We start from the raw sequence: 57,671 nt of genomic DNA, 5'->3' as shown, positions 1-57,671 counted from the left end.
ATCTCCCTCAAAGCTGGAAGGTCGGAGGCGATCACTGGACGCTCCATTGCCATCGCTTCCACGGGTTTTAGAGGTGTCACGGCACGGGTAACGAGAAGATCGTTTCGAGGTACCACGAAGATATCAAGCGCTTGGTGATACCTGACTGCTTCCTCGCGTGGAACACGACCGACGAAAATTTCGTTCGGATTCAGGCCAATGTCAGCTGCAGTGCGGCGAAGTCTGAGCCCAGCTTCGCCATCACCAACGATCATTAGTCGGATATCATTTCTCCGACGCAAAAGAAGCTCGTACGCTCGAAGGAGAGTCTCGATGCCTTCATACTCCACAAGCGAGCTAACGGTTCCGACATATACCGATCCACTGTCCAGGCCCAGTTCTTCGCGTACCTGTTCTGGCGACTTGGGCTGGAATAGGAAATCCTCTCCAACTGCATTCGGAGACATTGAAATGGACTCTGGGCTCACTTCACGTGCTACCAGTAAGTTCTTCATATACTGACCGATTGTTATCACAGCGTCAGCTGAACGTGCTATTTCAATTTCTTCACGTTTGAACGATAGGTATCTTTCACTACGGATCGCTTCAGGTCCGCGTTTTGAAGCCCAAGTGTCTGAGAGTTGACCGCGCACTTCATAGATCCACGGAATTCCAGCGGCACGCGCAACAGCATTTGCCACCATTCCGTTAATGAAATGGGTGGTTGTATGAATAACGGAGGGCCGTATTCTCTGGACGAGCTCAAGTAGATCTTCAGCCTCTTGCTGATGGTGATCACGCAAGTTGGTACGAGAACCGTCGAGATACATTCGGTGGTATTTGATCCCATCAACTACATCCACTCCATGTGTATGAGAAATCCCGATGCTTTGCGGGTAGCCCAACCGCGTTACCGCGTGGACTTCTATCCCAGCTTTAGCCTGTTCCAAGAGGAGCGAGTGAGATCGTTGGGTATATCCCGACGATGTATGCGGGAGTGAATTCGTCAACAAATGGAGTACAACATTCGGAATGGGCCGATAGTCCACGATTGGCTCTACTGAAGGACGCCAGCCACCAAAGACCTCGCGTTCAGCTTCATACACGGCTCGCAATTTTTGAACACGATGATTGTCGCCTGTTAGCTCATGAATTGCTCTGGAAAGCTCGCCGTTGTGCCACATAAGTTTGGCTCGCGTCAGCCGGGCACCAGGATCTGAACTCTCGATAGAGGCGGCAAACTGTTCTGCCAAGTTCACATGACCTGCCGTGATTGCAATATCCGCGAGAACCTTCGCGCCACGGGAAGTTACGCGACTTTCCAACGCAGCCCGCAAACGAGATTCCAAGTTTTCATTATCTTCCGCCAACAAAGCAGTCAGTGCAGAAAGGCTCCAAAGATTTGTTTTACCGTAGAAGCGATTCAGAAATTCTACGACGGCGGCGGAACGTTCCGTTCCTCTGCGTCGATGGAGATTAACTATCAAACTAACGGGTTCAGCCCGCCAAGAATCCATGAGGGGGCGCCTCAGTGAGAAAAAGCTCGGGTAAGAGCGCGCGCCAACCCACGCCGATAAATACGATGAATTTCTTTTAATTTTCAGCACCCGCAATGCGCTCTCTTGAAATCAACATTGCAAATGTCACGGAAGCTGGATGCCAAGGTGATTACCAGCCAAGATGTCGGCATCAAGGCTTGCTCCTCCGGAAAACTTTCGAGTAATACAAGATTCCCAATAGAACCACTATTACAACTACTCCAGCATTCACGAAAAACTGATAGGTGCCGCTCAAATCGTCTTCATTTGAAGTGCTGTCCATTGCACCAATATCCGATGAACTTGCGCTTGGGCCCACGGTCGCAGCCGAAGTAGACGATTTCTTACTTGAGGTGCTCCGGGCCGAAGAGCTAACGGATTCGGAAGCTTCAGTGCTCACCGAGGCTTCCGTGGAAGGTAGTTCAGTCGCACTGCTCGATGCGTCAAGAGATTCCGAAGCTTCCGCGGACGGTGGAACAAAAGCTTTTACCAGACGAGCATCGAAGTCGTAGTAGAAGTCACTTTCAGCAAGCGATCCTTGAGCCACTAACCGACCGTCAGAGGGACGGATCAGCAATCCAGTTCGTGGGTGAATAGCCCAACCGCTCGTCGGGTCAAGCTGAAACCCTGTCGCCGGATCCAGCTCAACGGTGTTCTGTTGCGGGACGCTGACTTGCTGCGTTGCGCGAGGGACCGTGACGGCTGAAGTCGGGACCGTATACGTCGGTCTCTGAGTCCGAGTTGCTTCTACTGTCGGTGCCGCTGGAGTGGGCGATGGCGTCTCCGAAACTACGGGAGACTCGGTTGGAGTAGGGTCCGAAGGACTTTCCGTGGGGGTAGCTTCGGGCGTGGGAGTCGTTACAGTCGAAAAAACGGACGCGGGTACGCCAACTGGCTCGGAGAACGCCACCGAAGGCGAAATGGCACCAGCTAGGAAAACGAAGCCGAGAGCAAAGCCCGCTCCCTTGATCGCTTTGCGGCGCATAGCCATAGCTCTCCCCTACCCAAGTGATTGAGACGACATCATGAAAAGGTCAGGCATCCTAAGACGCCCGACCCATCATATCCCCATCAACTTAACCACTACAGCGGGACAATTAGAACTTTGCCGGTAACGTCTTTGGCTTATATGACGGCCGCGTAGTTTCAAAAGCGGTAATCTCATCAGCCTTTGTGAGCGTCAGGTCAATGTCGTCAAGACCTTCCAGCAAACGCCAACGCGTGTAATCATCAATATCGAATGGCGCGGATACTGAACCGCACGTGACCGTCTTCGAAACCAGGTCCACCGTCACCGTGGTGCCGGGGTTGTTTTCGATTTCCTTCCAGATGATTTCAATATCATCCTGGGCCACCTCGGCAGCGAGGAGGCCCTGCTTGCCGGAGTTGCCACGGAAGATGTCAGCGAAACGCGCCGAAAGCACTACCTTGAAACCGTAATCCTTGAGCGCCCACACGGCGTGCTCGCGGGAGGAACCCGTTCCGAAGTCCGGGCCGGCCACCAGAACGGTTCCGGCGGAGTAGGGCTCCTGGTTCAGGATGAAGTTAGGGTCGTTGCGCCAGCCGGCGAAGAGCGCGTCCTCGAAGCCCGTACGCGTGATGCGCTTGAGATAAACGGCTGGGATGATCTGATCCGTGTCAACGTTGCTGGCTCGCAGTGGAACACCAACACCGGTATGGGTTGTGAATTTTTCCATGATGAATCCTCAGTTGTGAAAACTACTAGTCAGAACGTTTAGGCCAGGTCGCTTGGCGCGGAGAGCGTGCCACGAATGGCGGTCGCGGCAGCAACAACAGGCGAGACCAGGTGGGTGCGTCCGCCCTTACCTTGACGGCCTTCGAAGTTTCGGTTGGACGTAGAAGCGCAACGTTCCCCCGGTGCCAACTGGTCTGGGTTCATGCCCAAGCACATCGAGCAGCCCGCGAAACGCCATTCGGCGCCGAAGTTCTTGAAGATCTTGTCCAGACCGGCAGCTTCGGCTTCCAAGCGCACGCGCGCAGATCCGGGAACCACAATCATGCGGACGTTCGGATCCTTGGTCTTTCCCTTGATAACGTCGGCGGCAGCACGCAGGTCCTCCATGCGGGAGTTCGTGCAAGAGCCCAAGAACACCGTGTCCACACGAATATCCTTCATCGGCGTTCCAGCTTCAAGGCCCATGTACTCCAGGGCCTTCTCGGCAGCCTTCTTCGCGTTCTCGTCACCGAAGTCTTCGGGCGATGGAACGCTGTCGGAAAGGGATACACCCTGTCCTGGGTTGGTGCCCCACGTGACGAATGGTTCGAGGGTGTCGGCGTCAATGATGACCTCGGCGTCAAAGGTTGCGCCTTCGTCGGTGCGCAGATCGCGCCACGCTGCAACGGCGGCATCCCAGTCTTCGCCCTCGGGAGCGTGAGCGCGTCCCTTCAAGTATTCGAAGGTGGTCTCATCTGGACCGATCATGCCTGCTCGGGCGCCAGCCTCGATGGACATGTTGCAGATGGTCATGCGAGCGTCCATGGACAGCTTCTCGATGGCCGTGCCACGGTATTCCAGAACGTAGCCCTGTCCGCCGCCGGTTCCGATCTTCGCGATAACTGCCAGGATGATGTCCTTCGAGGACACGCCCGGACGCAGGGTTCCGTTGACGGTGATGGCCATGGTCTTGAAGGGCTTCAGGCTCAGAGTCTGAGTCGCCATGACGTGCTCAACTTCGGACGTACCAATGCCGAAGGCCAGCGCGCCGAAAGCGCCGTGAGTGGAGGTGTGCGAGTCGCCGCAAACCACGGTCATGCCTGGCTGAGTGAGGCCCAGCTGTGGCCCTACGACGTGAACAATGCCTTGTTCCTTGTCGCCGAGCGAGTGCAAGCGAACACCGAATTCCTGGCAGTTAGTGCGCAGCGTCTCGATTTGCTTGCGGCTAATTGGATCGGCAATGGGCTTGTCGATGTCCAAAGTAGGAGTGTTGTGATCTTCGGTCGCGATGGTCAGGTCCGGCCGACGCAGCTTGCGACCCGCCAGGCGCAAACCTTCGAATGCCTGCGGAGAGGTGACTTCGTGAAGCAAGTGAAGGTCGATGTAGATCAGGTCGGGCTGACGAGCGTCGCCTGCGCCTTCTCCTTGCGAGACAACGTGTTGCTGCCAGACTTTCTCAGCCATGGTTCGCGGCTGTTGAATGCCAGTCATGATTCCTCCCGGTAAAAAATTGCTTGCATTAACTGTCTCGCAACGGCGCCTCGCATTCCAGTATTCGGACTTGCATCTCATATTTTGAGAAGGAACAATGGCTGTATGACTTCTTCAGATGAGACGACGACGCAGCTCGGTTCGGGCGGGCACATTCCGAACACTTTGTCTCACGTGAGCGGCGTCGGTGTAGTAGATAAGTCCGTCGCGATTCTGAACGCCCTTGAGGCCGGACCGGCCTCGCTGGCCGAGCTTGTCACGGGCACCGGAATCGCCCGACCCACGGCACACCGCATTGCTCAAGCCTTGGTCCATCACCGATTGGCAGCCAAGGACTTGCAGGGCAGGTTCATGCTGGGCCCCCGATTAGTTGAGCTCTCGGCCGCGACCGGCGAAGATCGCCTCACTACCGCGGCGGGTCCAATTTTGATCGGTTTGCGGGATGCCACCGGAGAGTCGTCCCAAGTCTTCCGCCGGCAGGGTGATTTCCGCGTCTGCGTGGCAAGCGCCGAGCGCCCTGTGGGGCTTCGAGACACCATCCCTGTGGGCACCAAGCTTTCCATGAAGGCGGGTTCGGCAGCTCAAGTGCTGTTGGCGTGGGAGGATCACGGGCGTTTGCTCGACGGACTGGCCAACGCGCGCTTTACGCCAACGATCCTCTCAGCTGTCCGCCGTCGCGGTTGGGCTCAAAGCTTGGGTGAACGAGAGCCCGGTGTGTCCTCCGTTTCGGCTCCCGTCCGCGGTCCTTCGGGTCGCGTGGTCGCCGCAGTTTCCATCTCTGGTCCCATTGAGCGTTTAACGCGGCAGCCGGGTCGGTTGTACTCCGAAGTGGTTGTTCAGGCCGCAAATGCGCTCAGCGATGCGCTCAAAGAGCGCTGACCTCAACTAGAGAAGTAATCAAACCCCAGAGAAGTGATCAAACCCCAGCGCTGACGGCTCCTGGTTATCCACGAGCACCTGGGGTTGGCCGGCGCGCACTTCGCCGATGGCGTGCCATCCGCTGGGAACATCTTCGAGGCTCGCGTAGGTCGCAAGAAGGGCGTGCCCTTCTCCCCCGGTGAGCGTCCAGTTCAGTGGATTGGTTTCAAGGCGTTCACCCGCGTCGCGCAACATGTCCAGGTCGAAGGTCAAAGCAGACGAATCGATCGCCATTACTACACCGCTCGCGCGAGCGATTCGCCCAGCATCGCGCAATAGGCCATCGGAAATGTCCATCATCGACGACGCCCGGCGCGCAACCGCTACCGGGCCTTCACGTAATGGCGGTTCCGGACGCAACTGCAGGTCCACGCAGCGCTGCTCGTCGGAACTCCACGGACGTTCGGAAACGCCGCTCGCTGCAGGCTGATCGAGCAACGCCAGCCCAGCACCAGCCGCACCGAGGTGACCGCACACGGCGATGACATGGTGTGGTCGGGCGCCGGATCGCACTCGTGGTTCAGCGCCGGACAGGTGCCCGGTGACTGCTGCGGTGATGGAGATTTCTCCGGATCGTCCCACGTCTCCCCCGGCGATGGAACAGCGACCGGCACCGAGTTGTTCGAGCGCCGCCGAGAATCCCAGCGCCACGCCTTCAACCCATTCCAGCGGAGTGTCTCGCGGCAGGCTCAAGCTGATGACGGCCGCGGTGGCAATAGCTCCCATGGCGTTGATGTCGGAGAGATTCTGCGCGGCCGACTTCCAACCCACGTCATACCCCGACGTCCGCACACCGGAGGGCCACTCCACACGAAAATCCTGATCCTCCACCAGAGTGTCCACGGAGATCACAAAGCGACCGTCTGGCGCGGCAATCATCGCCGCATCATCCCCCGGACCCAAGAGAGCTGGAGCGGAACGGTACCGCGAAAGCAAGCGGCCAATGAGCCGCTCCTCACCGGAGGAATCTAGCGGGAAGCGAGCAGCGTCGTCGTACTCAGAGGGAACTGAAGAATCTGAAGAAGCTGCCGTCACCTAGCGACGCCGCCCTTGCTGACCTCGGGCGCGCGAGACGGCGTTGATGAAGCGGTTGTAGCGATCAATTTCCGCGCTGACAGGGGCGGTGACGTGCTCGTGAGCGACTTTTCGCACGGCCTCGTTCAAGCGCTTCCGAGCAGTTCGCGCACGCGATTTCGCCCCAAAGCGAGCGAAGACGGAGCCCGCAATCCCCAGCACAATTCCCAACAGCACACCAAAGGCCACCAACAGGGTTGGAACTGGCCACCCTTCAACGGTGGGTGTTTCGGGAGGCTGAATCTGGAAATACTGCAGGCCAAAGAGCACGCCGAGCCAGCCCAGTCCCACCACGGCGGCAACGAGTGCGAGCCACTGAATAACAGAGAAAATTGGCCACCACCACGAACCCTTGTTCGCGGCCAGATCCGTGTTAGCGAGGGCTTGGTCCAGACGATCCGGCAAGATCTCGGCGGAACTTCGCGCAGCCTTGCGAATCGAGGAACGCCACGCATCGGGGGCGCCGGTGCTCGCGCGATCGGCGAATTCGCGGACGGCACCATCGGCTTCAGCACGCTGCGCGGCGCCCGGCTTAGGGAGCGAGGTACGGTTCACGGCCGGGTTGACGTCCTTGGACTTCAAGTTCAAGCGACGCAGCGGATCAGGTCGCAAGCGCGAGATCCAGCGCGTCACGGGCCAGCCGGTCTTCGCGCCGGCGTCGAGAGCGTAAGAACGCTGCACGGCACGCACCACCACATCCACGCCGGAGGCGTGCGCAAGCTGCCGTGCCAAACGTTGCTCGTCCACGCTTTCAATTTGCGCGAGCGGCTCCCAAGTGGCGCCTTGAGCAAGCGCCTCGGAGGTACGTTCCACGTCTGCCATCAGACGGGTGGAAAGTGCAGCCCGTTCATCGGCGACGCGTCGAATCGAGGCGCGCAACTTATCCACGCCTTGTCCGGTGCGCGCGCTCACGGCGTGCAAATCAACCTTGGTGAGGCCGTCCTGCGCCATGATGCCGCGCAAGGAATCGAGCACTTGCGGCACCTCGCGCTCGTTGAGGCGATCGATCTGGTTAAGCACCACCATGGTCACGGCGCCGTGCGCGCTGAACTTGCGCATGAAATCGTGATGCACCGTGGCGTCGGCGTACTTCTGCGGATCCAGCACCCACACAATGACGTCCACCATGCCCGCCAGGCGCTCCACGATCTCGCGGTGCTTGAGCTCGGTCGAATCAAAATCCGGAAGATCCAGCAGGATCAGTCCCCCGGGCACCTTCGGGTCCTTGCGGAACCAGTTGCGGACGCTTCCCTTTTCAGAGGACGACGACGCAGCCCCGGCTTGGGTGCCCGACTGCGCGTTCTGCGGGGTCGAGTTTTGTGGGGTTGCGTTATCGAGGACGTGCCGTTCGGCGACGTCGAGCCAGTCCAAGAGCGGCCCGGCGCCTTCGGATCCCCAGATGCCGGCGAGCGGCTGGCTGGTGGTGGGTCGAGTCGCAGCCGATCGTGCAATGTTCTCGCCCGTAACAGCGTTGAAGAGCGTGGACTTTCCGGAACCGGTGGCGCCGAAGAATCCCACGACCGTGTGTTCAGCGCTCAGGGAGCGGCGTGCCGCGGCGCGTTCCAGCACCAAGAGGGCTGCATCGAGAGTGACTTGTTCAACGCGACCCTCGCCGAGGGTGCGTGCTTCGTCGAGAGCTTCGAGGCGGAGAGTGAGCGGGGATTGATCCGTGGTCTCTTCTTTATGCTTGACCATGATCCTCCTTCGCGGCGTGCGCTAGGGCTGCCAGTTCTTGTCCAGATGCAATGAGTCGGTTGACTTCGTCCTGCGTGCGAACGCCGTCGAGTCGATCGATGAAACGATTCGATTCTTCGTCGAGCAAGCGCTGAACGCGTTCACCGAGTTGTTCGCGAGCGATTTTGGCGAGGCGGCGCACCGCGTCTTCGCCGAAGATCGCTTCAAGGAGCTTCTGGCCCACAATCGCGGAACCGCCCGCAATACCCACTTCGATGCCCGTGAGGCCCGCCGTAGAGGCGAAGACCACGATCATGAGGGCTACAGCCACACCGTTGACGCCGAACGAGGCCAAGCGCGCGGTCATGCGCTTTCCTTCGCCCTCGGTACGAATCAGTTCCAGCAGGTCGCCCTGCCAATTGCGGACTTCCTCGGCGACCTTGTCTTGGAAACCTGGTGAGACCCGTGCGAGGTCCTCGGTGCCGATCAGGGAGCGGCCGGCCGGTTCAGACTTCCACCGCTGTTCGGATACTTCGGCCGCACGGGCTGCCGCGCTCACGATGACCGCGTGGAGTCCCGTTTCGATCGCGTCTTCCACCGTCTGCACCGGGGCGGGCTTTCCCGTGAAGAAGGATCCGATCCTGTCCCGGAGCCTGCCGATGGTGCTCTCGAGGGAGCGGAAGAATTCTCCCGTTCCCACGAAGTCTTGCCAGCGGGCCAACACTTCGCCGCGCAAAAGGGTGCCGTCCTTGGTGGAGGAATCGATCTCCACTGCAGCATCGCGATACGCGTCGTGAACATCTTCAGCCAAGCGATCAGCCGCATTGACCTGATCCATTTCGGCATCGCCAATGACGGTCATACGCTCAGCCAACTGACGCACCGCTCCATTGAGGGTTTTGCGGGCGAGGCCTGCACGACCGGTGGAATCCTCGGCGATGTCCCCGAGCCATTTCTGGATGGGTGCCACGGACTCAGCCGGGAGCATCCCTTGATCGTTCAGGCGCGCTTCTTCCACCACAAAGAGCGGTGAGTCTGAGAGACCTTCGGCGCTGAGCATCGAGCGCAAGTGTGCGCCAATTTCCTCGGCGGCCTCTGGTGGCACGCGGTCCAAAACAACGCCAACGGTGATGTCACGCTTGGCGGCGTCCACGAGTAGACGCCACGGGATGGCGTCCGCGTAACGGTTCGCAGTGGTGACGAACAGCCACAAATCTGCTGCTGCCAAGAGCTGACCGGCGAGTGCGCGGTTATCGTCTGAAACAGAATCGATGTCCGGGGCATCCAGCAGTGCGACACCTTGCGGGACGCGTTCTTCGGCAAGAAGCACCACTGAACCGATTGCTTGCGGATCAGGAGTGTCCCCAGCTTCGGACGCGATCACGCGCTCGTTCGGCTCCGCACGACGCCCCTTGATGCGGTTCAGTCCTGGGAGCACTCGCTGCGTGGAAAACCACTGTTCTTCGCTGGGGTGGTGCAAGAGAATCGGTTGACGCGTGGTGGGACGAATTGCCCCGGCACGCGTCACCGGGTGTCCAATCAGCGCGTTCACGAGCGTGGACTTGCCGGCACCGGTGGATCCACCCACCACCACCAGCAAGGGTGCGTCGAGGGATCTATACCGCGGGAGAACATAGTCCTCCACTTGGTTGATGGTCGCTTCACGCTCACGCCTGGCTTGAGCAGCACTGCCGAGTTCGAGTGGAAAAGAGGCAGCTTCCAGCTCAGTCCGCGCTGTCTCCAGCGTGGTGACAGCATGCATCGTCGAGAGCGCTTGGTTTTCGGGCTCGTTCGAGGAATTCAAAGTAGTCACTCGCCTATCTTGCCCTAGATGAGTGAAGCTATCCGTTCAAATAGCTTTTCAGAGCGTCGCGTTGGTCCCGTGGCGTAAAGCCTGTGGACTTAATTTTGGACAGATCAAACGTGCTATTCAGTGGACGCGGGGCCGCTTCTTTGCCTGCGAAGTATTCCTCGGTGGTGACATCAGAAACCGCGTCCCCGGAAACGCCCACTGATTCGAACGCCTCTCGCGCCACGTCAGCCCAGGACCATGGCTCGCCATCGTTGGAGACGTTGTAGATACCATACGGAGCGTTGGTGGACACCAAGTGAAGGATGGCGGCTGCCAGATCCTCAGCAAAGGTCAATCGTCCCACCTGATCAGAAACCACGGCAGGAGCAATCCCGCGACCAGCGAGCGACTTCATGGTCTCAACAAAGTTCTTGCCGTCGCCGATCACCCAGCTCGTGCGCACAATGTAGTGCTTCTCCAGCATCGACACCGCAAGCTCACCAGCGGCCTTGCTCTGCCCGTAGACGCCCAAAGGAGCGTAGTGTCCGTTTTCTGCCTGCTCGCCGGAAGCTGCGCCGTCGTACACGTAGTCCGTGGAAACGTGCACCAGGGGAACCGCGGCACCTGCGCACGCCTTCGCCAAGCGGGCCACGGCCTCAGCGTTGCCGGACCACGCGGCCACACGGCCCTCAGCGGTCTCCGCCGCATCCACTGCCGTGTACGCAGCAGCGTTGATGACGGCCGCGTACTCGCTCAGGTTCCACGACTCGAGCGAGTTTGGCTGGCTCAGGTCACGCTGTTCAATATCGAGCTCCGCGCGCGTGGTGAACACGGCCTGCTCTTCGGTGAGCGCGGTCCGCAGCGCCCTACCCAACTGCCCGTTTCCGCCAACGACCAGGTACTTGCGGACCGCGTTAGCCATCGGAGTGACGTCGGCAAGTCGAGGGTGGGCCTCATCCTTGGCGGACAATTCAGCATCGGCAAGCGGGATGGGCCACTGAATGGCGGCGGTCTCATCAGCCAGATTCAAGAAGGTGTATTCGGCTTGCTTGTCTGCGGACCAGTGATTGTTGACCAGATACACGTACGCCGTGTTGTCCTCAAGGGTCTGGTAGGAATTTCCCACGCCGCGTGGCACAAAAATAGCGCTTGCTGCATCCAGCTCGGCGGTGAAGGTTTGGCCGAAGCTTTCGCCTTCGCGCAAGTCCACCCACGCGCCGAAAATCTTGCCGGTCGCCACGGAGATGTATTTATCCCACGGCTCAGCATGAATGCCGCGCGTAGTACCGGTTTTATCGTTGAAAGAAATGTTGTTCTGGACCGGCCCGAAATCGGGAAGCCCCAACGCAATCATCTTTTCGCGTTGCCAGTTCTCCTTGAACCACCCACGGTTATCCCCATGGACGGGAAGACTCAGCAAGAACATGCCCGGAATGTTCGGGACAGGGGTAACGGTCAGCTGTTGAGAAAACTCCACAAGAATCCCTTTTCCTTAGTGACCGCGAGCTGCGTAGAACGCTTCCGTAGCGTCCTTCTGAGGGCGCCACCAGGCTTCGTTGTCCTGGTACCACTGAATGGTGCGGGCGATGCCTTCGGAGAAGTCGGTGAAGCGCGGCTCCCAGCCCAACTCGGTGCGCAAGCGCGTGGAGTCGATCGCGTAGCGCATGTCATGGCCGGCACGGTCTGCCACGTGCTCGAAGTCTTGAGAGTCCTTGCCCATCACGGTCAGGATGGTTTCCACCACGTCGCGGTTGTTCTTCTCGCCGTCGGCACCAATGAGGTACGTTTCGCCGATCTCGCCGCGCTCCAAGATGGTGAGCACTGCGGACGAGTGATCGTCAGCGTGGATCCAGTCGCGCACGTTCTCGCCCTTGCCGTAGAGCTTGGGGCGGCGGCCATCGATGATCTCGGTGATCTGACGGGGAATGAACTTCTCAACGTGCTGGTACGGGCCGTAGTTGTTGCTGCAGTTGCTCAGCGTGGCTTGCAGACCGAAGGAACGAACCCACGCACGCACCAAGAGGTCGGACGCCGCTTTGGTGGACGAATACGGGCTAGAAGGGTTGTACGGGGTGGATTCGCTGAAGCGATCCGGATCATCCAGCTCAAGGTCGCCGTAGACCTCGTCCGTGGAGATGTGGTGGAAGCGCTTGCCAAGCTTGCGGGCAGCCTCGATGAGCGTATAGGTGCCAATGACGTTGGTGTCCAAGAACGGACGAGGATCATTCAGCGAATTATCGTTGTGGCTTTCGGCCGCGTAGTGAACCACGGCGTCCGCTTGTTCCATGAGCTGGTTGACAAGGGTTGCATCGCAAATATCGCCCTGAACGAAAGTGAGGCGTTGCGGGTCAAGGCCGGCAAGGGATTCACGGTGGCCCGCGTAAGTGAGTTTGTCTAGGACAGTGACGTGATGGTCAGTGTTGTCAATGACGAATCGGACAAAATTTGAACCAATGAATCCGGCACCGCCGGTAACAAGAAGAGAACTCACACTCTTAGATTACAAGAGCGGAATGAAGAAAAAGATTTGTGACCCCAGCGGGATTCGAACCCGCGTTACCGCCGTGAGAGGGCGGCGTACTAGGCCGCTATACGATGGGGCCAGTACTCACATGACAGAGCTACGCCCTGCACATATGACCGTGACCCCAGCGGGATTCGAACCCGCGTTACCGCCGTGAGAGGGCGACGTACTAGGCCGCTATACGATGGGGCCGTCACGATATATGTGAAGAAAATAATCAAAACTGAAACAGAATTAATTGCTTTCCCTTTATCGTTGAAATTCCGAAGAACTTCAAGCTGGGATACCAGGACTCGAACCTAGAATGACGGTACCAGAAACCGTAGTGTTGCCAATTACACCATATCCCAATGCGCCGAATGAATATCCAGAAGCGGCCTAAACCGTTTCTTTTTGCTCCCCGGCACGACAAACTACTTTACAGGAGTGGAGCACCATTTCCAAACTGAGATGCCCCACTCCGGCGTTTTGTGACCTAATCCTCTTTTATGTCCTTGGCGAAGGCCGCGATGCGCTTCATGGAAGACTCGCGTCCCAGGATCTCCATGGACTCAAACAGGGGTGGTGAGATGCGCTGGCCGGAGACTGCCGTGCGCAGTGGACCGAAAGCTAGGCGTGGCTTGGTGCCCATTTCGTCGATGAGCTTGGCGCGCAAGGCTGCCTCGAGGCTGGCAGCGTCCCAGGTCTCCACAGCATCGAGCGCTTCGGTAGCTGCCGCGAGGATCTCATCCGTGTTGCCGGGAAGGCCCTTGAGCGCGTCCTGAGCCACCACGATGTCTTCATCAGCGGTGAACAAGAACGCCATCATGGCCGGCGCTTCACCCAACAAGCCAATGCGCTCTTGCACAAGCGGTGCGGCTGCGTCGAGGATCTCGTTCTCGCGATCGGTGAGGGTCTCCCCTACCAACTGCGCGTGCTGAAGGTACGGCACCAAGCGATCCCGGAAGACCTGTGGCTCCAACATGCGCACGTGCGTGCCGTTGATAGCTTCAGCCTTCTTCACGTCGAAGCGTGCAGGGTTCGCGAGGACGTCGTGGATGTCGAAGTTCTCCACGAGCTGCTCTACGGTGAAGATGTCCTCATCGGCGGACAAGCTCCAGCCCAGAAGCGCCAAGTAGTTCAGCAAGCCCTCGGGAATGAAGCCACGCTCGCGGTGCAAGAACAGGCTGGATTCTGGGTCACGCTTGGAGAGCTTCTTGTTGCCTTGGCCCATGACGTACGGCAAGTGGCCGAACAGCGGCATGTACTCGGCAACACCAATGGCGTAGAGCGCGCGGTACAGCGCGATCTGGCGCGGCGTTGAGGACAGCAAGTCCTCGCCACGGAGGACGTGCGTGACACCCATGAGAGCGTCGTCTACGGGGTTGACCAGCGTGTAGAGCGGCTGGCCGTTGGCGCGAACCACCACGAAGTCCGGGACGGTGCCGGCTGCGAAGGTGATTTCGCCGCGCACCAAGTCGTTGAACGTGATGTCGTCGTCCGGCATGCGCACGCGCAGCACAGGCTCGCGGCCCTCAGCCTTGAACGCCGCGATTTGATCTGCGGTAAGTTCGCGGTCGAAGTTGTCATAGCCCAGCTTGGGGTCCCGACCGGCGGCCTTGTGGCGCGCTTCAATTTCTTCGGGGGTGGAGTAGGACTCGTAGACGTGTCCCCCAGCAACGAGCTTGGCGATGACGTCCTGGTAAATGTTCGAGCGCTGGGACTGGCGGTACGGTTCGTGAGGACCGCCGACTTCCACGCCTTCGTCCCACGTGATGCCGAGCCACTTGAGCGCGTCAAGGAGCTGCAGGTAGCTCTCTTCACTGTCTCGCTTTTGGTCCGTGTCTTCGATGCGGAAGATCATCTTGCCGCCGGTGTGCCGGGCGTAGGCCCAGTTGAAGAGGGCGGTGCGGATCAGTCCAACGTGTGGGGTGCCCGTGGGTGAGGGGCAAAAGCGCACGCGGACGGGGGTTGAGTCATCAACAGTGGGGATTGAAATTTCAGAAGCCATGATGTTCAGCATTCTAGTCCCCCTTGCGGTGAACCCTTTGCGAATACGACGACGCCGCGAGTGCGGGACTGGTGTCTCTCACTGGCGGCGTCGGTTAAGCGGCGCTGAGGCGGCTACTTAGGCGGAACGGAAAACGTTCTGCAGCGTGCCGATGCCTTCGATCTCTACTTCGCAGCGCTGGCCGTCGCGGACCAGGCCCACACCTGCAGGGGTGCCCGTGAGGATCACGTCGCCCGGAAGCAGCGTGAATGCTTCGGAGATGTAGGCGATGAGCTCAGGAATGCCCCAGATCATGTCTGCGGTGTTTCCGTCTTGACGGGTTTCGCCGTCGAGACGGGAGGTGACGCGAAGGTTGTCCGTGTCCAGTTCGGTCTCGATCCATGGACCGATCGGGCAGGAGCCGTCCCAGCCCTTGGCGCGGGCCCACTGGCCGTCGGTGCGCTGGGCGTCGCGAGCGGTGAGATCGTTCGCGCATGTGTAGCCGAAGATCACATCTTTGGCCTTCTCAGCGGGCACATCCTTGCAGATGCGTCCGATCACGACGGCGAGTTCGCCTTCGTAGGAGACTTCCTCGGAGAAGGACGGCAAGGTCACGGGTTCGTTGGGTCCCACCACGGAGGTGTTGGGCTTGAAGAACAGCAGTGGAGAAGCGGGCATTTCGTTGCCCATTTCCTTGACATGGTCGGCGTAGTTGCGGCCAACGCCCACAATCTTGGAGCGCGGAATGATGGGCGCTACCAGACGAATATCATCCAGCGAATATTTGGTTCCGGTGGTCTGCACGCCGTGGAAGAACGGATCACCCGCGATCTGGGTGACTTCGTCCCCCTCAACAACGCCGTACATAGGATCAGAGTCAACAACAAATCGAGCAATACGCATGCTGTCGATTCTAGTGGGATCACTTCCCGGACGACGACGCAGCTCGGTTTCCGGTGTCAGGCCTAGGCCCGTACGGCTGATTTTTCGCCGACAGGCTTAGCTTTCGCGGTAGCCTTGCGGATTTGCCGATTGCCAGCGCCACGAGTCGGCGGTCATGTCATCCACGTTCTTGGTGGCCGACCAGCCGAGTTCGGTGCGCGCGCGAGTGACGTCGGCGTAGCTCGAGGCGATATCCCCGGCACGTCGATCGGTGATGTTCACTGGTAGCTCGCGGCCGCAGGCCTTCGAGTAGGAATCGATGAGCTGGAGGACGGAGATGCCTTCGCCGGTGCCGAGGTTCCATGAACGCCAGCCGGAGTTTCGTACCACATAGTCCACGGTCTGCAAGTGGCCCTGGGCCAGATCCATGACGTGGATGTAGTCACGAACGCCCGTGCCATCGACCGTGGGATAGTCGTTGCCGAAGACGTTGACGGCGTCGCGCCGGCCCACAGCCACCTGGGCAATGAACGGCATGAGGTTGTTCGGGATTCCTTGCGGATCTTCGCCGATGCGTCCGGATTCGTGCGCGCCTACTGGGTTGAAGTACCTCAAGACCCCAACAGACCATTCGGGGTCTGCGACCACGAGGTCTTCCAGGATTTCTTCAATCATGAGCTTGGTGCGGCCATACGGGTTGGTAACGCTGCGTGGCGCATCTTCTGCCACGGGGAGTGTCTTGGTGTCGCCGTAGACCGTGGCTGAGGAGCTGAAGACGAGGTTCTTCACGCTGTGCTTGGCCATGGCTTCAAGCAAGGTGATGGTGCCCATGATGTTGTTGCGGTAGTACATGAGCGGCTGCGCGACGGATTCGCCGACCGCTTTGAGGCCAGCGAAGTGGATGACAGCTTCGGGCTTGAAATCAGCGAAGACCAGATCCAGCGCGGTGGCGTCGTTGATGTCAATCTCGGCGATCTCGAGGATCGGCTCCGCAGACGTTGCAGCAACGGCCAGCTCAAAGACTCGTTCCAACGCTTCCGGGGACGAGTTCACGTAGTTGTCCACGGCGCAGACTTCATGGCCAGCGGTGAGCAGCTGCAAGACAGTATGCGAGCCGATATAGCCGGCTCCCCCAGTAACTAAAATTCGCACATTTAAAAGCGTAGTCGGCTCCTCCCATTCGGGAAGAACCGACTACGACTTATTGAAGATCTTCAAGAAAGAATTCTTCGGTCAAGAAACTAGACCAAACGGGTCAACCAGCCACGCGTGTCTTCAACGGTGCCAGTCTGGATGCCAAGAAGTTCAGCACGAATGGCCTTCCAGTGTGGCTCGCCTTCAGCTGCTGGCGTCACGATGGATCCGGTGGAGGTCTTGAGCTCACCGATTGGCGTGATGACGGCGGCAGTACCGCACGCAAACACTTCGCCAAGGCTTCCGTCAGCTACGGAATCCTTCCATTCCTGGAGGGTGATCTTGCGCTCTTCGGCATGCAGGCCGCGTTCCTTCGCGATCTCCAACACGGAGGAACGGGTCACGCCGTGCAGGATGTTGCCGTTGAGTTCTGGAGTCACGATCCGTCCGTCCTTGAAGACGAAGAACACGTTCATGCCGCCGAGCTCATCCACCGCGTTGTCGTTGAACTGATCCAAGAACAACACCTGCTGGCAGCCCTGAGCTTCAGCTTCCAACTGTGCCGCCAGAGAGGCAGCGTAGTTGCCGCCGCACTTGGCTTCGCCGGTGCCGCCGCGGCCAGCGCGAGCGTAGTGCTCGGAGAGCCAGATGGACACAGGGTGTAGTTCGCCACCGAAGTAGTTACCCGCTGGAGACGCGATGACACGGAAGGAGACCTCGCGTGCTGGGCGCACGCCCAAGAATGGCTCCGTGGCAATCATGAATGGACGCAAGTACAGTGCTTCACCATCGCCGGTGGGTACCCATGCGGCGTCGACAGAAACCAACTCGCGCAAGGCATCCAAGAAGACGCTCTCTGGTAACTCGGGCAGTGCCAAGCGGCGAGCCGAGGTGTTCAAGCGTGCTGCGTTGGCCTCGGGACGGAACGTCCAGACGCTACCGTCTGCGTGACGGTAGGCCTTGAGACCTTCAAAAATCTCTTGACCGTAGTGCAAGACCGCAGCAGAGGGGTCAAGCGCAATGGGGCCATACGGTTCAATTCGGGCGTCGTGCCAAGATCCTTCACCTTGGGCATCCACGCTGTAATCGACAACTGCCGTGTGGTCCGTGAAGTAATTACCGAATCCTGGATTGGCCAGGATTTCAGCTCGCTCAGTCTCGCTCTTGGGTTGTTGCGAGAGGTCACGACGAAAAGTCAGTGTTTCCACGGTTCCTCCTAAAAGTATTTACAGATTACGCCACACGTGCGGCGATGGCGTCGCCGATCTGCGACGTCGAGCGAGCTCCGCTACCCAACCGGGCCGCAATGTCCGCTTCCACTGCCTGCTCAACCCGAGCTGCGGCGTCGTACTGGCCCACATGCTCAAGAAGCAAAGCCGCGGACAAAATGGCTGCCGTAGGATCCGCGAGACCCTTACCAGCAATGTCCGGAGCGGAGCCGTGGACGGGCTCAAACATGGACGGCGCAGTGCGGTCCATGTTGATGTTGCCGCTAGCCGCGAGCCCAATGCCGCCCGTAACGGCGCCAGCGAGGTCAGTGAGGATGTCACCAAAGAGGTTGTCCGTGACAATCACATCAAAGCGTCCCGGATCCGTGGTCATGAAGATGGTGGCCGCGTCAACGTGCATGTAGTCGCGCGTGACCTCGGGGAATTCAGGGGCTACCTCTTCCACCGCGCGGCGCCACAAGTGACCGGCGTTGACCAGCACGTTGTGCTTGTGCACCAAGGTGAGGTGCTTGCGTTCGCGCAAGGAAGCACGGCGGAAGGCATCGCGCACCACGCGCTCCACTCCGTGACGGGTGTTCAGCGAAACTTCGGTTGCGATCTCGTGAGGGGTGCCAGCTCGAAGGACGCCACCGTTGCCGGCGTAAGGACCTTCGGTGCCTTCGCGGACCACCACAAAGTCGATCTTTCCGGGGTTAGCGAGCGGCGTGGGCACGCCGTCATAGGACTTGGCCGGGCGCAGGTTCACGAAGTGGTCCATGCTGAAGCGCAGCTTCAAGAGCAGCTCGCGCTCGATGATGCCGGACGGAATGCGGGTGTCGGATGGATCCGCTCCCACGGCACCGAACAGGATGACCTCGTGCTCGCGCAGCTTCGCCAGGGTTTCTTCGCTCAGCGTCTCTTGGGTCTCAAGCCAGTGCTTCGCGCCGAGTTCATACTCGGTAAACGCGAGATCGAGCTGCTCCACGGCGGCAACCGCTTTCAAGACCTTGACGGCCTCCGTAATGACCTCTGGGCCAATGCCATCGCCGGGAATTACTGCAATATCGATACTCTTAGTCATAAAAACCAGTCTAAAACTGCGTCCCGCATGCTGAGCAACAGGTCTCACTATGTGGTCATAATGCTGTTCATTCGACGTCACGCCCGCGCTTACCGCCGCTGACTCGAGCTTTTGGATACGCTACGTGTCATGGGATGGCGCTCCAGAATTGACCGACTCCTGCGGCTACGGCCGTGGTGGCTCGACGTTCTCTTGGCCGCCGTCCTGTGGCTGGGGATCCTCGTCATCAGCTCTGGCTTTACGAGCGGCGGGTTAAGCGATGAGCACGTCCGCGTTCTTGCGGTCGCTGTCACGCTGCAAGTTCTCCCTCTGGCGATTCGCCGCAAGTGGCCCACCGTGATGTTGCTTTTGGTCGCGGCGGGATCCATGATTCAGCTCGCGAGCATCCCTGAGTTCTTACCGTCTCAAATTGCGGTTCCGATCGCCATTTACTCCGCTGCCGCCCATGGATCCCGCGCCGTGTCCTGGTTGGGCTTGGGACTGGGCTTTCTGGGCGCGATTCTAGCCACCATTACCTACGTGCCGGTGGACCGGTTTGATCTGGTCTCATCAGCCCTCGTCTTTTGTGCGCTGTTCGCGATTGTGGGCTTGTCCTGGCTTGTGGGTGAAATGACCCGGCACCGCAGGGACATGGTCGTCACCCTCAACGCGCGCGCCGAACGCCTTGAACGCGAGAACCAAACCGAACGTGCCCTTGCGGCCGCCGATGAACGCAACCGCGTAGCGCGCGAAATGCATGACATTGTGGCTCACTCGCTCTCGGTCATGATCGCCCAAGCGGACGGCGGCCGCTACGCGATCGATTCACACCCAGACTTGGCCAAAGACTCCCTCGCCACGATTGCCGCAACGGGTCGCGGTGCGCTCGCGGAAATGCGCACCCTGCTGGGAATTCTGCGCCAGGACGACGACGCAGCCTTGCGTCCGGCGCCCACCCTTGCGGACATTCCGGACCTGTTGCGCAATGCCGAGCAATCCGGAGTCGATGTCTCCTTCCGCGAGGAACGGCTGGGACGCGCGGAGGCGTCGTCGTCCTTGACGGGAAATTTGCCCGGCGGCGCGCAACTGACGCTCTACCGGGCCGCGCAAGAAGGCCTCACCAACGTCATCAAGCACGCCGGGCCGGCCGTGACCGCCACCGTGGTGTTGCGGTGGGGCGTGGACGGTGCGCGCGTCATAGTGAGAGATAACGGGCGCGGCGGACTGTCTTCGTCAAAGGATGGACTGGGACAGGGCTTGCGCGGTGTCCGCGAGCGCGTGGAGCATTTCGGCGGTACCGTGTTCGCGGGACCGGACCTTGCCGGTGGGTTCCGACTCGAAGTGTATGTCCCCTATTCGAAAGTGACCTCATGACCTCCCCTGCCGACGTGATTCGCGTAGCGCTGGTGGATGATCAGGTGTTGGTGCGCAGCGGCTTCAAGATGCTGATCGACTCCCAACCGGATCTCACCGTGATCGCCGAGGCCGCGAGTGGGCGTGAGGCGCTGCAGTCCCCCGCGATCCATTCGGCGGATGTGATCCTGATGGACGTGCGCATGCCGGAGATGGATGGCATTGAGGCCACCCAGAAATTGCTCGCAATGCCCGCACTGCACGGGCGCCCGTCTCCTCCGCGCATTGTGGTGCTGACAACCTTCGATCAGGACGAGTACGCCTTCGCCGCCATTCAGGCCGGCGCGAGCGGGTTCTTGCTCAAGGACGTGCAGCCGGAGGATCTGCTCTCCGGGATTCGCTCTGTACATACCGGCAATGCGGTGATCGCGCCGAGCACCACGCGGCGGTTGCTCGAGCACGTCTCGCCGCTCTTGGCACGCAACAACCCGGCCTGCGATGAAACCTTGCAACTCATCGAATCTCTGACGCCGCGTGAGTACGACGTCTTCGTGAAAGTGGCTGAGGGTAAGTCCAACCCGGAGATCGCCGAAGAGCTCTTCTTGTCCATGGCTACCGTCAAAACCCATGTGGGACGCATTTTGTCCAAGCTCAACGCGAGGGATCGCGTCCACGTGGTGGTGCTCGCGTACCAAGCGGGAGTGGTCTCCCCTTAGCTCTTCCCCTACTCCTACCTAGGGGGTCTCTCATACCGAGGGTGGAGAAAATCCTCCCTCAAGAGGGAACTTAAAGCCGATGCACAGGTGGCCCTCACGTCTATAGCGTGAAGGTATGAATGAAGCACCTGCGGTTTCCGCACACCGATTGTCCAAAACGTACGGCTCCGGCGAGAACACCGTCCACGCCCTGCGTGAGGTTTCCCTCGACATCGCCCACGGTTCCTTCGTGGCCATCATGGGCCCGTCCGGTTCCGGCAAGTCCACGCTCATGCACTGCTTGGCGGGCCTGGATACTGCGAGCGCCGGAGAGATTTTCATTGAGGGGCGCCTCATCACCGGGATGAAGGACACTGAGCTCACTGAATTACGACGACGCCGCGTGGGCTTTGTTTTCCAAGCTTTCAATTTGGTGCCCACACTGAATGCGCGCCAGAACATCGAGCTGCCGTTCTTGCTGGACTCTAAAAAGCCGAACGCGCAGCGCTTGAACGAGATCACCGCGATGTTGGGTCTTCAGGAGCGCTTGAGTCACAAGCCGCACGAGCTCTCCGGTGGACAGCAGCAGCGTGTGGCCATTGCCCGGGCCCTTGTCACCGAGCCGGCGGTGCTCTTCGCTGATGAGCCAACGGGCAATCTGGACTCTACCTCCGGACGCAGCGTCTTGGGATTCTTGCGTAGCTCCGCGGACGCCGGACAGACCATCATCATGGTCACTCACGATCCCGCCGCCGCGTCGTACGCTGACAAAGTACTGGTCATGCGCGATGGTTCCCTCGTGGACAGCATCGAGCACCCCACCGTGCAGTCCGTGACGGGCGCGCTCGCCGAGGTGGGTGCCTAACATGCAGACGATTGCTCTCTCCACCCTTCGCGCCTATTGGCGACGCTATGTTGCCGTGGCGCTCGCCATCATGGTGGGCGTCGCGTTCTTGGCGGCAACGCTCATGGTGCAATCCATTACGCGCGCGTCCTTGGGCGCCAGTCTGGGTGAGTCCTACCGGGGCTCGGCGCTCGTGCTAGAACGGGACGCCGCCGCATATCAGGACGGGTCCGCGGCCGACATGTCCGAACCGCCGATCCTGAACGACTCCCATCTGCAATTCCTTGAAGGCACCTCGCTCATCAGTGCAGCCCAGCCCGTGGGACTCACCGGCACCACTCTCCTCGTTGAGCGAAGTGGCGAGAATGGTGACGCGAAACCAGTAGCCGAATCCGCCATGCTGACCATCGCACCCACCGCCGCCGGAATCGGCGCGCTCAGTGTCCTTGAAGGCAAGGCTCCCGTAGGTGCAAATCAGGCAGCGATTCCTCGCTCTCAAGCAGAGCGACTCGAGTTGGGCGTTGGCGACACCATAAATGTGGGCGCACAAGCCGTGACCATCTCCGGTCTCTCGGCAGATAGCAACAACCCCACCAACACGTTCGGGGTGCAAGTCTGGGCAGATCTCCCCCTGGTGCGCAGCATCATGAAGAATGACCTGCGCTATGACGCCATCGCTCTGAAGTTGGCGCCGGGCGTCAGCATCGCTCAGGCAGAGAGCGAGCTATCTCAAGCGGCCACGTCCCAAGGCCTCACGGACCTCACATTTAAGACCCCTGACGAAGTGGTCAATGATCAAGTCGCAAGCTTCACGGGAGAATCTGATGTTCTCACCACTGTGCTGCTGATCTTCGCTGGTGTCGCCCTGTTTGTCATGACCCTGGTGGTCAGCAACACGTTCGCCGTGATTGTGGCGCAACGTACTCGCGAGCTAGGCCTGCTTCGCACCCTCGGCGCAGATCAGCGTCAGATCCGCCGCATGGTCCGAGTTGAAGCGGCGCTCTTGGGCATCGTGGCAAGCGTGCTAGGTGTAGTACTCGGCGTCGCCGTTATGGCGGGGCTGGTGGCTTGGGCGAAAACCCTTCCCGGTGCCATCTTCACCACGTTCTCTCTCACGCCGACTGCCCTATTAGTGCCGTTGGTCGTGGGCACCCTGTTGACGCTCATTGCTGCGAGCGCCCCCGCTCGCCGGGCAACCCAGGTCACGCCTCTGGAGGCGCTTCGTCCTCAAGATGTCTCCACCACCGATCAGGACTTCGGCCATGCCTCCACACTTGGCATGTCGAAGGGACTCTTCATCTGGTGGCTCCTCGTCTTCCTGGCGGGCACGGGCGCTCTCGTGACCTTCTCGGTGTTTTCCCCCAACCTGATCATCGCCTTCTTTGCGGGGGTAGTGTCCCTGACTGGCGTCGTCGTACTGGCTCCTACGTATATCCCGCGCACCGTTGCGGCGCTCGGTAAGCTCACCGGCACCCGCACCGCCCCAGCCAAGCTCGCCGCACTCAACGCAGTACGTCAACCTCGGCGCACATCGGCAACCGGTACCGCGCTCGTCATCGGTGTTTCCCTCGTGACCATGTTCCTCACGGGCGGAACCGTGGCGAAAGCGACGCTCGATGGCGCCGTAGCTACCCAATATCCCGTGGACTTCACCGTGAGCTCTGGCGGCAGCTTTGACTCGCAAGCGACGTCAACGCCTTTGACCGCCGCAGATGCGGACCGTCTCAAGACCATCTCAGGGATCGAAGCCGCGGCGCTCATGCAACCTGTGGGCGTGACCGACGAGTCCGGAGAAGTCCTCGCCGCCTCGGCTGCGGATCTCCGAGCCGTCCTGAATGATCCCGCTATGGTGCCGCCGGAGGGCTCGATCATTGCCGGAAAGGAAGCGATCCCAGCGGACTCTGTGCAGGTTGAACTGACGAGCGGGAAAACCATCACCGTTCCAGTGGTCCATGCCGGGGCAGACTACTTCCAGCCCATCGTGACCTTAGAAACGGCTCAGTCCTGGGGCGCGGTGTCTCCTGCGACCTCATCTGGTGCTTCAGCCGATGAAGACGCCATGTTGCCCACCCTCTACGCTCGGGGAAGCTCGGATCTGGATTCCACCACCCTGAATCAGATTCGAGACGACATCTCCTCGACCCTTGGCGTGGCACCTATGAACATCGGCGGTGCCGCCATGATGCGGGCATCCGTGGGCGGATTCATTGACATCCTGCTCATGATCGTCAGCGGACTGCTAGCGGTGTCCATTCTAATTGCCGTCATTGGTGTCTCTAACACCTTGTCCCTGTCCATCATCGAACGCTCGCAAGAGAACTCTCTCCTGCGTGCACTAGGTTTGACGACCTCCCAGCTGCGGGCCATGATCTCTCGAGAGGCGCTCTTGGTCAGCTTGACAGCCGCCATTCTTGGAACAGTGCTGGGTGTGGGCTACGGGCTGGCCGGCGCTCAAGCGGCCATGGGGAACTTCGCCCCGCTGGTGCTGGATCTACCTTGGATCACGCTCGGCGTGGTGTTGGTCTGCGCCATTCTTGCCGGACTGATCGCGGCGATTGTTCCCATTCGTCGGGCGGTTCATCTCAGCCCCGTTGCGGGTATGCGAGAGGCTGTGGCCTAACTCCTCGCCAGTTTTACCGGATTCCGTCAGCCGGATCGACCATGGCAGCTTTCCACGCAGGAATAGCCGCTGAGAGCGATCCGGCAACGACGCCTACGAAGGGCGCCGCTACCAAAGATGTCCATGGAACAACGGCTGTCCAACCTTGCCAGGCGGAGACCCCTACGCACCCCAAGAGACCCAGCGAGACTCCTGCCAACGCTCCCGCTAGCCCCAGCACAGCCCCCTCAACAACAAAGACAGTACCCACGGCCACAGGACTCATTCCTTGCGAACGAGCCAGTGCGAGTTCCTGGGTCCGAGTCTGCACCGTCAGAAACATGGCAGCGGAAACGCTGAAGATCGCCAAAAGCAGCACCGAAATCGATAGCCAGAGCAACAGGCCCTGCAAGTCGCCAGCGACACCCATTCGAAGATTCCGCAAGTCGCCGACTGTAGCCACGTTGACGCCGCCCGGGTTCCCGGGACTCACGGCAAACGGAACTGCCTCAGCAACCGCTGCAGGATAACCCATCTCGGTTTTCGCAATGAGCTGCATGTTTGAAGGGATATCCTCTTGCAGGGGAATCACAATCGCATGTTCAAGAAAATTTTCATTTGACGAACTAGTGACAATTCCCACGACAGTAAAAGGCCGTTGAGCAACCCAGATCTCTTGACCAAAACTAGATCCGGAAACGCCAATTGTTTTTGCCACTTGTGACCCAACCAATGCCACATGTTCATTCGTTCTGAAAGTTTGGTATACGTCATAGACCGGGCTAATTTTTGCCTCAAAAAGATTTAATGCGGACGCATCCAGCGCGTAAACACTCGCCGAAATGGGCGATGGACCCACATAACCTCCAGTCCGGGAAGGTTGCGCCATTGCCCCTTCCATAACGCCTAGTTCTCCAACGGCGTTGACACGTTCAAGCGAGCTAATTTTCTCCTTCCAACGAGCTCTTTCTTGAGGATGCATACCCACCGGGACATTGACGCGAACTTCGTCTCGCGCCGACTCTGAAATTCGTTCTGATACCTGCAAAGACGCGCTAGCGCCAAGTCCAGTTGCTATCACGAGCCCTGTGATCGCCAAACCGAACGCGAGCGCCAAAGCGAGAGATCTTACCGGTCGGCTCGTAGCGCTATTCACTGCTCGTGCCAGCCGATCGTAGAAAGTGGCTCGGCGCAAATAGCCAACCCTCTTGGGCACTTCAGAGTTCACCGCGGAAGTGATGCTCGCCGTGTTTTCGGTCGCTCCGTCACTGTGGGAACTGGCTGTTGCGGTGTCGTCCGCGAGAAGTCCATCTCTCAACGTAATAACACGATCGGCATGCGCGGCGACGTCGTCATCATGTGTAACCATGATGACTGTTGTCCCCTGGGCGTTGAGTTCGCGGAAAAGCTCCATGATTTTCATGGTGGATACAGAGTCCAAATTTCCAGTGGGCTCGTCAGCCAGAAGAATCCGCGGATGAGTGGAAATAGCCCGGGCAATGGCAATTCGTTGGCGCTCGCCGCCTGAAAGGTACCGTGCAATCGATGACGCTTTGTGCGCCAATCCCACGATTTCGAGGGCTTTAAGAGACACTTCCCGCTGGCTTCGGATGCTGGCGCCTCGCGCCGAGAGCGACGATGAAACATTTCTGATTGCAGTCGCCCACACATCGAGGTAAGAGGATTGAAAGACGAACCCAAAAATTTCGCCGCGCAATGTATCTTTTTGCCGGGACGTCAGGGCCTTTATGTCAACGCCTTCAAGTTCGTAGCTCCCCGTCCACTGTTCGTCGAGAAGCCCCAGGATGTTGAGCAGCGTCGATTTTCCGGAGCCTGACGATCCAATCACCGCCACGAACTCGCCCTCGGCTATATCTAGTGAAATATTGGAAACAGCGTTGCATTCCAGTTGTTCACCATAGGGCCTTGAGACTTGCGAGAGTGACAGAAGCGCCGTCATCACTGCCCTGAGACGAGCACGTGGTCGCCGATTTCTAAGACATCGGAATCTATTGACGTCCACCCGTCAGCACTTTGTTTTTGCGACACGTTGACGCGAACGTTCCCGGTATCCCGCTTCTGCAATACGTAAGATCCTGCTGCATCAGTTCGCACCGCAACGGTGGGAACTGCGATCGCCACTGTACCTACGTCCCCGAAAATTACTGAAACAGGCGTTCCTGACGCGATGGTTGATTCGTCCGGAATGCCTATAGTGATGTCACGCCCTGGGGGTTTTCCGCCAGCCGCATCCGCTTCTCGAAACGGGCTGATTGCCGTAATCTTCCCGACCAGCGGTTTGAGGTTATCGCTCTGGATTTTAGCGCTCGTGCCAACTTTCAACTTGTCCGCTTCGCGTACCGTCGCCCGAACCGCAACATAGGCCGACCCTCGACTTACAGTTGCTAGCGACAAATTGTCAGACAAGTCTTCGCCCACCGCCGCGATACTCCTCACGATTCCCGTTGTGCCTTTGAGGGATCTGAATTCGGCCATAGTGATGCTCGGACTTGACCCTCCTGGCACGGAGAATCCTGCCTGTTTATAGATGCTCTTGATGGAAGCCAAAGTTTGCTTACCGAACTCTCCGTCAGGCTCAATACCTAATGCCTTTTGGAGTCCAGCAACGTCCGAACCCTTTTCTCCATATTTCACATCGCGGTACAGCGGGATGTCAGAGAAATACACAAATATTGGTCTGTCCGAAACCACCCCTAACAGCTGAAAAGATGTAAGGCGGTCACCTATCTTGGCTCGCGTCGACGTAACGATGGGGAGTCCCGCTCCTGCCGGAGCTGGCAGAGAAATCGTCTCCACGACGGCCGATGCAACTTCTCCTTGAAGTCGCACAGAATCCGTCACCACGCGGGTTTCGACCATTGCATAGACCGAGATCCGTTCATCTTTCGCCTCCACCAGCGCCACATCGGAAGACTTGACATTGAGCCCTACGAGATAGGAAGCGGCAGCAACCAGCAAAACGATGACAATGAAGGCTAACGCCCTCCATGGGTGCGCAAATCTCCTCAGTTCAGTCACTCGGAGCACCACTATCCGGAGGCAATAATGTCGCGTGCTTTGGCGACGATTTCATCGGCCTGTTTCCGGTACTCAACCAATTCAGCCTCGTGACTTCGGATGTAGCCTGCTTGAATCACGGCCTCGGCGTCGGCAAGTTTTTGAACCACAGAATGTTGTTGTTTGCACTCCACGTCGCCGATAGCAATACGGATTTGTGACTCACCGGGTTCTGGAATCTTTGGCACGAGCACTCGAGCAGAGTCGTCCGGGCTAATGCCCTTGGACTCGATGCATTCTCGCCAAAAACCTCGAATTTCAGAGAATGCATCAGTGGCAATGAGCGCGTTGAAGGAGTCAAGCATTCCCCGGTCAACGGACGACGGCTGGCTTGGAGTGGTATTAACGCCCATCAACGGCAACCTTTCTACTTCGTCAAAGCACGAATACATTGCTCTCCACCAATCCTCCGCGTAGCCCCCCTCAAGTTGAGCGACCCTCTGACTTTCAGAGGACTCCGCCACTTCGTAGCCATTCGCTTCTGCTTCAGTCATGGACCATAGCCCATATCGTCGATCGGGGAAAACTGTCAGTTTGGACCAGTCTTGGTTTGCCCTCGGAAAGTCCCGACCAGTCTTTTGCATACACCGCGCAACTAAAATGGCATTAGCGTGAGACACCAACCGATATTCATCGGAGTTCATAGCGTACGCTTCAAGTGGCAAATCTATTTCACCTGAACTTTCATTAAGAACAGCCCGCGACGCGGCGACTTCGTTTATCGTTTCTGGTCCACACGAAGTCGAGACAGTTACTGTGATCGCAATAGCCGCCAGATAGCAGAAACGCCGAAACATGGTTTTCCTAGTAGAAATAGACTGAACTAATGCTGTTTTCCGCAATATGCGGCCAAACATAATAGCCGCCGACACCTGGTCCATAGATCATTGAAAGTCCTGAATAGCCAGCATCAGTCCACCATCCAATATCACCGCTCCGGTGATTCATGGTGGAACTTATCACATCGTTCCACCCAGACAGATAGGACTGGCTTGACGTCCAATATCCAAATGTTCCGGAATAATTCTGGTCCCACCATGCACAAGCCCTATTGGTACCACACTGACTTAACGCCGCCTCAGCCCGCGGTGCTCCCGACACGGAGAGCGACGATACAAGCGCGACGCTTGAAATAGCGGAAAGTGCGTAGACAGAGATTTTCTTTTTCGCACCCATTTTGACTTCCCCCCATTGCCAAGTGGCAGTAGTTCACTGTCAACTTGACGCTACCTCAACGGGTTTTTACTAACAACCGTTTTGAATGTCACATTTACATAACAATCGTGGGCCACTGTGATGGATTACGATTTCCCTATTGTTCCCAAACTAATTCGACCTGCGATGTGAAGAAGAAGCGGGAAATCGAACCCCTTGAGGGTGCGAGATCACTCTTACTCTGCCGGCTCCTCATACTTGGGGAAGATCGGCTGTGGGGCAGGAAGCTGAGTGCCGGCGGCCAGCGGAACATCAAAAGCCGCGAAGGTGCGTCCGGCGCCTTCGGACTGTCCGAGGGCGTCCAGCAACAAGCTCGCTGAGTCCGGCATGATGGGCTGAACCAGCAAAGACACGCGACGCAACACCTCAAGTGTCACGTACAAGACCGTTGCCATACGCGCGGGATCCGTCTTGCGGAGCACCCACGGCTCCTGCTCGGCGAAGTACGCGTTGGTGTCACCAAGAACCGCCCACGTAGCTTCCAGAGCACGGCTAAATTCCTGCGTTTCGTAGAACGTGCGGGAAACGCCCAAGAGCTCAGCAGCTTTCGCCAGAATCTCCTGATCCGCGTCCGTAAATTCGCCCGGCTCCGGAACAACTCCGCCCAGGTTCTTCGCCACCATGGATAGGGAACGCTGCGCCAAGTTGCCCAGGTTGTTGGCGAGGTCGGAGTTCATGCGGCCCACGATTGCATCGTGGGAGTAGTTTCCATCCGCGCCAAAAGGCACTTCACGCAAGAGGAAGAAGCGCATCTGGTCAAGGCCGTAGGAAGTCACCCAGTCCTCAGGTGAAACTACGTTTCCGAGGGACTTGGACATCTTGATGCCGTTGTTGTGTAGGTGGCCGTGGATCATGATGCGCTTGGGCAGCTCGATCTTGGCGGACATCAAGAACGCTGGCCAGTAGATGGCGTGGAAGCGAGAGATGTCCTTACCGATTACGTGAACATCGGCTGGCCAGAACTTCTTGAAAAGCTCGGAATCCTTATCCGGGTACCCCACACCGGTGAGGTAGTTCGTAAGAGCATCCACCCACACGTACATCACGTGCTTGTCATTGCCAGGGACCGGAATGCCCCAGTCAAAGGTGGTGCGGGAGATCGACAGGTCCTCGAGTCCGCGTTCCACGAAGCGAATCACTTCGTTGAAGCGTGAGCGGGGTGCACCGAAATCGGGCTGGTTCTTGTAGAGCTCCAGAAGCTTGTCCTGGTACTTGGAAAGGCGGAAGAAGTAAGACTCTTCTTCGGTCCATTCCACCTCAGTACCGGTTTCCTTCGAGTACCGCACACCATCGCGGATCTCGGTGTCATCTTCAATGTAGAAGGCTTCGTCGCGCACGGAGTACCAGCCAGCGTACTTGTCGAGGTAGATGTCGCCGTTGGCTTCCATCTTGCGCCAAATATCCTGACACGCCACCAAGTGATCGGGATCCGTGGTGCGGATGAAGCGATCGAAGCTGATGCCCAAGCCCTGCTGAGCACGCTGGAAGCGATCAGAATTTCGCTGCGCGAGCTGGCGAGGCGTCAGGCCCTCTTTGGTAGCGGTCTGGAGCATCTTCTGACCGTGCTCGTCCGTTCCGGTGAGGAAGAAGACCTCGAACCCGTCCAAACGCTTAAAACGTGCCATTGCGTCAGTGGCAATGAACTCGTAAGCGTGGCCCAAGTGAGGGTCACCGTTCGGATAGGAAATCGCCGTCGTAATGTAGAACGGCTTCTGCACGGTAGTTGATTGCTGCTCAGTCACCATAAGAATCTACCGCAGTTCCGCGCCACGACTGTGGTTTTCATCGCCACTTGACCCACATGACCGCAACATCACACGCATTCGTCAGCACACCAGCGTTAGAACCGGTAAAACTGCGGTGCGGACACAGCAAAGGTGCGGTGCGCTCCCCCGCCATGTATTCGGTCACGCGTAGTGAAATACACGTACCGAAGAACACGTAGGAGGAACGTTCACCGCACCTTCACACGTTGTTTTCTAGTTACTCGCTGAGGTTGATCTCGCGGGTTACCGTGGCGCCAATGCCGTCGCGCACGCGCTCGAGCAAGCCTTCAGGAAGGCCGTTGTCCACGGACAAGACGGCGAGAGCTTCGCCAGCCTTGCTGCGGGAGACCTGCATGCCAGCAATGTTGACGTCTTCAGCACCGCACAGCGAGCCCAAGCTACCAATCACGCCGGGGCGGTCCTGGTACTGCAACACGATCATGTGCTCGGATAGCGGCATTTCGAGTTCGTAACCGTTCACGGCTACGAGCTTCTCGATCTGCTTAGGACCGGTGAGCGTACCGGAGACAGAGATCTGGGCACCGTTGGCTTGAGCACCGGAAACGGTCAGCACGTTGCGGTATTCCTCAGAAACGGAGGTGGTCACCAAGCGGTGAGCCATGCCGCGCTGTTCGGCAAGAAGCGGCGCGTTCACGTAGGACACGGAATCGGATACTACGTCCATGAAGACACCCTTGAGAGCAGCGAGTTCAAGCGCCTTTACATCGAGGGAAGCGATTTCACCGGCAACTTCAATGTCCACGTTGACCACGCGGTCCGTGGCAAGAGCCGTGAAAATGCGGCCGAGCTTCTCCACGAGCGGGATACCAGGACGAACCTCGGAAGCAATCACGCCGCCGGCAACGTTCACTGCGTCCGGAACCAACTCGCCAGCCAGTGCCAAGCGCACAGACTTGGCAACCGCAATACCAGCCTTCTCCTGTGCTTCATCCGTGGAAGCGCCCAGGTGAGGAGTTACGGTCACGTTTTCGCGGCCCAAGAATGGCACGTCAGTTGCTGGTTCCTTGACGAACACGTCAATGCCGGCGCCAGCGATTTCGCCTGCTTCGAGGGCCTCTTCAAGAGCGGCCTCGTCCACGAGTCCACCGCGGGCCACGTTGATAACGAACGCGGACTTCTTCATCTTCTTGAACGCCTCAGCGCCCAACATGCCCACCGTCTCCGGCGTCTTTGGCATGTGGATGGTGATGAAGTCGGAGACCTCAAGGAGTTCCTCAAGGGGCAAGAGCTTCACGCCGAGCTGCTGTGCGCGAGCAGGGGTTACGTAGGGATCGTAGGCAACGATCTCCATTTCGAAGCCCTGAAGGCGGGCGGCGACGAGGGCGCCGATGCGGCCCAAACCGATGATGCCTGCGGTCTTTTCATACAGCTCGGTACCGGTGTACTTGGAGCGCTTCCACTCGCCGTTCTTCAACGACGCGTTGGCTGCTGGGATGTTGCGCGCCAAGGACACAATGTGGCCTACGGTGAGCTCGGCTGCGGAAATGATGTTTGAGGTAGGAGCGTTCACTACCATCACGCCGGCCACAGTGGCGGCCTTGATGTCAACGTTGTCCAAGCCAACGCCAGCGCGCGCGATGACCTTGAGGTTCTTAGCTGCGGCAATAGCTTCGGCGTCTAACTGCGTGGCGGAGCGCACCAAGATGGCGTCAACATCAACGATGTCGCGAAGCAGTTCGGCGCGGTTTGCACCATTGGTGTTGCGCACTTCAAAGTCTGGGCCGAGAGCTTCGACGGTTGCGGGCGAGAGTTCTTCAGCGATCAAAACGATGGGTTTTGCAGTCACGAGGGAAAACCTTCGGTTGAGGGGGGGTGTGGGGTTTGGTACTTACTTAAGGTAAAACGACGCCGCCGCGTCCGTAGGTGCGGAGCGGCGGCGTCGTCATTGACACATTTTGGGGACGGTCAGTCGCGAAGCGCGGAACGCTTAGCGAGCTACCGAGCCGTCGGTGTAATCGTCGTCAGCGGCAACCCAGCTGAACATCTTGCGCAGCTCGCGGCCGGTGGACTCGATCGGGTGATCCTCGCCCTTCTTGCGGAGCTCAAGGAATTCCTTGGCGCCGTTGGCCTGGTCATCCATGAAGCGCTGTGCAAAGGCACCGGACTGAATGTCAGCAAGAACAGCCTTCATGTTCTCCTTGACCTCAGGGGTGATGACGCGTGGGCCGGAAACGTAGTCGCCGTACTCAGCGGTGTCAGAAACGGACCAACGCTGCTTGGCGATGCCGCCTTCCCACATGAGGTCAACGATGAGCTTGAGCTCGTGAAGCACCTCGAAGTAGGCGATTTCTGGCTTGTAGCCAGCTTCGGTCAGAACCTCGAAGCCGTACTGAACCAGCTGGGAGGTACCGCCACAAAGAACAGCCTGCTCGCCGAAGAGGTCCGTTTCGGTCTCTTCCGTGAAGGTGGTCTCGATGACGCCTGCACGGGTTCCACCAATAGCCTTGGCGTAGGAAAGTGCAAGATCCTTGGCCTTACCGGTGTAGTCCTGCTCAACAGCGATCAAGTCAGGGATACCACGGCCAGCTTCGAACTCGCGGCGCACGGTGTGGCCTGGAGCCTTAGGAGCAACCAAGGCAACGTCAACGTTGGCTGGTGGCTGGATGAAGCCGAAGCGGATGTTGAAGCCGTGACCGAAGAAGATGGCGTTGCCTTCTTCAAGCTTGTCAGCGATCTCTGCCGCGTAGACCTTGGCCTGAACCTGGTCTGGGGTGAGGATCATGATCACGTCAGCTTCTTCAGCAGCCTGAGCCACGGAAACGACGCGGAGGCCAGCAGCCTCAGCCTTTGCGATGGACTTGGAGCCTTCCTTGAGGCCAACGCGGACGTCAACGCCGGAATCGCGCAAGTTCAGGGAGTGAGCGTGGCCCTGGGAGCCGTAACCAATGACAGCAACCTTGCGGCCCTGGATGATTGAGAGATCAGCGTCGTCGTCGTAGAACAGTTCAGTCACTTTTGTGTCCTTCATTCTTTGGGTGTGTTAGCACTTGCCGAACACACTATTGAAATTACTTACAGGTATTAAATTCGTGTCAGTGATCCGCGAAGGGTTTACGCAGACGCTTGACGAAGAGCTCGGTCAGACATCGACTTTGAGCCGCGTGCCACCGCAACGGTGCCAGACTGCACAATCTCGCGAACACCGAATGGTTCCAGTACGGAGAGAAGCGCGTTGAGCTTCTCTGCCCCACCGGTCGCCTCGATGACGAGCGAATCGTTGGACACGTCCACCACTTGGGCGCGGAACAGATCGGCCGCTTGCGTCACTTGCAAACGAGTCGCCGAATCAGCGCGCACCTTCACGAGGATGTGGTCACGCTGCACGGATGCTTCCGGCGCAAGTTCCACGACCTTAATGACGTTGACGAGCTTGTTGAGCTGCTTGGTAACCTGCTCCAACAAATCGCCTTCGGCGTCCACCACCACAGTCATGCGGGAGACGCCCTTGATTTCGGTGGGTCCCACCGCAAGAGAATTGATGTTGAATGCGCGTCGGGCAAACAAGCCAGCAACGCGGGTCAACGTACCGGGCACGTCCTCCACGAGGACAGACAGGGTATGACGGGCCATGATTTAGTCCTCTTCTTCCCACGTAGGAGTCATGCCGCGGGCAACTTGAATGTCATCGTTGGAGACGCCGGACGGGACCATCGGCCACACCATCGCGTCCCGGCTCACCACAAAGTCAATGAGCACAGGGCGGTCATTGATCTCGAGGGCCTTTTGGATGGTGGCATCGATGTCTTCGTCGCGTTCGCAACGCAAGCCCACCATGCCGTAAGCGTCTGCCAACTTTACGAAGTCAGGAACGCGTACCGTGCCGGCACCCGTGTTCAGGTCCGTGTTGGAGTAGCGGCCATCGTAGAAGAGGGTCTGCCACTGACGCACCATGCCCAGCGAGGAGTTGTTGATGACAGCAACCTTGATGGGGATGTTGTTGATAACGCAGGTAGCCAACTCTTGGTTGGTCATCTGGAAGCAACCGTCGCCATCGATGGCCCAGACCACGCGGTCCGGGTTGCCGACCTTGGCGCCCATGGCCGCTGGCACTGAGTAACCCATGGTTCCCAAGCCGCCGGAGTTCAGCCACTGGTGAGGGCGCTCGTATTTGACGAATTGAGCAGCCCACATCTGGTGCTGGCCCACGCCTGCAACGTAGACAGCCTCGGGGCCGGTGAGTTCGCCAATGCGCTGGATGACGTTCTGCGGAGCCGTGAGACCGTCTTCGGTGGGGGTCCAACCGATGGGGTAGGTCTCGCGGATGCGGTTGAGCGTTGCCCACCAAGCGGAGATATCCGGGCGACCGGATTCTGCGAAGGCCTGCTCCACAGCTTCGCGAAGCTCCGGGATGATCTCCTTGACCGAGCCCACGATGGGAACATCGGCGGTGCGGTTCTTGGAAATTTCTGCCGGATCAATGTCAGCGTGGATGACCTTGGCGTTTGGAGCGAAAGACTCCAAGACACCGGTCACGCGGTCATCGAAGCGCGCGCCGAGGGTAATCAGCAGGTCAGCCTGCTGAAGAGCGGTCACAGCGGACACCGAGCCGTGCATGCCAGGCATGCCGACGTGCTGTTCGTGCGAGTCAGGGAAGGCGCCGCGAGCCATCAGCGTGGTGGCAACAGGTGCGCCCACGAGCTCGGCCAGTTCCTTCAGTTCGACGGAGGCGTGACCCTTGATCACACCGCCGCCCACGTAGAACACGGGACGTTCTGCCGCAGCAATCAGTTTCGCAGCTTCGCGAACCTGCTTGGCGTGGCCGCGGACCACGGTGCGGTAGCCGGGCAAATCGATCTTGGGTGGCCATTCGAAGGTCATCTTGGCCTGCTGGGCATCCTTGGAGATATCCACCAAGACCGGTCCTGGGCGTCCGGAGGAGGCGATGTAGAACGCTTCGGCCATGACGCGTGGGATGTCATTAGGGTTGGTCACCAAAAACGCGTGCTTGGTGATAGGCATCGTGATGCCCACGATGTCCGCTTCTTGGAAGGCGTCGGTGCCGATGAAAGCGCTGTTGACCTGACCGGTGATTGCGACGAGCGGGACAGAGTCCATGTGCGCGTCGGCGATCGGGGTGACGAGGTTGGTAGCTCCGGGGCCAGACGTGGCAATGCACACGCCGACTTCTCCGGTGACCATGGCGTAGCCTTGCGCGGCGTGGCCAGCTCCTTGCTCATGACGGACCAAGATGTGGTTGATCTTGGACGAGTCCATGAGCGGGTCGTAGGTGGGGAGGATAGCTCCACCTGGCAACCCAAAGACGTCTGTGACGCCCAGTTCTTCCAATGAGCGGACGATGGCTTGTGAGCCAGTCATCTCCGTGGGAGCAACTATGTTGTTCGGCCCTTGAATAAGGGACGACGCTTCCACGGCGGAAGAGACCGGAGCAGGATCCTTGGACCACCCAGCAGCCTTAGCTGCCTGTTGCGGACTCACAGGTTTTCCCTGACTCATGTGTTCTTCCTTTGCTTGTTCTGTGACCTGCACATAAAAAGAACCCCTCCGGCCGTGTTTGGCGGTTGGGGTTCGCGCGTCACCGGTTACGACGAAGTGGTCATTCAGAGACGCGCTCACGAATGACTAGGACGACGGATACCAGCTTCTGCATGTGATTAGTCTCCCCCGCGATTGTTGCCTCGTCAATTACCGAAACACCAATCTCATTATTTGGACAAAGCGTCCATTCTTTGGACGCACCCCGCTCGGGTCGAGCCCGGATTGCGGTCCGGGGTGGCACCTTGTGTCAGCGAGGCACCGGGGGCGAGCTGCGTCGTCGTAATCCCTAGAAAGGACGACGACACAGCTCACTTCACGCGGTACTGCTGAGCAGCGCCGTGCTAACTACTTAGCCGGTGTAGGCACCCTTGCTGGCAGAGTTCACCAACTTGGCGTACTTCGCGAGCACACCCTTGGTGTAACGAGCCGGAAGCGGCTCCCAGCCCACCCTGCGGGCCTCTAGCTCAGCTTCGTCTACGAGCAAATCGAGGGTACGAGCCGCGATATCAACGCGGATCTTGTCGCCGTCCTTCACGAAAGCGATAGGACCGCCGTCAACGGCTTCCGGAGCAACGTGACCGATGCACAAGCCGGTGGTTCCGCCGGAGAAGCGACCATCGGTGAGCAAAAGAACGTCCTTGCCCAAGCCAGCACCCTTGATGGCGCCGGTGATGGCGAGCATTTCGCGCATGCCCGGTCCGCCCTTAGGGCCTTCGTAGCGGATGACTACGACGTCGCCGGCCTTTATTTCGCCGTTGTCGAGTGCCTTCAGCGCGCCCTGCTCGCGGTCAAACACGCGGGCGGTGCCTTCGAAGATGTCCGCGTCGAAGCCAGCAGACTTCACCACAGCTCCTTCAGGCACCAAGGAGCCGTGAAGGATGGTGATGCCACCGGTCTTGTGGATGGGGTTATCCATCGCACGGAGCACCTTGCCATCAGGATCTGGTGGGTTGATGCCCGCGAGGTTCTCGGCAACAGTCTTGCCGGTCACGGTGAGCGCATCGCCGTGGAGCAGGCCTGCATCGAGCAGCGCCTTCATGATCACGGGAACACCGCCGATCTTGTCCACGTCATGCATGACGTAGCGGCCGAACGGCTTGAGGTCACCCAAGTGCGGGATCTTGTCGCCAATACGGTTAAAGTCCTCGAGGGTCAGATCAACCTCTGCTTCACGAGCAATCGCGAGCAAGTGAAGAACAGCGTTCGTGGAACCACCGAAGGCCATGGTGACGGCGATGGCGTTCTCGAAAGCTTCCTTAGTCATGATGTCACGAGCCCGGATGCCCTTGCGGAGCAACTCCACCACGGCTTCGCCGGACTGGCGAGCGAACATGTCGCGGCGGCGGTCTGCCGATGGTGGGGCGGCGGAGCCTGGCAAAGACATGCCAAGAGCTTCACCGATGCACGCCATGGTGTTAGCCGTGTACATGCCGCCACAAGCGCCTTCGCCTGGGCAGATGGCGCGCTCAATGGCATCGAGGTCCTTCATGCTCATCTTGCCGGCGACGCATGCGCCAACGGCTTCGAAAGCGTCAATGAGGGTCACTTCTTTTTCCGTGCCATCTTCAAGCTTGGCGAAGCCCGGCATGATGGATCCGGCGTACAAGAACACCGAGGAGAGGTTGAGGCGAGCAGCTGCCATCAGCATGCCCGGGAGGGACTTATCGCAACCAGCCAAGAGGACGGAGCCGTCGAGGCGCTCGGCCTCCATGACGGTTTCTACAGAGTCAGCAATGACTTCGCGAGAGACCAGCGAGAAGTGCATACCTTCGTGGCCCATGGAAATGCCATCGGATACGGAAATGGTTCCGAACTGCATCGGGAAACCGCCACCAGCGTGGACGCCTTCCTTAGCGCCCTGGGCCAAACGGTTGAGGGACAAGTTACACGGCGTGATCTCATTCCAAGAGCTCGCAATGCCGATCTGGGGCTTCGAAAAATCCTCGTCGCCCATGCCCACGGCGCGGAACATTCCGCGTGCCGGAGCCGCGTGAATGCCGTCCGTAACAGTACGACTACGAGGCTTGATATCTACTGTGGATTCCTGCGTCATGAGTCGATCCTACGTCCGCCCGCGACTCGCGCTGAACCTGTGACCAATTCGTGAAACATTCGTCTCCGCCTAGAATCGAGAGCATGACGGATCCCCAGCAAGAGTCACCCGTGGACGCTGAACTCAAGCGCAAACTCAGGGAATCCTTCGATTCGCAGATCCCGAACTTCGGTAGTTACAACGTGGTGTACGCCACGGGAATCGCCGGGTCCGGGGGAAGCTTTTTGGTGGGATACCGCACACAACCGCTTGAGTGCATCGTGGCGCCCATAGACCCTTTGAGTGGCGAACCCCTGGGGGTGGCCCGCACCATCAACCTCACCAACATCAATGAGGTGGGCGTGGATGGCATGAACCAGGTTCAGCTGGCAACCACCACCGGCCACGTGTACCGCTTTACTGTTCCCGCGTCCCTCTTGGTGCGGTGGCGCCCGGCAGACTCCCCTGACGATCGCGAGTCATTCATCCTCCTGGAGCAGGCAGTGGACTCCGTGGACTTCATCGCATTTGTTGACAGCCTGATCCTCGCGCTCTCAGAGTGATGCGTTACACACCTCTTATTTTTGGCTACCAATGCGCTTGAGGAGTTGTTTGATGGCCTCCACCAACACTCTCAAAGCCCCAATTCCCCGGAAATTCGCGGAAAACTCTCGGTGAGCACCATCACCCACTCCTCGATTTTGGTTTTTCGCCAACTTTCCGGTAGAGTTTTCTGTCGTTGCAGGAACGCCGGAAAGCGAAAAATGCAGCATTGAGAATGCGCCTCTAGCTCAACTGGCAGAGCAAATGACTCTTAATCATTAGGTTCCGGGTTCGAGTCCCGGGGGGCGCACCAAAACCAAGAATTCCCTGATCAGCTTGCTGATTGGGGAATTTTTGTTATACGGCTTTCGTGGGTTTCACGGCCAGCCGGACACCCCACAGACCACCCCGCGAAGAAGCATCGAAGCAGAAGCACCACAGCGAAGGAACTCATGACTCAGGCATCAGCAGCTCCCACCGGTCACCGCTTCACGGTAGGTCAAGAAGCTCCCGATTTTCAGATTCAAGACCACCAGGGCAACACCGTCTCCAAGCAGAGCCTTCTCGGCACCCGCTATGTGCTCTACTTCTACCCTGCCGCCAACACGCCCGCCTGCAACCAGCAAGCGTGCGATTTCCGTGATCACGTCGAAGATTTCGGAACGCAGGGGCTGCCCGTCTATGGCGTATCTCCAGATTCGGTGGAGACGCTCTCCAAGTTCGCGGCAAAGCATGAGTTGAATTTCACAGTGTTGGCCGATCCTGAGCATGAGGCTTCGGTGGCTTTTGGCACGTGGGGCGAGAAGAAGAATTACGGCCGCACCTACGAGGGCCTGATCCGATCCACCTTCGTGATCAACGAGCAAGGTGCGTTTGATCTGGCGCAATACAACGTGCGCGCAAAAGGACACGTGGAGAAGTTGCTCCGCGACCTCCAAAATCTCGGTTAGACTATTACGAGCTTGAATCACTGAGAGCGGTTAGCCCAGCGGGTTGACGTAGTATCTTGTGGGTTCAAGAACATGCGGGCGTGGCGAAATTGGCAGACGCGCTGGATTTAGGTTCCAGTGTCTTCGGACGTGTGGGTTCAAGTCCCTCCGCCCGCACTCACAGCAGGTACTCGGTCAGCAGTGATAGCTGACCGAGCTGCACTTTTTGGGAGGACAGATCGGTTGTGGCGTTGAGCAGCGACGATCCTCAACCTCATGGCGTCTCTCGCCGAACTCTCCTTGCTTGGTCCGCTTTAGGACTGCCCACCCTCGCGTTGACTGCGTGCACTGGTGGCGACGGCGCGGCTGGCTCCGGTACTTCTAGTACGACGACGCAGCCCACCATCCGCTTTCAGTTTGCGGTTCCGTCCTACCCCGGTTCCTTTGATCCATCGCTGGGTTTGGACGTCGAGACCTTCCGGTTGTCTCGGCAGATCTTCAACAATCTTGTAGGTGTCGATGCTGAAACCGGCGCCCCAACTGCCGAGCTGGCAGAGTCCTGGAGGGCCAGCGAGGACGGACTGACGCACCGATTTATTCTGCGCAAGGACGTCAAGTTCCATTCGGGAATGCCAGTCACCGCCGATTCCATCGTGAAAAACTTTGAGCGCTGGGCGGCCATGGAAGCCACCGAAAGCGGAGCCCGTCGCACCCCGTTCGAAGTGGTCTTCCACCATCACGCCACCGTGCCAGAAGATGTGGTCCCCCGTTTTCGCACCTCAAGCGCCACGGAGGAAGAAGGCACCCGTCCCTCCGCTAGCTTCTATGCGGGAGCACGCGCGGTATCTGAGTTCGAGTTTGAACTTACGTTACGTCGCCCGCTCACCATGCTGATCGAAGCGCTCACCCACCCAGGTTTCGGAATCATCGAACCGGGAACGTGGGATGACGAATTCCCCACCGGATCCGGCCCCTACCGCATCCACTCCGCAACGGAGCAGGAAATCGTGCTGAACGCGGCGTCGTCGTACTGGGGCGGAACCCAAACCGTGGACCAAGCCACCGTGAAAATCTTCCGCCAAGCGCACGCCCGCTTTAGCGCGCTGCACCGCGGCGACGTTCACGGCTATGACCTGGTCACCGTGGAAGAGCTCAAAACCATCGTCCAAGAGGGTCGGCAGATGCTGCAGCGCGATCCTTTCGCAATCCTCTACTTGGGCATGAACCAGCTCAATTCGGTCCTCGAGGATCAGCAAGTCCGTCAAGCCGCCGCGTACGCCATTGACAACAACAACGTGGCCAGCGAATTCTTCTTGCGCGGCACCAACGAAGCCAAGAGCTTCTTGCCACCCAGCCTCGCGATTCCAGATCCCGAAACGGTGTACGGCTACGACGCTACGAAGGCAGCCGAGCTTCTCTCCACGAGCACCTACCGTGGTCAAGAAATCCCGTTCGTCTACCCCACGGGCACGGCGCGCGCCTATCTTCCCCAGCCAGAGCGCATTTACGCGAGGATTGCTCGTCAGCTCACCGCTGCCGGATTCTCCATCAAGCCAGTGCCGATGGAATGGAACAACGACTACATCGCCAATATTGCTGCCGGAAAAAACCCTGGGTTTCACTTGTTGGGACTCTCCGGCGTCTACCGTGATCCTGACTACTTCTTGTCCACCCTCTTTGCGCAGTATTCTGATGAATTCGGATACGACTCCCCCACTGTTCAAACGATGATTCGTGACGCGCGCTCCACACCGGCCGGCGCCGAACGTACAGCGCTGTACGGGCAGATTCTGGAGACCCTTGCGGTTGATCTTCCCGCATATCCACTGCTCTACCCGATCTCCGCGTTGGCTCTGAACAACGATGTGGTGAACTACCCGGTAAGCCCTGTCCTGGATGAACCCTTCGCTCGCGTCGAGGTGACTCCCACGAGCCCGTAACCTACGTCAAACTGCCCGGCGGATCCCACCCCACACGATTGCTCAGCAATTGTAGGAGGAGCCGTGTATCGCGATAGCCTTAGCCCAATAGAGATAAAGGGAGACGAATTTTGTCCTCACAAGAACCCGCAAAGAATTACGACGTCGTTCTAGTTGGCGCCGGCATCATGAGCGCCACCTTGGGTACGTTCATCAAGCAGCTCGAGCCATCCTGGACCATCGGCATCTTCGAGAACCTAGATCAGGCTGGCCTTGAGTCTTCGGACCCATGGAACAACGCCGGAACCGGTCACGCAGCACTGTGCGAGTTGAACTACTCGCCGCTGGGCAAAGACGGCAAGGTGGATCCGGCCAAGGCCGTCACCATCAACGAGCAGTTCCAGGTGTCACGCCAGTTCTACTCCTTCATGGTGCAGCAGGGTCTGATCGGTAGCCCGAAGACCTTTATCAACCCGCTGCCGCACATGAGCTTTGTGATTGGCGACGATCACGCTAACTACCTGCGCACCCGCTACGAGGCTTTGAGCGCTCAGCCGCTCTTCGCCACCATGGAGCACAGCGAAGACCTTGCCAAGATCGGCGAATGGGCACCTTTGGTTGCCGAAGGCCGCGACTCCGGCCGCGTCGCCGCTTCCCGTGTTGAAGGTGGCACGGACGTTGACTTTGGTTCTTTGACTCGCCAGCTCACCGCTTACTTGGGCACCACTGGCGCCGATCTGCACTTCGGCCACCGCGTGACCAAGCTGGACCGCAACTCCGGCGGCTGGAGCGTAGGCGTCAAGAACCGCGCTACCAAGCAGGACTTCACCGTCAACGCGAAGTTCGTCTTCGTGGGTGCCGGTGGCGGCGCACTGCACTTGTTGCAGAACTCCGGTATCTCCGAGGCCAAGGGCTTCGGCGGCTTCCCTGTCTCCGGTCAGTTCTTGCGTTGCACGGATGAGAACGTGATTGCACGCCACCACGCCAAGGTCTACGGTCAGGCTTCTGTGGGTGCCCCACCGATGTCCGTGCCTCACCTTGACACCCGTTTTGTGGATGGCAAGCGCTCGCTCATGTTCGGCCCCTACGCCGGATTCTCCACGAACTTTCTCAAGACCGGCTCCTTGCTGGACTTGCCGTTGTCCATCCGTCCGCACAACTTGTTGCCGATGCTCAACGTGGCCAAGGACAACCTGAGCCTTGTGACGTACCTGGTCAACGAAGTGGTCAAGACCCGTAGCAAGAAGAACGAGTCCTTGCAGGATTACTACCCACAAGCCATGGGCGAGAACTGGGAACTGATCACTGCTGGCCAGCGCGTTCAGGTCATCAAGAAGGATCCTGCCAAGGGCGGCGTCCTGCAGTTCGGCACCGAGGTAGTCACCTCCGCGGACGGCACGATGGCCGGTCTGCTGGGTGCTTCCCCAGGAGCCTCCACGGCAGCACCGATCATGGTTGGCCTGCTCAAGCGTTGCTTCCCAACACACTTCGGTGGCTGGGAGTCCAAGATTGCAGAAATGATTCCAAGCCACGGCGAGAAGCTGAACACCAATGTGAAGCTTCTGGAAGAGGTCACGAACCACACCAATAAGGTTCTTGAACTCGCATAATTTAGATCTCTCACCAGAGAGACGCTAGCGATACCCAGGGGGGACCAGCGCATGCATCGCCTTGCCAACTTTTCACTCGGCAATAAGGCGCTCATAGCGCTGGTCTCCGTTTTTATCTCCATCTTTGGAGTGTTGGCGATGGGTGGACTCAAGCAAGAGATCATTCCTAGCCTCGAATTCCCGCAAGTCGCGGTGGTTACGCAGTTGCCTGGTGCTTCGCCTGAAGTGGTGGATAAGCAGGTCAGCGAGCCGCTTGAATCTGCACTGCAGGCCGTTGAGGGCCTCGAATCCTCCTCCGCCACCAGCCGCCAAGGCGTGTCCACGGTGTCGTTGTCCTTCGTCTACGGCACCAATCTGGACCGGGCACGTAGCCAAGTGGACCGCGCCATCAGCAACGTGCGAGCACAATTGCCCGATGACGCTAATCCTCAATCTTTCTCCGGTTCGGTCAGCGACTTCCCTGTGGTGTTCATGGCAGTCTCTTCTGACCAGGACCTCAGTGAGCTGAAGTCTGATCTAGAACGCCTTACTGTTCCTCGCTTGACCAAGCTTGAGGGCGTCCGTTCTGTGGACGTCTCTGGCGGTACCGAGCAGCGCATTTCCATCGCTCCCAATGAAACCGAGCTCACCGCTCGCGGCTACACCACTCAGAGCATCACGGACGCGCTGAGCAAGAACGCCGGGCTGTTCCCCGTAGGTTCCCTCAACGAGGGAAAACAGTCCCTTCCGGTTCAGGCCGGCACCACGGTGAACTCGATCGAGGACATCCAGAACATCCCGCTGGCTGCCAATGACAGCGTCGCCCCAGCTGTCCCGGTCCCAGATCCGGACAATCCCACGGCAACCCCCTCGACCCCGTCGACGCCTTCGATGGAATCGCAGACGACGCTCATCAAGGACGTTGCCGACGTAATGCTCGCTAACGCGCCTGCCACGTCCATCACCCGGACCAACGGCGTCGAGACGCTGAGCCTCTCCCTCACCAAGACGCCCGAGGGTGACACGGTCCGTATTTCCCACGCCGTAGCGGATCTGGTGGATGAGCTCGAAACGGAACTCGGAAACAACGCCACCATCACCACGGTCTTCGATCAGGCGCCGTTCATCGAGAAGTCCATCAAGGACTTGACCGTTGAAGGCCTTCTGGGCCTCGGCTTTGCGGTGATCGTGATTCTGGTGTTCTTGATGTCGCTGCGTTCGACGATCGTCACCGCAATCTCCATTCCACTGTCTTTGCTGGTCACGTTCATTGGTTTGCAGGCGTTCGGCTTTTCCCTGAACTTGCTGACCTTGGGCGCCTTGACCATTTCGATTGGCCGTGTGGTGGATGACTCGATTGTGGTCATCGAAAACATCAAGCGCCACCTCGAATACGGTGAGCCGAAGGGCCGCGCCATCTTGCAGGCTGTGCGTGAAGTGGCCACAGCCGTCACCGCAGCGACGCTCACCACGGTTGCGGTGTTCTTGCCGGTCGCGTTCGTGTCCGGCATTGCGGGCGAGCTCTTCCGTCCCTTTGCGATCACCATGACCATCGCTTTGTTGGGCTCGCTCTTCGTCTCCCTCACGATTGTGCCCGTCCTCGCGTATTGGTTCTTGGGCCGTGGAAAGTCGGCGAAGGCTTCCGCTGAGGATGTTCAGGACGACGACGCAGCTCGCGAAGGCGCGCTTCTCGCGGACACTGGCGTTGGAGTAGCGCCAGGGACCGGCAAGCACCGGGCGGTGTCTTCCCTCGGGTCTAAAGTATCTACATCGCGCGAATCTGTGGTGCATGAATCTGAGGCGCAGAGCGAGTCGCTCCCGGACGTCAACGAAGTACATCAGCGCGAGCGCAACACGTGGCTGCAGCGCGGTTACTTGCCCGTTTTGCGTTCGACCCAGAAGCGCCCGGTCATCACTTTGGTGACTGCCGTGCTGATTCTGGTGGGAACGGTGGCCATGATTCCTTTGGTCCCCACAAACTTGTTGGGAAGCTCCGGGGAGAACTCCTTCCGTCTTACCCAGAAGGTCCAGGCGGGTAGCTCGCTGGCTGAGACCACTCGTCTTGCCAAGCCGGTGGAGTCCGCACTCCGTGGCGTCGAGGGCGTCGAAGACGTCCAGCTCACCATTGGATCCGGCGGAATGTTCGCCTTCCTGGGCGGCTCCACCGCAGATCAAGCGAACTTCACGGTGACCACGGCTGAATCCGCCGATCAGCAGGCTATTCAGGATGCTGCCCGGGATGCCATTGCTGCGCAGAAGCCTTCGGGAGAAATCAACTTCAGCACCAACCAGGGCCAGGGCTTCGGCTCGAGCGTTAGCGTCAACGTGTCCGCTCCTTCGCCGGAACTTCTTGCCGAAGCGAACGCTGCGGTGGTGAAGGGACTAGAAGGTATTGAAGGCACCAAGAGCCTCGAATCCAACCTGACCACGGAGAGCCCAGTCATCACCATCGATGTAGACCGTGCCAAGGCGGCCAGCTACGGCCTGACCGAGGAAGCGGTCGGCGGTCTTGCCGCCTCCAAATTGTCAGCCGTTCCCGCTGGCAGCGTGCGCTTTGGTTACACCGACTACCCGGTGGTGATTACTGGTGACAAGATCGTCAACACCATCTCTGAGCTTCAAGCAGTAGAGATCCTCACGCCTCAAGGCATGATCACGCTTTCGGATGTTGCCGAAGTGACGGAAAGTCAAACGCTTTCTACCATCACGAGTTCCAACGGCGAGCGTATTGTCACCGTCTCCGTCACTCCTGAGGAGAACGCCCTGGGCGCAGTCTCCGCAGAAGTAACCAAGCGGCTTGAAACCATCGAACTCCCCGCGGGCACTACCGCAGAGATTGGCGGCGCTGCGGTCCAGCAGGCCAACTCCTTCCGCGACCTTGGTCTCGCGCTCATCGCGGCCGTTGCGATTGTGTACGTGATCATGGTGGCTACCTTCAAGTCCCTGATTCAGCCACTGATTCTGTTGGTCTCCGTGCCATTCGCTGCAACGGGCGCTATCGGCATGTTGCTCATCACGGGCGTACCCCTTGGTCTTCCGTCCTTGATCGGCATGCTCATGCTCGTGGGAATCGTGGTCACGAACGCCATTGTGCTCATTGACCTCATCAATCAATACCGGCGACCTCGCGGGGCACTGCCTCCGATGAGTCTGGACGAGGCCATTGAGCAAGGTGCTCGTCAGCGTTTGCGTCCCATCATCATGACCGCAGCTGCCACGATCTTCGCTCTCACTCCTATGGCCATGGGTCTCACCGGCGGAGGCGGATTCATTTCGCAACCACTCGCCGTCGTCGTCATTGGTGGACTGATCAGCTCTACCTTGCTGACCCTGGTATTGGTGCCCGTGCTGTACCGCATGGTGGAGCGATTGCGGGAGCGTCGCACGCGCGCCGCGTAGTCGTTCGCGTTTTGCTGAGTCGCTCGCGTTTCGTTTCGTGGCACTCGGTGACGGAAGCCACCGGAATAATTTGGAGCGGATTCTTCTTATTATATTCAGTTGCATATAAACTGATGTGAAGCATAAGGAGAGAATCATGCAGTTTGGCGTATTTAGCGTTTCAGATATCACTCAGGACCCCATCACCGGGAAGTACCCTAGCGAGCAAGAGCGCGTCAAGGCGATGGTCGCTATCGCTAAGAAGGTCGAAGAAATCGGTATGGACGTCTTCGCCATTGGCGAGCACCACAACCGCCCATTCTTCTCCTCCTCCCCCACTACGACGCTCGCCTACATCGCGGCACAGACCGAGCGCATCATTCTGTCCACCGCCACCACCTTGATCACCACGAATGATCCCGTGAAGATCGCTGAAGACTTTGCGATGCTCCAGCACCTCTCCGATGGTCGCGTGGACTTGGTTCTGGGCCGAGGAAACACGGCACCGGTGTACCCATGGTTCGGCAAGAACCCACAAGACAGCGTTGAGCTCACGGTGGAGAACTATCACTTGCTTCGCCGTCTCTGGGATGAAGATGTGGTCTCGTGGCAGGGTAAGTACCGCACCCCGTTGCAGAGCTTCACCTCTACCCCGCGCCCACTAGATGACGTAGCACCGTTCGTCTGGCACGGTTCCATCCGCACGCCTCAAGTGGCCGAAATCGCCGCCTACTACGGTGACGGCTTCTTCGCCAACAACATCTTCTGGCCAAAAGAGCACTACCAGCAGCTCATTGGCCTGTACCGTGAACGCTTCGAGCACTACGGTCACGGTCGGGCAGACCAGGCATTCGTGGGCTTGGGCGGACAGTTCTTCATGCGTGAGAACTCGCAAGACGCCGTCAACGAGTTCCGCCCATACTTCGACAACGCTCCCGTGTACGGCCACGGACCGTCCCTCGAAGACTTCACGTCGCAGACCCCACTGACCGTGGGCAGCCCGCAAGAAGTCCTCGAGAAGACCCTCACCTTCCAGGAGTACTTCGGCAATTACCACCGCCAGCTCTTCTTGGTTGATCACGCCGGCCTGCCGTTGAAGACCGTCTTGGAACAGCTGGATCTCTTCGGAGACAAGGTGCTTCCAGAGTTGCGCAAGGAACTGGAATCTCGCACCCCAGCGGATCACCCGGCTCCCCCAACCCACGCCAACCGGGTAGCTGCCAAGGAAGCCCAAGCTGCGTCGTCGTCATCCGAAAATTCTGAAACCAAGGAGTAATCCAGCATGAGCCCCGAACAGCAAAAGAGCGTACGGGCCAGCGCCGAAGCTTGGGAAGCTATTTTCCGCGCTCAGGTCAAGGTCATGCGCGAGCTACAGCGGGGGCGCGCATTTGCGGACTTATCCATGTCTGAATACGACGTCCTCTTCAACCTCACGCGCTGTCCCGATGGAACATCCCGCCTCACTGACCTCAATGAGCACCTGCTCATGAGCCAACCTAGCCTCTCCCGCACCGCGGAACGGCTAGAGAAGCGCGGTCTGGTGACTCGGCAGAAGGACCCTAGCGACTCGCGCGCCGTGTTGGTCTCCCTGACAAAGGAGGGACGCGCCAAGCAAGCGGCCGTAGGTCGCGAGCACGTACGGCACATTCACCGCCTATTGCAGCCCCTGCTCACCACCGAGCAGCTGCAAGAGATCAGCCGACTCAACTCGATCATTGCCGACGCTGACCTTAGCCACGCAGAAGCTTGTACCGAGTAACTCTCGCAGTCACACGCGCATCAGCGCACAAAAGTGCTCCCCGTTCTTCAAGGCGGGGAGCATTTCTTTGTTATGGATTCTCTTTACGGCCGAGGTCTCCTTCGACAAGCGAAAGTTGGCTGACCTGGCCTAAATTCGAATTAGCGAAGGACGACCAGTTCTTCGAGAGAGGGATCCGTGAGCTCTTCGTCGATCTCCGCGGTGACTCGCATCCTATTGAAGATGATGGATCCGCGTACCGTGCTCAAGAACGCGGTATCGGTGGCATCTTCGCCGGTGGCGATGCGCACGAAACCTTGACGAGGTGCAAGCCCGGTGGCATCTGCCACGCGCCATTCACCGTCAATGTACGCTTCCACCACGGCATGGAAGTCCATGGGATCCAACTGCGGCGCGTAAACGGCCACCATACGAGCCGGCACGTTCCTGGCGCGCAGCATCGAAATCAGCAGGTGCGAGTAATCTCGGCACACGCCGCGGCGCGCGAGCAACGTGTTGACGGCGCTGTCCGTAGCGCGCGAAGAGCCCGACACGTAGGCAAGTTCCTGGTTCACCCAGTTGCGCGCAGCGTTGAAGAGTTCCTTGCCGGTCATCTGGCCGAAGTTAGCGATAGACGTGGAGAACAAGGTGTCCGATTCGCAATAGCGCGACGGGCGGATGTAACGGATCAAGTCCGCTTCCTCCACCACGGGCACGTTCGCTTGGCCCACGATGGTGGCAGCGTAATCAATCTGAATCACGCCACCTTCTTCAGTTTCCACCACATGGAAACGTCCGCCATGGAAATCAGCGACCTCGGTAACTTCCAGAGGTTTGCCATCGATGGTTGCAATCAGCTCCTCCTCGAAGGAGTCATACCCGGGATCCTTGACCGGGGCGATCGCGTAGACCAGTTTGGTATCTGGCTGCGCGGTGGCGATCAAATGAGCGGAAACGGTGCGCTTCATTGACTACTTTCTCAATCAGTATCGATGGACTGTGTTGACCTAGCGACGATCATTTTCAGGCCCAGGGGTGTGGCAAGAACGGAACGTCCTGCACCATGGTAGCCCTCTTCTGAAATTAGCGTTTCGTGTCGTGAGTTCTGCCATGATGCCGAGCGTTCTTAAGCGCTCTGGGGCTTGCTGTAATGGCGCGAGGTGAGCACCGCACATGCTGCAGCAGCGAGGATGACAAATGCCGCTACAAGCGCAATCTGGTAGGACGCCGTGTAGCCGATTGTGTCCGCGAAGTAACCGGCCAGCGAGTTACCGATGGAGGTGCCGATAGTAATGCCAGAGGCCAGCAGTCCCATGACGAAACCCAGCCGACCCTGAGGGGTCACGGTGTTTCCGAAGGCGAACATGGTGACCAGAATCGGTCCAATGGGCAAGCCGATGCACGCGAGCGCAATCACTACAAGCACCACATTGTCCGCGAACTGTAAGAAGAGCGTTGCTGGAACCAGGACGATAGCTGCTGCCAGCCATCGTGAGGTAAACGTGAAGGACGCCGGCCACGCGACGACGGAGAGGGCTGTCAGTGCCGAGACACTTCCGAGGGCGGCGTAGATGAGTCCACCGCCGCTAGCGATCCCGTGTTCATCGGCGAAGGCAAGAGTTCCGGAAGCGGTCGAGCCAAAGATGGTGCCAAGTCCCACCATGGTGATGCTTGCGAGGGCCACGCCTACACGCTGACGCATGGTCCATTTCGCGGCTACCTGGCCCTTTTCACGTCGCGGAGCGGCCAGCGCTGTGCGGTGCATCGCGAACGCGGGAACCAAGATAGCTGTGATGATGCCTGAGATCACCAGCGGCATCCACGGGGTGATCGGTGCGGCGACGATGCCGACGATGGCAGGGCCAAGGGCGAAGGTAATCTCGTCCACAGTGGACTCGTAGCCGAGAGCGGCGTTGAGTTCGCGGCCCTGGGTAGTCCGTCCGTTCGTGAGTCCAACCCAGCGCGAGCGGGACATTGGTCCCACTTGAGCGCAGGTTGCGCCGGCGAGCAGCGCCGAGAGCCAGGTCATCCACGGGGCGGCGGTGGTGGCATCGCTTTGAGCAAACTGGGCGCCTTCGGTGAAGCCGAAGAACAGCAAGAGCGCAAGTGAGATCACGTGCAGCAGCGACAGTGCAAGGAGCACGCCGCGTTGCCCGCGGGCATCGGAAATGGCGCCCGCCAACGGGGAACCAATTGCTGAGCCGACGCCTACCAGTGCAGCAGCAATACCGCCGGCCGTGTAAGAACCGGTCGTGGACACCACAAAGGTGATGGAACCGATGGTGAGCATGCCCAGTGGCACACGAGCGATCAGTGCTAGCGGGAAGAACGCGGGACCGGCGAGTCGGCCAAGTGCCGAAAACGCTGATCCTGACGGCGCCGGAGATGAAGAATTTTTGGGGGCAGGGGAAAGGGAATCTACGCGTGACGCAGACATTTTGGGTTTTCCTTTGTACGTGCGCGCCGTCCCAGCCTCCCGACGCACTGAACCCTCAAACTCTTCCTATTATAGATCCTTCATCTCCGGGTGGCCATATCAGGCAGCGTCTCCCAGGATCACACTGGTGGTGGATCCTCGTTGCGTTTTGTGTACTTGAATCTGGGCCGGAATCCGCTGTTTGAGCTCCTCCACGTGAGACACCAACCCCACCACGCGTCCGCCTTCGCGGAGGTCGTCGATGGCGTTCATGACCTGCTCAAGACTGCCTTGATCGAGTGTGCCGAAGCCCTCATCGACAAAGAGCGTCTCCAACGAAATTCCGCCTGCTTCGGCTTGAATCACCTCGGCAAGACCCAGCGCAAGCGAGAGCGAGACCATGAACGTTTCGCCGCCAGAAAGCGAGTTGGTGTCACGCTGCTGTCCAGTCCACGCGTCACTGACCGCGAGATCCAGACCGCCCTTGCCGCGCCCCTGCCGATCATCAACGTGGATCAACTGGTAGCGGCCATCGGTCATCTCATGAAGCCTGACCGTGGCGGCGGACGCCACCGCTTCAAGCTTGGCCGCGAGTACGAACGAGGACAGTCTCATGCGCAGACGGTTATCGCCTTCGCCACGCGCCACCTTGGCCAACCCTTCGAGCTCGCGCAGAACGGCACGGCGAGGTTCGAGCGCTTCTCGATCTTTCGCATTCCGGGCAACACCAGAATCGAAACCTTCTCGTTGCGAGGTCAACAAAATCCGCGCCTTGGACGCGATGTTTGCGGTTCGGAGAGTGGACTCAACGAGTTTGCCGGCGCTTTCGAGTTCGGCCGGAGTCACGGCCGGCTCACCCTCTTGAACCCGCGTGCGGTGCCGTGTCACTGGCGCTGAAACTTCAAGTTCAGCCACGCGAGATTGCTCATCCGCATAGGACGTCACTTCGGCCTGGTGCGCTTCTCGCACAGGATCTTCCAGGAGTGCCTCGACGAATTTGGCTTCGCTACTGGTTTTCGTAAGAGTGTCAATGAAGCCTGCGGCGAAGAGCCGGTCGCCCCACAACTTGGCGGCCTCCACCACTCCTTTGAACGCCCGGTCTTTTTCATCCTCGGTTTCCATTTCAGCCAAGAGCAGGGCTCGCGCCGCTTTCTCCGCGGCAACGCGTTCGCTCACGCTTCCGTACTCGCCGCGATCCTTGACGATTTCTTCGGTCAACACGCCCACTTCTTGATCGAGTGTTTCGACGTCACGAGCGAGGGATTCCTCGCGAACCCGGGATGAGGCCAGCTCAACCTCGGTAGCTGAAACAGTCTCGTGGGCTCGCTTGAGGTGCTGAGCGGCCGCGTCCGCAGCGGTCACGGTCCCTTCGGCAGCTTTTACAGCGGCTTTGGCAGTGGACACTGCTGTGGCGGCGTCTTCCAGCGTGAGGTCCCGCGCATGCGCAGCAAGTTGCGTCTCACGATCCTGCGCCGCACGGAGAACCTTTTCTGCGGCGGTTTCCGCGAGCCGGCAAGATTCTGACTGCGCGGCGGCTTCCTCGCGCTCATCATCGGTGACAATCTGCCCTTCCACCAACACTGCTGGCGCCGGGTGCTCTGCCGAACCACACACGGGGCACGGTTGATCATCTTCAAGAATAAGTGCGAGCCTCGCAGCGACTTGGCGATGCGCCGTCTCCGTGAGGAGACGCTCCCGTTCCTGAGCAGAGCGCGTCGCATCGCTTCGCGTTTGCCAGTGGAGCGCCAGCTCCGCAACTTCCGCCCGCACAGCCTCGAGCTTGGTGGCGGCGTCGAGGATTTCCCCTGCTTGCGTCAACTTCAATTGCGCCGCTTCAACACTGAGGACGCCAGCTTGCGCAACGGTGAGTTGCTCTTCCAGTCCTGGCAATGCGGCCACGCTCGCCTCATAGGACGCCGTCAGCTCAGCAATTTTGGTACGAACGGTCTCAAGCGCCGTACCGGTGGATTTCCGCTGCGCCGTCTTTGCGACGAGCAGTTCCTCTTGTTTCGCCCGTTCGGTCAGGACGGCAATGCGCTCGGCTAGGGTGTCAACGATTTCGTCGAGGTAGCCTTCGTGCTTCTCGTAGATAGCATTCGCGAGCGGTGAATCGTGGCGCTTGGACAATGCTTCGTTGAAGGTATCGCGCTTTGCAAAATAGAGATGGCACGCTTGATCGCGCTGTTCTTGGGCGGGTCGAAGAGCACGCGCCCGTTCGTCCCGCTCCAAGAGGGCGCGCAACTTCACGACGTGAGACTCACGTTCGGTGAGTTGAGTACGACGACGCTGCCACGCCTCGAATGCCTCAGCGTCGGCGAGCTTCTCCTTGCGTTGCTCGAAGACTTTCTCGGCGTCGTGATAGGCGGTATTGCTTGCAGCGGACCACGCCTTGGCAACAGCCTCGGCCGCTTCGAGCTGTTGGGCTCGAAGTTCAAGGGTGAGATCCTCGAGAGCTACGACGGTTTCAGGGTCATCCGTGAATCCTGCGGCAATGCGAGTTTGGCGCCAGGCAGTCAGTGCATTTTCGGCGGCCTCAAACAACCGTTTCTCGTCCGTTCCCAAGCGGATCTCATCCGCTCCAATGGCATCGCGAGCTTCGGCAAAGCGCTGCCACAAAACTTCTTCAATGCGCGCGAAGGTTCGAGTGTCAAAGAGTTGGCGCAGGATGGCGTCCTTCTCATTCGCGTTGGAGCGCAAGAATGCGGCGAACTCGCCTTGAGGCAACATCACCAGCTTGGTGAACTGGTCACGCTGCAACCCCAGCACAGCCGTGAGCTGTTGCCCGGCTTCGTCATTGCGGTTGGTCAGCGCAACCCAAGACCCGTCCCTGAATTCTTCCAGCAGCGTTTTGGCTTGCTCGGTGGTGTAGCCCTCACCGCGGCGTTTGGGACGCTTGACGGCGGGCGAACGATTCACCCGGAAGCGTCGAGACCCCACCGAGAACTCGCACTCAACGTACGTGGGCTGGTAGGTCGCAGGGTCATCCGAGGCATGATCGCTGCGCACGCGCTCTTTGGACATGCTGTCTCGAGCACCGGGTAAGGAGCCATAGAGGGCGAAGCAGACAGCGTCCAGGATGCTGGTCTTGCCAGCACCTGTCTCGCCGTTGAGCAAAAACAATCCGGCTTCTGCGAGCGCGTCAAAATCGATCCGTTCCTTGCCGGCGAAGGGACCAAAAGCGCTTAATTCAAGGGAGTGAAGTCTCACTATTTAGCTCCTGCCGTCAAGGAATGGGTCAGTACGTCCTGCATGATCGCGGACTCGCTGGCATCTAGCTCGCGGGCGCGGACATGGGAGTAGAACTCCCCGCAGACTTCTTCGGGGGTCGCTTGAACACGCACGCGATCCGCGTAGCGACGCTGCTCCCGGCGTTCACTCGGTTCCCAGCGGTACACCAAGATGCCCGGGAAACGTTCTCGGAGCCTGTCCATTCCACGCTGAGGCTGGTCAACATCCGTGACGGTCGCTTGAACAAACGCCTCTTCGGCAGCTGCGTGGGCAGGGTTGGAGAGCAAGTCCTCAATGGGACCCTTGAGCGTGGCCAAAGCTCGCGGCTGCTTGAACTGAACCTCGGTGACGTCCACGAGTCCGGACGCATCCACGTCGACGAGCCAGGCCCCCTTGCGATGCGTGGCTTCAGAGAACGAGTACGCGAGCGGTGAACCCGAATAGCGGACATTCGGCGCTAGGGTTTGGCGTCCGTGCAAGTGCCCGAGCGCCGTGTACGTGAAGTCGGAAAACACTTGGTGAGACACCTTATCGAGGCCGCCCACGCTGAGCTCGCGCTCGCTTTCACTCGGAGCTCCCCCGGCGGCAAACACGTGAGCCATCACCAACGGAACCTGTGCCCGTACAGTAACAGACTTCCGTTCCGCGAGATCCTGCCGGATGCGATCAAGCGCAGCAACAATGATGGGTTCGTGCCCCGGAGCCTGCACTCCCAGCTGCTCAGCGACCAGTCGCGGCTCGAGATACGGCAGCGCGTACACGAGTGCATCAAAATCCGGTCCCGGAATCACGATGGGCCGGTTCAGTTCCTCCACGCTTGCCCGGATATGCACGCCGGCTTTTTCAAACGCTCGGGAGCCGAAGCCCAAGCGCACGGCGGAGTCATGGTTGCCACTGGAAATAATGATGGGGATTCCTGCACCCATGAGACGACTCAGCGCCTCATCAAACATCTCCACCACGGCAACAGCGGGAAGTGCGCGGTCATAAACATCGCCGCTCAACAACAGTGCATCAACTTGACGCTCAGCGATGATCTCGCTGACTTGCTGGACAAAGTCCCGCTGATGGTCAATCACGTCCATGCCGTGAAAGGACCGGCCCAAATGCCAGTCGGAGGTGTGTAGGAATCTCATACTTCTACTCTAGGGACTCCCCCTGACACCTAGAATCTGGCGCAGTGCACGGTGGAATTATCGGTAGGCTATCGGGGTGACTTTTAGCGCTGAAACCCATCCCGCCCCGGTTGTCCTTGAATCGATCGCGACGACCGCTTCCACCGAAACTCTGACTCAGACCGTCATCGCTTTCGCGATTTTTGACGGTCTCTTGGATGCCGTGGAATGGGCCAATGATGGCATTGCTGCGGATGAGCCAGCGTGCATGTGGCTCAGCACGCTGCGGTGGGTGCGCGCACTGGATGGCAGCGTTCCGGCTGGGGCTCCTGAGCCGCCGACGCGTTGGACGGACGCACACTTCACCGCTGTGGCCCGCGCGCTCACGCCCGAGCAGCGCACCGCGGTTAGCGAGCACCCGGACACGGTGTCTTTGCGTAACCCGGAGATGAGCATTCCTTCGCGCCCGTTCGGTATTCGCCGCGGCCCGGAAGCGAATTACGCGAACGACGACGCAGCTCAGCTTGCGTTGCGATCGTTTGTTCTGGCGCTACTACCGGATGGGGACGGATCCCTCATGACGCGGCTTGCACGCGATGCTGCCGCCCTCACGCATGGGGCCGAAGCCAGCTATCAGTACGCTCAGGGTGTGGGTGTCTGGGCTAACAAGTCATTCTGGCCTGAGGTCCACGGCCAGGCCGCTAGTGAAGCCGGGGATATCCCGCTAGAACTTGGGTCAAGCCTGACGCAAGCCACTGCGGCCTTGAAGAATCTGCGGGACCCAAGCGGCGTCGTCGTACCGAAAAATGATGCAACGCTCGCCGCACTGCACGCTTTCGCTCAAGAACTCGCTGCCCGCTGGGTCCGCGCTACCACTTAAGCCGCGGTAGGAAGACCTAGACGCTCAGCGGCCAGGGACCGCCCACCATTTGCAGGAACTCTCCCTCAGAGACCACCTCAATGTGCTGACCGCGCTCACGCAATTCAAGCGCCTTGCGCGCCTTGTTGGTGACGCGGCCCGAGTTGAGGTCGCTCGCGACGAAGCCGTCGCCCACCACCAGCACGGTGGTCTGGCGCGTCACGCGGCTAGCGGTAATGGCGCCCACGGCAGCGGCACGGTTCTTAGCGTCCTGACGGCTCATCGCCAGATTCCCCGTGAACACCACGTTCTGCCCGAACAACGGGTGGCTTGGATCGGCGTCGAGGTTCGGCTGCGGGTTATTGCCCTCGTGCGGCCAAATCTGCCAATCGGGAGGCTGCGGAATCTCACGCTGCGCGGACTTCCAACGCAGTCCATCCGCACTCGCCCGCGACAGCGGATCGCCCACGTGATAACCCTCAGCATGCCCCAAAGAAATCCTCAAGGACTCATGCAACGCTGGAACTGTGGCAGCCTCTTGACGTTGAGCAATGTCCGTCATGATGTTGGCGCAGGCTGTGGCATCCGCCAGAGCCTCATGGTGATTCTCTAACGGGGCGCCGGCCGCTTCTGCCACGAACGGCAAGGAATACGACGGAAGATCGTAGGTCTTGCGAGACAGAATGACGGTGCAGGCGAAATTGCGAGGGTCCACGTTCAGCTCTGACATTTCAGCGGCCGAACGAATCACGCCGAGGTCAAAGGCGGCGTTGTGCGCCACCAGAATGTCGTCCCCCACAAAGTTCATCAGAGGCGTATAGAGCTCTCCAAAGCGTGGTGCGTCCCGCACCATCTCCGGGGTAATGCCGTGAATCTGGACGTTGCGCGGATCGAAATGATCGAAACCGGGAGGCGGCCGCATGAGCCAGCTCGCCGTTTCCACCACGCGCGAATCCCGTACTTTTACTACACCGACAGAGCAGGCCGAACCGCGGAATCCGTTCGCCGTCTCAAAGTCGATGGCCGTGAAATCAACGCTCATCTGTCGAGGAAACCTTTGCGCCGCGGCGCTTGTTCAGCTTGTAAATCACCCAGCCGATGATCGCGAGGACCACCACCACAATCACGATTTTCTGGAACACGTTCGCGTACTCTTCCACGATGTGCCAGTTATCCCCCAGGTAGAAACCTGCCAGGACGAAGATGCTGTTCCAGATCGCCGAACCGGCGGTGGTCAAGAGCACGAACTGACCGAACGGCATCTGGGTGACGCCGGCCGGAATGGAGATGAGCGAGCGGAAGATCGGCACCATGCGGCCAAAGAACACGGCCTTGGGACCGTGCTTGACGAACCACGCCTCCACTTTGTCCACGTCGCTGATGTCCACGAGAGGAAGCCATCCAAAGATCTTGCGGGTACGTTCGCGGCCCAGCAAGCGACCCACCCAGTACAGGGCGACAGCGCCCACCACGGAACCCACGATGGTCCAGATCAGTGCCTCAGCGAGAGTGAAGGAACCACGTGCTGCCGCGAAACCCGCCAGCGGAAGGATAACTTCCGAGGGCAATGGTGGAAAGAGGTTCTCGAGCGCAATCGCGAGAGCAGCTCCCGGAGGGCCGATGATCTCCATAAGGCTCACGGCCCAATCGGAGAGCTGGGTCAGCCAGCTTCCCGAGCTACCGGTGGAGCCGGTCTGTGCGGCCACACTTCCTACGAACAGCAGTGATATAAGACTCGTCATACGGTGGTGTCTTACCTCTCGGTGGCGCTTGGACGCGCGGTTAGTTGTTCTAGGGCTCGTTGCACGTGCGGCACGAGCGCGGCGAAAGCTTGCCCGCGGTGGCTGATGGCGTTTTTCTCATCCGCGGTGAGCTCTGCGACGCTTCGGTCATGACCCTCAGGCAACAGGATGGGGTCATACCCGAATCCCCCGTCACCG

44 protein-coding genes and 5 tRNA genes (1 of these 49 running past the window's edge) are annotated in these 57,671 nt (G+C 59.1%); 15 read left to right on the top strand and 34 right to left on the bottom strand.

All coding sequences use genetic code 11. The features are described 5' to 3' along the window. The 3 genes from HD598_RS00245 to leuC form a co-directional block, all read right to left on the bottom strand. Positions 1 to 1,496 carry the 5' portion of a glycosyltransferase family 4 protein gene (locus HD598_RS00245; protein ID WP_183662801.1) on the bottom strand. It extends 223 nt beyond the left edge of the window, so only the first 1,496 of its 1,719 coding nucleotides appear in the window; the start codon lies at positions 1,494 to 1,496; its stop codon lies beyond the left edge, outside the window. 1,118 nt (positions 1,497 to 2,614) lie between these two features. Then, positions 2,615 to 3,214: a 3-isopropylmalate dehydratase small subunit gene (gene leuD / locus HD598_RS00240; RefSeq protein ID WP_183662798.1), complete on the bottom strand. Its 600-nt coding sequence runs from the start codon at positions 3,212 to 3,214 to the stop codon at positions 2,615 to 2,617. 38 nt (positions 3,215 to 3,252) lie between these two features. Then, on the bottom strand, positions 3,253 to 4,683 hold the full coding sequence (gene leuC / locus HD598_RS00235) for a 3-isopropylmalate dehydratase large subunit (RefSeq protein ID WP_183662795.1): 1,431 nt from the start codon (positions 4,681 to 4,683) through the stop codon (positions 3,253 to 3,255). Positions 4,684 to 4,848: 165 nt separating this feature from the next. On the opposite strand from leuC, the gene HD598_RS00230 reads away from it, so the two are divergent. Then, positions 4,849 to 5,562 (top strand): IclR family transcriptional regulator, encoded by a 714-nt coding sequence (locus HD598_RS00230; RefSeq protein ID WP_183666416.1) that lies wholly within the window; start codon positions 4,849 to 4,851, stop codon positions 5,560 to 5,562. A gap of 18 nt (positions 5,563 to 5,580) precedes the next feature. Here the strand turns inward: HD598_RS00230 and thiL are convergent, their stop codons facing one another. From thiL to HD598_RS00165, 13 genes are all read right to left on the bottom strand, one after another. Beyond that, complete coding sequence (gene thiL, locus HD598_RS00225) at positions 5,581 to 6,636, bottom strand: thiamine-phosphate kinase (RefSeq protein ID WP_183662792.1); 1,056 nt, start codon at positions 6,634 to 6,636, stop codon at positions 5,581 to 5,583. Next, the gene (locus HD598_RS00220) at positions 6,637 to 8,370 is read right to left on the bottom strand and encodes a dynamin family protein (protein ID WP_183662789.1); all 1,734 of its coding nucleotides are present in this window, start codon (positions 8,368 to 8,370) and stop codon (positions 6,637 to 6,639) included. Continuing rightward, positions 8,357 to 10,111 (bottom strand): dynamin family protein, encoded by a 1,755-nt coding sequence (locus tag HD598_RS00215; protein WP_183666414.1) that lies wholly within the window; start codon positions 10,109 to 10,111, stop codon positions 8,357 to 8,359. The genes HD598_RS00220 and HD598_RS00215 overlap by 14 nt, the downstream gene beginning before the upstream one ends. Positions 10,112 to 10,190: 79 nt before the next feature. Next, a complete protein-coding gene (locus HD598_RS00210) occupies positions 10,191 to 11,624 on the bottom strand; it encodes a sugar nucleotide-binding protein (RefSeq protein ID WP_183666412.1) in 1,434 nt (477 codons plus the stop codon). Between the two features lie 9 nt (positions 11,625 to 11,633). Beyond that, positions 11,634 to 12,632: a dTDP-glucose 4,6-dehydratase gene (gene rfbB, locus HD598_RS00205; protein WP_183662786.1), complete on the bottom strand. Its 999-nt coding sequence runs from the start codon at positions 12,630 to 12,632 to the stop codon at positions 11,634 to 11,636. A gap of 39 nt (positions 12,633 to 12,671) precedes the next feature. Beyond that, positions 12,672 to 12,744, bottom strand: a tRNA-Glu gene (locus HD598_RS00200). A gap of 40 nt (positions 12,745 to 12,784) precedes the next feature. Then, positions 12,785 to 12,857 (bottom strand) — tRNA-Glu (locus HD598_RS00195). Positions 12,858 to 12,943: 86 nt separating this feature from the next. Beyond that, a tRNA-Gln gene (locus HD598_RS00190) sits at positions 12,944 to 13,015 on the bottom strand. A 125-nt stretch (positions 13,016 to 13,140) separates the two neighbouring features. Beyond that, entirely contained in the window at positions 13,141 to 14,667 is a 1,527-nt protein-coding gene (gltX, locus tag HD598_RS00185) for a glutamate--tRNA ligase (protein ID WP_409366160.1), read from the bottom strand. Positions 14,668 to 14,772: 105 nt separating this feature from the next. Continuing rightward, positions 14,773 to 15,537, bottom strand: a complete 765-nt coding sequence (locus tag HD598_RS00180; protein ID WP_183662780.1) for a fumarylacetoacetate hydrolase family protein — start codon at positions 15,535 to 15,537, stop codon at positions 14,773 to 14,775. 96 nt (positions 15,538 to 15,633) lie between these two features. Next, positions 15,634 to 16,668 carry a UDP-glucose 4-epimerase GalE gene (galE, locus tag HD598_RS00175; protein WP_183662777.1) on the bottom strand — a complete coding sequence of 345 codons (1,035 nt, stop codon included), beginning with the start codon at positions 16,666 to 16,668 and terminating at the stop codon, positions 15,634 to 15,636. A gap of 89 nt (positions 16,669 to 16,757) precedes the next feature. Then, a complete protein-coding gene (locus HD598_RS00170; RefSeq protein WP_183666410.1) occupies positions 16,758 to 17,849 on the bottom strand; it encodes a branched-chain amino acid aminotransferase in 1,092 nt (363 codons plus the stop codon). Between the two features lie 34 nt (positions 17,850 to 17,883). Further along, positions 17,884 to 18,939, bottom strand: coding sequence for a 3-isopropylmalate dehydrogenase (locus HD598_RS00165; RefSeq protein ID WP_183662775.1), 1,056 nt, complete (start codon positions 18,937 to 18,939; stop codon positions 17,884 to 17,886). Positions 18,940 to 19,068: 129 nt separating this feature from the next. On the opposite strand from HD598_RS00165, the gene HD598_RS00160 reads away from it, so the two are divergent. The 4 genes from HD598_RS00160 (at position 19,069) to HD598_RS00145 (ending at position 24,430) form a co-directional block, all read left to right on the top strand. Then, positions 19,069 to 20,292 (top strand): sensor histidine kinase, encoded by a 1,224-nt coding sequence (locus HD598_RS00160; RefSeq protein WP_183662773.1) that lies wholly within the window; start codon positions 19,069 to 19,071, stop codon positions 20,290 to 20,292. Next, entirely contained in the window at positions 20,289 to 20,987 is a 699-nt protein-coding gene (locus tag HD598_RS00155; protein ID WP_183662771.1) for a response regulator, read from the top strand. The genes HD598_RS00160 and HD598_RS00155 overlap by 4 nt, the downstream gene beginning before the upstream one ends. A 115-nt stretch (positions 20,988 to 21,102) precedes the next feature. After that, on the top strand, positions 21,103 to 21,831 hold the full coding sequence (locus tag HD598_RS00150) for an ABC transporter ATP-binding protein (RefSeq protein ID WP_183662769.1): 729 nt from the start codon (positions 21,103 to 21,105) through the stop codon (positions 21,829 to 21,831). 1 nt (position 21,832) lies between these two features. Beyond that, the gene (locus HD598_RS00145) at positions 21,833 to 24,430 is read left to right on the top strand and encodes an ABC transporter permease (protein WP_183662767.1); all 2,598 of its coding nucleotides are present in this window, start codon (positions 21,833 to 21,835) and stop codon (positions 24,428 to 24,430) included. A 13-nt stretch (positions 24,431 to 24,443) separates the two neighbouring features. Here HD598_RS00145 and HD598_RS00140 read toward each other — a convergent pair whose 3' ends face one another. From HD598_RS00140 to ilvD, 10 genes are all read right to left on the bottom strand, one after another. Beyond that, positions 24,444 to 26,369, bottom strand: a complete 1,926-nt coding sequence (locus HD598_RS00140; protein WP_260170576.1) for an ABC transporter ATP-binding protein/permease — start codon at positions 26,367 to 26,369, stop codon at positions 24,444 to 24,446. After that, positions 26,369 to 27,448 carry an efflux RND transporter periplasmic adaptor subunit gene (locus HD598_RS00135; RefSeq protein WP_183662761.1) on the bottom strand — a complete coding sequence of 360 codons (1,080 nt, stop codon included), beginning with the start codon at positions 27,446 to 27,448 and terminating at the stop codon, positions 26,369 to 26,371. Before HD598_RS00135 ends, HD598_RS00140 begins: the two co-directional genes overlap by 1 nt. Positions 27,449 to 27,459: 11 nt before the next feature. Further along, on the bottom strand, positions 27,460 to 27,981 hold the full coding sequence (locus HD598_RS00130; RefSeq protein WP_183662758.1) for a hypothetical protein: 522 nt from the start codon (positions 27,979 to 27,981) through the stop codon (positions 27,460 to 27,462). A 310-nt stretch (positions 27,982 to 28,291) separates the two neighbouring features. Next, the gene (locus HD598_RS13805; protein ID WP_183662755.1) at positions 28,292 to 28,663 is read right to left on the bottom strand and encodes a peptidase inhibitor family I36 protein; all 372 of its coding nucleotides are present in this window, start codon (positions 28,661 to 28,663) and stop codon (positions 28,292 to 28,294) included. Positions 28,664 to 28,878: 215 nt separating this feature from the next. Further along, entirely contained in the window at positions 28,879 to 30,444 is a 1,566-nt protein-coding gene (gene metG / locus HD598_RS00120) for a methionine--tRNA ligase (RefSeq protein ID WP_311538893.1), read from the bottom strand. A 241-nt stretch (positions 30,445 to 30,685) separates the two neighbouring features. Next, on the bottom strand, positions 30,686 to 32,275 hold the full coding sequence (gene serA, locus HD598_RS00115; protein WP_183662750.1) for a phosphoglycerate dehydrogenase: 1,590 nt from the start codon (positions 32,273 to 32,275) through the stop codon (positions 30,686 to 30,688). A gap of 141 nt (positions 32,276 to 32,416) precedes the next feature. After that, positions 32,417 to 33,442 carry a ketol-acid reductoisomerase gene (gene ilvC, locus HD598_RS00110; RefSeq protein ID WP_183662748.1) on the bottom strand — a complete coding sequence of 342 codons (1,026 nt, stop codon included), beginning with the start codon at positions 33,440 to 33,442 and terminating at the stop codon, positions 32,417 to 32,419. A 98-nt stretch (positions 33,443 to 33,540) separates the two neighbouring features. Continuing rightward, on the bottom strand, positions 33,541 to 34,059 hold the full coding sequence (gene ilvN / locus HD598_RS00105) for an acetolactate synthase small subunit (RefSeq protein ID WP_071893375.1): 519 nt from the start codon (positions 34,057 to 34,059) through the stop codon (positions 33,541 to 33,543). Between the two features lie 3 nt (positions 34,060 to 34,062). Next, complete coding sequence (locus HD598_RS00100) at positions 34,063 to 35,943, bottom strand: acetolactate synthase large subunit (RefSeq protein WP_071893374.1); 1,881 nt, start codon at positions 35,941 to 35,943, stop codon at positions 34,063 to 34,065. A 391-nt stretch (positions 35,944 to 36,334) separates the two neighbouring features. After that, positions 36,335 to 38,038 carry a dihydroxy-acid dehydratase gene (gene ilvD, locus HD598_RS00095; protein WP_183662746.1) on the bottom strand — a complete coding sequence of 568 codons (1,704 nt, stop codon included), beginning with the start codon at positions 38,036 to 38,038 and terminating at the stop codon, positions 36,335 to 36,337. Positions 38,039 to 38,121: 83 nt separating this feature from the next. On the opposite strand from ilvD, the gene HD598_RS00090 reads away from it, so the two are divergent. Next, a complete protein-coding gene (locus HD598_RS00090; protein ID WP_183662744.1) occupies positions 38,122 to 38,580 on the top strand; it encodes a hypothetical protein in 459 nt (152 codons plus the stop codon). 15 nt (positions 38,581 to 38,595) lie between these two features. Here the strand turns inward: HD598_RS00090 and HD598_RS00085 are convergent, their stop codons facing one another. Next, the gene (locus tag HD598_RS00085) at positions 38,596 to 38,790 is read right to left on the bottom strand and encodes a hypothetical protein (protein ID WP_183662742.1); all 195 of its coding nucleotides are present in this window, start codon (positions 38,788 to 38,790) and stop codon (positions 38,596 to 38,598) included. 7 nt (positions 38,791 to 38,797) lie between these two features. On the opposite strand from HD598_RS00085, the gene HD598_RS00080 reads away from it, so the two are divergent. From HD598_RS00080 to HD598_RS00045, 8 genes are all read left to right on the top strand, one after another. Further along, positions 38,798 to 38,873: transfer RNA gene (locus tag HD598_RS00080), tRNA-Lys, on the top strand. Between the two features lie 139 nt (positions 38,874 to 39,012). Further along, on the top strand, positions 39,013 to 39,510 hold the full coding sequence (gene bcp, locus HD598_RS00075; RefSeq protein WP_183662740.1) for a thioredoxin-dependent thiol peroxidase: 498 nt from the start codon (positions 39,013 to 39,015) through the stop codon (positions 39,508 to 39,510). A gap of 74 nt (positions 39,511 to 39,584) precedes the next feature. Further along, positions 39,585 to 39,666, top strand: a tRNA-Leu gene (locus HD598_RS00070). 68 nt (positions 39,667 to 39,734) lie between these two features. Beyond that, positions 39,735 to 41,429 carry an ABC transporter substrate-binding protein gene (locus HD598_RS00065; protein ID WP_183662737.1) on the top strand — a complete coding sequence of 565 codons (1,695 nt, stop codon included), beginning with the start codon at positions 39,735 to 39,737 and terminating at the stop codon, positions 41,427 to 41,429. 110 nt (positions 41,430 to 41,539) lie between these two features. After that, positions 41,540 to 43,018: a malate:quinone oxidoreductase gene (locus HD598_RS00060; protein WP_183662734.1), complete on the top strand. Its 1,479-nt coding sequence runs from the start codon at positions 41,540 to 41,542 to the stop codon at positions 43,016 to 43,018. 51 nt (positions 43,019 to 43,069) lie between these two features. Further along, complete coding sequence (locus tag HD598_RS00055) at positions 43,070 to 46,396, top strand: efflux RND transporter permease subunit (protein WP_183662731.1); 3,327 nt, start codon at positions 43,070 to 43,072, stop codon at positions 46,394 to 46,396. A 136-nt stretch (positions 46,397 to 46,532) separates the two neighbouring features. Beyond that, positions 46,533 to 47,651, top strand: coding sequence for an LLM class flavin-dependent oxidoreductase (locus tag HD598_RS00050; RefSeq protein WP_183662728.1), 1,119 nt, complete (start codon positions 46,533 to 46,535; stop codon positions 47,649 to 47,651). A gap of 6 nt (positions 47,652 to 47,657) precedes the next feature. Then, positions 47,658 to 48,134 (top strand): MarR family winged helix-turn-helix transcriptional regulator, encoded by a 477-nt coding sequence (locus HD598_RS00045; RefSeq protein WP_183662725.1) that lies wholly within the window; start codon positions 47,658 to 47,660, stop codon positions 48,132 to 48,134. Between the two features lie 140 nt (positions 48,135 to 48,274). Here HD598_RS00045 and HD598_RS00040 read toward each other — a convergent pair whose 3' ends face one another. The 4 genes from HD598_RS00040 to HD598_RS00025 all read right to left on the bottom strand — a co-directional run bounded on the left by HD598_RS00040 (position 48,275) and on the right by HD598_RS00025 (position 54,893). After that, positions 48,275 to 49,081, bottom strand: coding sequence for a transglutaminase-like domain-containing protein (locus tag HD598_RS00040; protein WP_183662723.1), 807 nt, complete (start codon positions 49,079 to 49,081; stop codon positions 48,275 to 48,277). A gap of 158 nt (positions 49,082 to 49,239) precedes the next feature. Further along, positions 49,240 to 50,550, bottom strand: a complete 1,311-nt coding sequence (locus HD598_RS00035) for an MFS transporter (RefSeq protein ID WP_183662720.1) — start codon at positions 50,548 to 50,550, stop codon at positions 49,240 to 49,242. Between the two features lie 99 nt (positions 50,551 to 50,649). Beyond that, positions 50,650 to 53,736, bottom strand: coding sequence for an AAA family ATPase (locus tag HD598_RS13650; protein ID WP_183662717.1), 3,087 nt, complete (start codon positions 53,734 to 53,736; stop codon positions 50,650 to 50,652). After that, a complete protein-coding gene (locus tag HD598_RS00025) occupies positions 53,736 to 54,893 on the bottom strand; it encodes an exonuclease SbcCD subunit D (RefSeq protein ID WP_183662714.1) in 1,158 nt (385 codons plus the stop codon). The genes HD598_RS13650 and HD598_RS00025 overlap by 1 nt, the downstream gene beginning before the upstream one ends. Before the next feature lie 76 nt (positions 54,894 to 54,969). Between HD598_RS00025 and HD598_RS00020 the strand changes: the two genes are divergently transcribed. Further along, entirely contained in the window at positions 54,970 to 55,752 is a 783-nt protein-coding gene (locus tag HD598_RS00020) for a hypothetical protein (protein ID WP_183662711.1), read from the top strand. Positions 55,753 to 55,768: 16 nt separating this feature from the next. Here HD598_RS00020 and HD598_RS00015 read toward each other — a convergent pair whose 3' ends face one another. From HD598_RS00015 to HD598_RS00005, 3 genes are all read right to left on the bottom strand, one after another. Continuing rightward, positions 55,769 to 56,773 (bottom strand): exonuclease domain-containing protein, encoded by a 1,005-nt coding sequence (locus tag HD598_RS00015; RefSeq protein WP_071893360.1) that lies wholly within the window; start codon positions 56,771 to 56,773, stop codon positions 55,769 to 55,771. Beyond that, positions 56,763 to 57,473: a DedA family protein gene (locus tag HD598_RS00010; protein ID WP_183662708.1), complete on the bottom strand. Its 711-nt coding sequence runs from the start codon at positions 57,471 to 57,473 to the stop codon at positions 56,763 to 56,765. Before HD598_RS00010 ends, HD598_RS00015 begins: the two co-directional genes overlap by 11 nt. 11 nt (positions 57,474 to 57,484) lie before the next feature. After that, on the bottom strand, positions 57,485 to 57,671 hold a 187-nt coding region (locus tag HD598_RS00005; RefSeq protein WP_311538891.1), incomplete at its 5' end, for a non-canonical purine NTP pyrophosphatase.

It is taken from the genome of Neomicrococcus aestuarii (genome assembly GCF_014201135.1).
Classification (GTDB): Bacteria; Actinomycetota; Actinomycetes; order Actinomycetales; family Micrococcaceae; genus Neomicrococcus; species Neomicrococcus aestuarii.
The sequence above is the reverse complement of the archived record's forward strand: the minus strand, read 5'-3'. Positions and strand labels throughout refer to the sequence as shown.

Bases quoted from the DNA above. Each gene is read 5' to 3' on its own strand.
- HD598_RS00220 (WP_183662789.1), bottom strand. From the start codon at position 8,370: ATGGTCAAGCATAAAGAAGAGACCACGGATCAATCCCCGCTCACTCTC.
- HD598_RS00150 (WP_183662769.1), top strand. From the start codon at position 21,103: ATGAATGAAGCACCTGCGGTTTCCGCACACCGATTGTCCAAAACGTAC.
- HD598_RS00040 (WP_183662723.1), bottom strand. From the start codon at position 49,081: ATGAAGCGCACCGTTTCCGCTCATTTGATCGCCACCGCGCAGCCAGAT.
- HD598_RS00165 (WP_183662775.1), bottom strand. From the start codon at position 18,939: ATGACTAAGAGTATCGATATTGCAGTAATTCCCGGCGATGGCATTGGC.
- ilvN (WP_071893375.1), bottom strand. From the start codon at position 34,059: ATGGCCCGTCATACCCTGTCTGTCCTCGTGGAGGACGTGCCCGGTACG.
- HD598_RS13805 (WP_183662755.1), bottom strand. From the start codon at position 28,663: ATGGGTGCGAAAAAGAAAATCTCTGTCTACGCACTTTCCGCTATTTCA.
- HD598_RS00015 (WP_071893360.1), bottom strand. From the start codon at position 56,773: ATGAGCGTTGATTTCACGGCCATCGACTTTGAGACGGCGAACGGATTC.
- bcp (WP_183662740.1), top strand. From the start codon at position 39,013: ATGACTCAGGCATCAGCAGCTCCCACCGGTCACCGCTTCACGGTAGGT.
- HD598_RS00055 (WP_183662731.1), top strand. From the start codon at position 43,070: ATGCATCGCCTTGCCAACTTTTCACTCGGCAATAAGGCGCTCATAGCG.
- HD598_RS00145 (WP_183662767.1), top strand. From the start codon at position 21,833: ATGCAGACGATTGCTCTCTCCACCCTTCGCGCCTATTGGCGACGCTAT.
- HD598_RS00010 (WP_183662708.1), bottom strand. From the start codon at position 57,473: ATGACGAGTCTTATATCACTGCTGTTCGTAGGAAGTGTGGCCGCACAG.
- HD598_RS00130 (WP_183662758.1), bottom strand. From the start codon at position 27,981: ATGACTGAAGCAGAAGCGAATGGCTACGAAGTGGCGGAGTCCTCTGAA.
- HD598_RS00100 (WP_071893374.1), bottom strand. From the start codon at position 35,943: ATGAGTCAGGGAAAACCTGTGAGTCCGCAACAGGCAGCTAAGGCTGCT.
- HD598_RS00215 (WP_183666414.1), bottom strand. From the start codon at position 10,111: ATGCATGCTGTCACCACGCTGGAGACAGCGCGGACTGAGCTGGAAGCT.
- ilvD (WP_183662746.1), bottom strand. From the start codon at position 38,038: ATGACGCAGGAATCCACAGTAGATATCAAGCCTCGTAGTCGTACTGTT.
- HD598_RS00025 (WP_183662714.1), bottom strand. From the start codon at position 54,893: ATGAGATTCCTACACACCTCCGACTGGCATTTGGGCCGGTCCTTTCAC.
- leuD (WP_183662798.1), bottom strand. From the start codon at position 3,214: ATGGAAAAATTCACAACCCATACCGGTGTTGGTGTTCCACTGCGAGCC.
- HD598_RS00140 (WP_260170576.1), bottom strand. From the start codon at position 26,369: ATGACGGCGCTTCTGTCACTCTCGCAAGTCTCAAGGCCCTATGGTGAA.
- HD598_RS00155 (WP_183662771.1), top strand. From the start codon at position 20,289: ATGACCTCCCCTGCCGACGTGATTCGCGTAGCGCTGGTGGATGATCAG.
- HD598_RS00090 (WP_183662744.1), top strand. From the start codon at position 38,122: ATGACGGATCCCCAGCAAGAGTCACCCGTGGACGCTGAACTCAAGCGC.
- HD598_RS00180 (WP_183662780.1), bottom strand. From the start codon at position 15,537: ATGCGTATTGCTCGATTTGTTGTTGACTCTGATCCTATGTACGGCGTT.
- HD598_RS00035 (WP_183662720.1), bottom strand. From the start codon at position 50,550: ATGTCTGCGTCACGCGTAGATTCCCTTTCCCCTGCCCCCAAAAATTCT.
- gltX (WP_409366160.1), bottom strand. From the start codon at position 14,667: ATGCTGAACATCATGGCTTCTGAAATTTCAATCCCCACTGTTGATGAC.
- HD598_RS00045 (WP_183662725.1), top strand. From the start codon at position 47,658: ATGAGCCCCGAACAGCAAAAGAGCGTACGGGCCAGCGCCGAAGCTTGG.
- HD598_RS00050 (WP_183662728.1), top strand. From the start codon at position 46,533: ATGCAGTTTGGCGTATTTAGCGTTTCAGATATCACTCAGGACCCCATC.
- HD598_RS00085 (WP_183662742.1), bottom strand. From the start codon at position 38,790: ATGCTGCATTTTTCGCTTTCCGGCGTTCCTGCAACGACAGAAAACTCT.
- HD598_RS00160 (WP_183662773.1), top strand. From the start codon at position 19,069: ATGGGATGGCGCTCCAGAATTGACCGACTCCTGCGGCTACGGCCGTGG.
- leuC (WP_183662795.1), bottom strand. From the start codon at position 4,683: ATGACTGGCATTCAACAGCCGCGAACCATGGCTGAGAAAGTCTGGCAG.